Raw genomic sequence first — 51,807 nt, forward strand, 5'->3', positions numbered from 1 at the left:
CCAAGTGATAATCCTAAAAGGAAAAACAACCCAAATACAATTAGTGTATTTGTTGTGCCAGAATTGAAAAGCCCTTTTGATATGGTATCACCTAATTTGTTTAAGCCACCTAAACCTTGAATTGCTGAGTATGCCAATCCTATTATTGATAAGACGGCAGTTTTTTCTCCAAAAAAATCATTGATCCTTAATTTCACTCTTTGTATCTTAATGTTTAGCCAATCAATCGCATAGTTCAATTCAGTAATCGAGTAAGGCATAAGTTTTTCTATATTTTGTTCATCATTGTCAATTTCACAAATTAGGTCATTGAAAATTTCCTTTTTGAAATTGAGCATGAATTTCACACCAGGGATTATAGGCGTAAACAAATAAACTATTCCGGAAACAGAATTGAGGGCATACAAAACCAATGCAGGTGAGATAAATGGTTCTTTGGGAAGTTCAAAAATCTTATAGATAACTGCCATTATGACCATTAAAATAAGAGAAAAGATAGATGTGAGAAATGAATATACTTGGACCTTTCTAAGTAAGTTACTTTTTTTATTTATCTGATTATAGGGAGCATAAGTGTTCATTTTGCTTATTGTTTTTATAATTTGATTTACTCTATACATTGTTTATAATTCCATTAAGAAACTATTGCTTAGGGCCATTGATTACAGTATGTATAGATTTTACACTATCTATCTATAATGACTAATGCAGTTTGTTCGATTATCACCAATAGGGACTGATGGTATCAATGATGGTATCTTCGCTAATCTAATTTACTTTACTCACTAAAGATCATAAGGATAGTTGCGATGTTCGAGTCCGGCCTTCGCACTCATCCTCTAAACACCTCCCTCCAATGCCATTCCACAAACCCCTCCCTTGGATAATTCCCTTTGACCATCGGCAACGCAATCTGCTTCCCGGCAAAATCCCAGAACAGCCGCCCAACAATCCCGCCCCCATTCACCGCCTCGGAAACCAGCACCCGCATACTCTCATCCAGCCCAATCGATCCCTTATCAAACGCCTTATGATGAATCGCACACAGTGCCAGTCCGTTCTGGATCTCACACGGTCCGCCAAACTGCTTCCACTTGATATGCGCGGCTTCAAGTCCAACAGAGGCGTTATCATGCCGCATGTTAAACCCGCAGATTGCGCACTCATAGTTATAAGCACGCAGCACCTGCTGGCGGAACAGCGGATCGCGAACCTTACGGATCTGCTGAATATCAAAACCCATCTCATCCGCGATCTCTTCCTGAATGCTTTCGGGAAAATGCGCTTCAAGGATCTGCTGCGCCAGCGAGCCTATCAGGTTTTTGTTCTTATTCAGCAGCGCAAAGTGTTCTTCATCAAACCCGCCTGCGACGTTATGTTCCACAAGTTCTTTAACGGGCGGCTGCTTACTGCCAGTGGTCGAACAAAACTCAGTATTCTTCAGATCCCAAAAGCCGTCCCCTTTGAGCCTCCAGAAGGGCATATTTGGGTAATGCGCCTTCCTCTGTGGGCCAAAGCGTTCTAGCAGGCTAAGCAACTGTTCGTGGACCTCAGTACCGTAATCAAACAGTCGTGCATGCCCCTGCTGATAGCTCGCCAGCACGTACAGAAGCAATAAAGGCTTATGCGGCGCACGCTGTTCGCCTTTGCGCCAGATGGTGATGTCGGCAATTGCCTGTTCGAGAGTTTTGCTGGAAGCCATCGCGTTACGGAAGAGGGTAAATAATTGCGATGATGCTCGCAAAACTCAGACCAATCAACCTGTAACCAACAAAAACATGACCTTACCCCACAGAACCCTATTTCCTGAATCCCCCTCGCAAATTCTAAATTTACCCCACACCAAACCGCTGTATTTATATTCAGCCCTGTATAATGGGCACCAGAGATTACGCCGAACGGCAAAGGTAGTATCGAGGAATATTTAACGAAGAATTCGCGATATGAAGGTGCTGCAACACCCCCATACCGCTAACCACAAACAACTAATCAGGAGTTGAAAATGGCTGCGACGAATTTTAAGCCAGAGTTTACCGTTTGCAAAACAGAATCAGACGCTTTCACCGGCATGATTGAAAACCGCGAGCTGGTACGCAAAAACAGCGCCCGCCGTCTGCACGGCAACCAGCCCAACGCGGCACCCGTCCACCCTCGCGCGGAAACGCAGCAGGACAGTGCAGCCTGCTGCGAACTGTATGCACGCATAGACATGAAATACCTCCTGCTGGGCGGCGACTGGTTAAAACGTGCGGGCTTTATCAACGGCATGCCCGTAAAAATCCGGGCTATGAAAGACTGTATTGTGATTACGCCCCAGCATACAAGAGAATTATGGGGATGCCTGGAAGGGATGAGTGTGGTGAATATAAATAAACAGAAAGTCGCGCAGTGGTTGAAGACGTTTCCGGGAGCGCTAAATGATACCGGGGATATACCCGTTGTGAAGCGGGGAATCGGGCAAGCGATGCCTGAGTAGTTCTGGCTTCCTGCCTCATATTCCTGGAGCAATAAAACGATACGGGCATGTCATCCCATGCCCGTTTTAAGTAAAAATCACTCGTGCTTTACCTGTTCTTTCACAGCCTTAACCAGCACAGCGTGAAGTTCGCCGACGGTTAAATCGCGTATCACAGGTTCGGGTATGCCACGCACCCAGCGGATAAATCGACAGATGCCAAAAAAGTCTATGCCTTCACCCGTAAACAGATACTCATTCTCCGCGAGAGAGAACGTTTTCCTGTAGCCATCTTCTTCTGTGGCAAGCTGAACGCCAAAAGCTTCTTCGCAGTCTTCCAGTAGGTCTTCGCCATCCATACCGCAAATATGCAAATCGGCCTCAATCCAGGTGTTGCTATCGATAGGTTTGCGATGTATCCCAGAGGACTCACGTACGACCTCAATTACTTGTGCGAGAGTAGGTTCCATTTACAAAATATTCCGTATTCGTTAGTTTCAATTGGCTATCCGGAGCTTAACAGTCACCCACTATTCGATAAGTTGTAAAGTAGAGTACGGATTCAGAAAGCGTGATTATCTTTGCTATGGCTTGAAACCGGGTTTGCCATTTGCGCTACGCCACTCCTTTACTTCCTGGACTACGCCCTCGGGAGTGTCTTCTCTGCCTTCTCGTGGATAGTAAATTAGATCAGAACCATCAGGGTGCTGCGTCAATCGTTTGAATTCGAGGATGTTTTTTATATCTTCAGCTTCAGTGGTACCAGATACATCAAAAATTTTTCTTACAAATTCCAAAAATTGCTCTTCTGTGTAATCTTCAATTTTATCCATTTTTAAATCGTAGATGAGATCTTTTAATGTGCCCGATAAGATTATCGGGCAATGCCTCTCACCAATTATCCCTATAGTCGAAAGAAACCTGATAGTCATAAATAGTGGGGGTTATTTTATGTACGAAGTGGGGCTGAAGAACGGGTATCCATTCGGCTTCAACATCAAAAAAACCATTATTCACATTGTTCTTAGTCGGCATATGAAAACCTTTGGTCATGATCTTCGCATTATCGCCGAAATCGTTCGAAAATTCTCTACCTTCACCTAGTTCAGTCCTCATATCATACCATTGCAATCTAATTTTCAAACCCATGGTAGCCCTCTTTTTTAAATTATTGATTCTAAAGTTAGGTTAAATTTCCCCTCCAGAGAGCTGAAAGGTTAAATCATCAGAATAAAATTTTTTCCCAAGAAGGCTTTCTAAACGATGTGCCTGATGCTCATTGATATTATAGACGCCGATACCATGCGAAAAATCGCTTCTATCTTCTGCATTCATTCCCATAATCATGCATAGATCATTAAGGTTTTGATGCGGTATTTCGATTTCGAAAAGCAAATTTTCATCCGTTTTACTGTATGCATCAATTGTGTAAACGATCATTATTTTTCTACCTTTCTGGTTGGATCTGCTGGTTTAGTTTGCTTACCCGTAGTGGGATCAAACTCACCGAGGTGACTGCGTCCTGAGCGATCATAGACCTCAACTGTACCGTGTTGAGAATCCCATTCGTAAATTTTACCTTTTGAATCCTTCCAACGGGTACGAAGTTTTCCTCCCCCCTTAATTGGTGTTTTCGCTTGAGCTTTCTTAGCATCAGGAAATGCAGATAAGGGAGGATTTCCTTTAGGAGGTGAATGGTATTTGTGATCTGAATTACTATAGACATAAATCGGCGGCACCCCGCCCACCGGCAGAATCAGAATATAATCCGCAAACGTCCTCTCTTCCGGTGTCGGGCTGGTCGTCACACCAATCCCCGTATCCTCCGGCAGCGGGTCAACCACAACCGGGTTCGGTATCCGTACCGGGTTGTGATTGCCCGTATCCCACGGCTTACTGTCTCCGGTGCGGTCCGGTGTCCAGATGAGGGTGATACCGGGGTCTTCTTCGGTGGTAAAGGTGTACGCCTGGCGTTGGCTATCCCACTCCATCCTGCGAACGCGCACGCTGTCTTTGCCCGGCGGCGTATGCCAGCCGCGCGGTGTCGGGTTACCGCTGGCGTCGTTCTCCCAGGTGAAGCGAACGCGGGTAGGGGCTTCCCGCATCTGTTCGGCGCGCATCCTGTCGATAAAATCCTGTTCGCCGTCGTTCAGCTTGCCGGGGTACATTCCTATCAGCAGCCCTGCGACAGGGGCACCAAGGCCTCCCGTGGCTATCTCGCCAAGTGCAGCGCCGCGCACGGCCCAGGTGCCAGGAGTGATTGTGCTCCCGCCAACCAGAACAAGTTCGCTGGCATCGGCGATCGCGGTCCGTGCAATCCAGGCCCTTTCTTCGTCCGCAACGGCAGCCTGATAGTCCATCTCCTCGTGATGCCCATTCCACCAAAGATAAAGCGCGCTGCGTTGCTTCGGCTTTGGGATCGCCTTACGCTTTGCCGCCTGAGCGTGTTGCGGGGCGTCTTTAGGCATGGCCTGGTAAAATGCCATCTCGGCGAAGTTGGTGTGCGGCTCGCTTCCGGTGCCTGCATCGTTACAGCCTTCACCACGCAGGCAGGATTTCGCAAAGACCCGATTGCGATCGCGTTCTTCTGTTCGCCGCAGCGCTTCGGCCTCTTGCTCTTTTTGGCGCACTGCGAGCATGGCCTGATGCTTTTCCTGTGCGATCTGTTCAGGAGAGGGACCGGATCCGAGCCACTCTCCCGATGGGGCAATCACGCGGTTGGTTCCGCGCGGGCATCCACAAATGACGACAGAACCATCGACGGCTGAGGCTTGCCCCATCCAGTTGACGCGTGGCTCACCGTTGGCAATCACGCCCTGTTTGCCGCATTTAGGGCATGCCGTGGTTTTATCGCCAACACGAACGATGCCGCGACCATGCTCGGTGCAGTTGGGCAGAGTTGTGCAGCATATTGCGCCGGTGGTTGTTCTGTCGCGGTGCAGCGCCTGACCGCGTCCATGGTTATCGGAACGGTAGCCCATGTCCTATTCTCCGGGCCAGGTTAAGAAGTCCTCATGAGGTGGAATACCTTCGCGGGTGACCAGATAAGTACTGCCTAGCGGTGTGCTGATAATCTCGTCATCGTTATCAAGCAGGCTGCCAACCAGCGCAACGCCCTGACGTCTCCAGGAAAACGCTTCGCCAGCTGAGGTCATAATCGTGGCGAGCGTTCCATCCGGATAGGCCACACAGTCTCCTTCGACAATCACGCTGGTGTAACTCCCATCGTCCATGAGCATTGTGGCTTCACGATCGACGGGAAGAACAACGCCGCCCAGTCGGGTCTGGCTGCCAGCCGTGGCGATCCGCCAGATGGCGGTGACGGGATGTTGTCGATGAAAGGCTTCCTGTTCGGCAATGATGGCGCGCGCGTCCTCGGGCATGGCGGCCAGTTCTTCATCGGAAAACGGTGAACGATCTATTTCCGCTTTTAACTCAGCGGTAAATTCATTGGTATAAAGCTGCATGACAATTCCTTGTAGGGGCAGAAGAGTAAATGCAGCAATGCTAGGTTTTAGACTGTATGGCGAATATACATAAAGTGGTTAATAAACCGGGCTAAAATCCGAAATAAATATCCAGATTGATATCAGTCATATTCTAATCCAGGGGCTGTAATGGTTCCTGTTAATTAAAAATGTAATACTCTCTGAGTTGCCGATAAATAATATTATGCAGCGCATGTAATATTTGAATACATACGCTGCATGACGTTATTTCAAAACACCGGCACCCCCAGCCCAACCTTCACCTCCCTCAACGTCTCCTGCGTCACCCCCTGCGCCCGTTCTGTCCCGCGCTTCAGCATCGCCATCAGTTCCCCCTTATCCCGCATATACATCGCCCTCCGCTCCCGCATCGGCGCAATCAGCTCCTGCAGGCACGCCTCCAGCTCGTTCTTGCACGCCCGGTCCCCAAGCCCGCCCGCCTGATAGTGCGCCTTCATCGCCGCCACTTTGGCCTTGTCCGGATGAAATGCATCGAGATACGTAAACACCACGTTCCCCTCAATCTGCCCCGGGTCGCTCACCTTCAGGTGGTTCGGGTCGGTGTACATGGCGCTGACCGCGCGGTGAATGGTCTCTTCGCTGGCCGAAAGGTGCAGCGTGTTGCCCAGCGATTTCGACATCTTGGCGCTGCCGTCGATGCCGGGCAGGCGGCTGGTGTCGCTCAGCATCGCCTTACAGTGGCGCAGCACCGGGGCGGGCAGTAGGCTGTTCATCTTGTGCACAATCTCGTTGGTCTGCTCAATCATCGGCAGCTGGTCGTCGCCGACGGGCACGCACTCGGCCTTAAACGCGGTGATGTCCGCCGCCTGGCTGATGGGGTAGGCCATAAACCCGACCGGCAGCGAGCGGGCGAAGCCCTTCTGCGCAATCTCGTTTTTCACCGTCGGGTTACGCTCCACGCGGGCGACGGTGACGATGTTCATATACAGCATCGTCAGCTCGGCGAGGGCGGGCAGGGCGGATTGCAGACAGATCGTGGTCAGGTTCGGATCGATGCCGGCGGCGAGGTAGTCGGCCAGCACTTCGGGGATGTTGTCGCGAATTTTTTGCGGGTTGCTGCCGTTGTCGGTCAGCCCCTGCAGGTCGGCAATCAGCACAAACTGGTTGTGCGTGTGCTGGAGCGCCACGCGCTGGCGCAGCGATCCGACGAAGTGGCCAAGGTGCAGCGGGCCGGTTGGGCGATCGCCGGTGAGGATGGTGGGTGCGTTCATAAAGACTCCTTAACGTTGTAATGCCGAAAGGGGTCTTAGAAAAGTGAAAGCCGCCTTTCGGCGGCTATCTGAAAATGGGGAAAACTACTCCGTGCCGCCTTTAAGAAGGCAGCCACCAGCGGTTTACGGTGAGGACGGCGTGGTTTATGTTCATCTCTTTACCGTACCACGTCCGGCGCGAAAAACAAAAGGGCACGTCATGCTGCAATCACTCAACCACCTGACCCTCGCGGTCAGCGACCTGCAAAAAAGCGTCACCTTCTGGCACGAACTGCTGGGTCTGACCCTGCACGCCCGCTGGAATACCGGAGCCTATCTCACCTGCGGCGATCTGTGGGTCTGCCTGTCGTACGACGAGGCGCGCCGGTACGTGCCGCCGCAGGAGAGCGACTATACCCACTACGCGTTTACCGTGGCGGAAGCGGATTTTGAACCGTTCTCGCAAAGGCTTGAGCAGGCGGGCGTCACCGTCTGGAAGCAGAACAAAAGCGAGGGGGCGTCGTTTTACTTTCTCGATCCGGACGGGCACAAGCTGGAGCTGCACGTGGGCAGCCTCGCAGCGCGGCTGGCGGCGTGTCGCGAGAAGCCCTACGCGGGCATGGTGTTTACCTCAAACGAGGCTTGAGGCACGCACCTTCAGCCTGCCCGCCAGCGTCACGTGCGTGGCGGCATCTTCCTGATTGCACAGGTACTCCACCGCCAGCCGTCCCAGCTCGCTGTAGGGCAGCTGGATACTGGTCAGCGGCGGGGTGAGCTGCTCGGAAATCTTCTGGTCGTCGTAGCCCGCCAGCAGCATGTCCTGCGGAATGCGCACGCCGTTCACCGCCAGCGCCTGATAGCAGCCAATCGCCAGCCAGTCGCTGGCGCAGAAAATGGCGTCCGGGCGCTCGGCCAATTCCAGCAGGGCCGTGGTCGCGGTAAAGGACTCGCTGAACTGCCAGTTGGTCTGCCGCACCAGGTCGTCGTCGCACGCGAGTCCGGCCTGCTGCAGCGCCGCCTGGTAGCCCGCCAGACGCTGGCGGGAGGCCTCCATCCAGCTTTCGCCGGTGATGTGGGCGATGCGCGTGGCCCCGCAGGCGATGAGGTGTTTAGTCACCTGGAAAGCGTTGGCGTAGTCGTCCGGGATAAACGACGGCAGCAGCGGCGAGCCGGGGTCGCGCTGGTTGAGCAGCACCAGCGGGATGCGGGTACAGTCGTGAAACGCCGTCATGTCCACCAGCGTGGTGACCGGGGAGGCGAGAATAATCCCGATGCAGTTGCGCTTCTCCAGCTGGCGGATAATGTTCAGCGCCAGCTCGATGTCGTCGCCGTAGTCGTAGACGGTAAGCAGGGTCTCGTTGCGCCACGCCGCTTCCCGCGCCTGGCTGATGGCGTCGATAAACGGGTCAAAGCTCTGCAGCGAGCTGACCAGCAGGGCGATCTCTTCCTGGTTGCGCGGGGCGTGAACGGCGGGGAGGCGGTCGTAGCCGAGCTCGGTGGCGACGCTAATCACCCGCTGGCGGGTCTCGTCGCTGAGCTTGATGTTGCGGGACTGGTTAAGCACCAGCGATACCGTCGCCTGCGACACCCCTGCCGCCCGCGCAATATCGTTCATCGTCACTTTTGTTTTTCGCTTCATCCGTCCTCTCCCTTTCGCGACTTCGCATCATACCCTAACCGCACGCTTTAGCGCCGTCGATCACGTTTCTCATTCATCGAAGCGTGAACTTTGTGAGTGGCATCGCTTTTCTAAACGCCGTGATTTGCGCATTTATTCCGCAGCTAATATTTATTAGCTAAATATTATCAGTAAGAGGACGCGTAATGAAAGAGCAGTGGAGCAGGGAGCAGGCCCAGGCGTGGTACGAGCAAAAAGGCTGGCTGTGCGGGTTTAACTATCTGCCGTCGACGGCGGTGAACTGGACCGATATCTGGCAGGAAGAGACCTTCGATGCCGCTACCATCAAGCGCGAGCTGGGCTGGGCGGCGGAGGCGGGCTATAACACCCTGCGCATCAACCTGCCGTTTATCGTCTGGGAGCACGACCGCGACGGGCTGATGGCGCGCATCGACCGCTTTTTGACGATTGCCGACGGGCACGGGTTCAGCACCATGCTGACCCTGATGGACGACTGCGGCTTCTCCGGTGACGAGCCGTACCTCGGCCCGCAAAAGCCGCCCGTGCCGGGCAAGCACAACAGCCAGGCGGCGGCGAGCCCCGGTCGCGATAAGGTGTGCGATCCCGACTGCTGGGCAGACATTGAACGCTATATCCGCGACGTTGTTCGCCAGTTCCGCGACGATAAGCGCGTGCTACTGTGGGATCTCTATAACGAGCCGGGCAACCGCGGCATTTTCGCGACCGGCACGCAGGAGGTGCAGTACGACGCGAAGCTGGAGACCTGCGCCCACGTGCTGATGAAGCTGGCGTTCCAGTGGGTGCGTGAAGAAGACCCGACCCAGCCGCTCACCGTCTGCGCGTGGCGCGTCCCGCCGGAAGAGGAGGGCGAGACGTTCTTCCAGCACCCGCTGGACCAGACCGCGCTGGCGCTCTCGGACGTGGTGAGCTTCCACGCCTACACCCACACGGGGCGCATGACGGCGATGATTCAGCAGCTGCAAAAGCTCGGTCGCCCGCTGTTCTGCACCGAATGGCTGGCACGCCACGTGGGCAGCACCATCGAAGAGCAGCTTCCGCTGATGTACATGGCGAAGGTTGCGCCGTATCAGTGGGGGCTGGTGCGCGGCAAAACCCAGACGTGGCTGCCGTGGCCGGTGGTGATGAAAGAGTCCACGGACTACTGTCGCCTCTGGTTCCACGACGTGTTTGAGGAGAACGGCATTCCGTTCTCACGCGCTGAAATTGCGCTGATGAAGAAGCTGCGCAAAATCGCCCCGAATCCGCAGGGCTAATAATAACGACCCGGCGCGCTGTCGCCGGGCAACCAGGTACGCACTATGGCAACGACAATGAAAATACCGTCTCGCGAGTTGTGGTCTTATTTTGGCTATGGTTTAGGTCAGTGTTTTAGCTTTGGTTTAGTGGGTTCGTTTATTAACTATTTTTACACCGACGTGCTGGGGATCTCGGCGCTGGCGGCGAGCACCATCTTCCTGATTGCCCGCGCGTGGGACGCGGTTCACGATCCTCTGTTTGCCAGCATAATGGACACCATTAACAGCCGGTTCGGCAAGTTTCGCCATTTTTTGCTGATCGCGCCGCTGCTGATTACCGGCGTCACGCTGCTGTCGTTCTATAAAATCGAAGCGGACATGACCACCAAAATCCTCTACGCCGGGGTGACGTATATCCTGTGGGGGACGCTGTACGCCATCTCCGATATCCCGTTCTGGTCGATGTCGTCGGTGATGACCAACGACTCCGCCCAGCGCACCCGCGCGGTGACGGCGGCGATGCTCGGGGTGAACGCCGGGATTGCCTGCGCCAACATCTTCTTCCCGAAGCTGGCGGCGTTCTTCGCCCAGTACAGCAACGATAAAGGCTACTTTATGGCGGCGCTGGTGATGATGCTGGTGGGCCTGCCGCTGATGCTCAACGGCTTTATGCAGATCAAAGAGCGTGTGCCGCCGAGCCCGGAAAAGGTGACCATTCGCGACACCTTCCACAACCTGCGCCAGAACAAGCCGCTGTTTATCGTCCTGCTGTCGTTCTTTTTCTGCGTGTTTCATAACGTCGCGGGCGGGCTGTATATCTACTTCTTTATCAACAATTTGGGTGACGGCAGCCTGCAGATGGCGATTGGCGTGATGGGCATTGTGGCGGCGGTGCTGTGCCTGGTCGCCCCGATGCTGACGCGGCGGATGCAGAAGCGGAAGCTGTTTATGATCCTCTGCGGGCTGGACGTGGCGGTGCGCGTGGTGATGTGGTTTGTCGGATATCAGCAGGTGACGATGCTGTTTATTCTGCTCGGCCTGAGCACGCTATTCGTGATGATGACCAACATCCTCACCTCGTCGATGATTGCCGACACCATTGAGTACGCGGAGTACCACACTAACAAGCGCTGCGCGGCGATCACCTTCTCCGGGCAGACCTTTACCGGCAAGATGTCGGTGGCGGTGGGCGGCGGGCTTATTGGCGTGTTCCTGACGATGATCGGCTACGTGCCGCAGGCGCAGATCCAGAGCGAAGGCGTGCTATCGGGGCTCTTCTTCGGGATTTGCCTGCTGCCAGCGATTGGGTCGCTGATCCGCATGGGCTTTATGTCGCGCTTTACCTTTACCGAGGAGAAGCATGCGGAGGTTTGTCGGCTGCTGGCAGAACGCAGGCGGGGGAGCGAGCAGAATGGCATCGTGGATGAGGCGTTGACCCGCCCGGTATCGGTCAATTAATCGCTTCAGACGCCTGCTTTGCAGGCGTCTGCTTCTAATTCCGCAGCTTCAGGGACTCGGGGAGGTGGAGTATCGAGCTCTGAATACTGGTTCCGATGGTAAAAGGGACGATCCACAAACGTAGCGCATGGCTGTCCGGCTTATGAAGTTCGAAGGGATGGGGAAGCGCATCGCTAAAACCGTCATGCTGCGGGTAGATCAGGATCATATCGCCGCGGCTATCGAGATATTTCGTTCCGTAGGCCAGCATCTGGTAAAGATCGCTTTGCGAAATGTTAAAGCCAGGTTTATGAGGCTTAATCTTTTTCCATTTCGTATCGCAAATAATTGAAGAATGTTTCGACGTGTCATACGGGCGAAGCCAGATATCCGGCTTGAGTCTAAACATATACCTGGTGTGATAGCGAGCCAGAGTGTGTGTTTTTGCTTGGGTATCAATTTGGTAACGTTGATGATGATGATGCCTCATCCACGCCGCAACAAAGGATTCAAATACCGCTTCCATTGGAAAGAGCAGCGATATGGCATCAGCATGACCCTGCATACAAAGTGGTGACTCCCCGTGTAGGATCAATTTGGCCCACTCCAGCGCCTGTTCATAGTGATGCATATGCCTGTCGAGGCGAACCAGATCGAACGCGTGAGCGGTATCAACAACGGGAGGAATACCTTCGAAGGCCGACTGCAAGGGGCGAAGCTGCTGGATGAGCTGAGGGTTGCGGGTCAGGCGCGAAACCGTATCGATGGCCGTTTTGAGAATGCGGTTCTCCGGTCGGTCAACACTGTACTCGTCATACTCCACCTGAAAGCGATCCCGGCGAACGCTATTTGTCGACAGTTGTGCTGAAACCCGCAGTTTTCCCTTCATCCACGGTAGATTCTCCTGCTGGCGAAGGTAGTCACGCTTAAGACCCTGCTGCAGGACCGCCTGGACGCTCTGGATAAATTGATGAATAAAGATATTCATCAGCGGCATGCGCGAGGTTTTGATACTGGCGGAGGTTGTGGCGATGTGCCGGAAGGTTTTCAGCGTGCGCAGCATCATCATCAGCTGTTCGCGGGCGTTATCATGGCCGGTCTTTGGCAACACCTCGATGAACGCTCCTCCCGGCAGCGCAATGACGCCGACATAGTTTTTCACCTGCAGCACCTTCACGCGCCCGACCGTTTTCAGCGTCAGCAGGCGCGCGTCGTATTCCGCATCGTCGTTCAGGCAGCATTGCTCCAGCCACGCAAAACAGGCCGGAGGAAGCTCCACTGCGTCCTTAACCCGGCCGCTGTCCTCTTTACTGACCAAATAACCGTATTCAAAGGTGGACCACTGCCGCCGCCCGGTCATTCGTCGTTCTCCGCGCCTCGCGCACCTGCATCGTAAATCTGACGCCAGGCGATGGCATTATTCCAGACAGGATCGTCTTCGCCTGCAAGGTGATAGCGCTCTCCCTCTTCCTGCAGATCGTCCGATGCATCCGTTCCAAACAGCCGCTGAATATTTCCCTCGTTTTTGATCGAACGGATGAAGCACAGGGCGGGATCCTGCTTCTGGTTATCTCCAAGGACCAGACGAATTTTCTGCCAGTCGTTGTAAAAGTACTCCTCCAGCAGCGGCAGCACTTTATTTTTCATCACCCGCTGCAGACGGGCGAAAGCAATGTCATCGTCCTCCGTCTCAATTACCGGTATGAAAAAAGCGTGCCCGAGCGTGTGCTCGCTATCGTACAGTGCCTCAATGCGTTCATTGAGCATCTGCAGTAGCCGTTTGAGATCGATACCTTTGATGACGTGGCCTTCCAGAATGGAGGCTTTCGGCAGCATGGCCTTAAACTCGAAGCGGCGGCGCAGGGCGGTGTCCAGAGCGGTCAGGGAACGGTCCGCGGTATTCATGGTGCCGACCAGGAACAGGTTGTTTGGCACGCTGAATTTTTCGCCCGAATAGGGTAGCGTCACGCTCAGGGCCTCGGGTTCACCCATGCGCTTGGATTTCTCAATTAAGGTGATGAGCTCTCCGAAAATTTTGGAGATATTGCCACGGTTAATCTCGTCAACAATCAGCACGTAGTTCTGGCGTTTTGCCGGTGCATTTTTTTTCGGTGTGACGGGAAGATTATAATTATCATGAAGATAGTTGAGGATACCCCGGACATACGACTCGTTGTGGATATCAATCCCGTTGTTCTGATACCAGGCTTTGATGTCCTTCACGTAGGCGTTGTATCCATTCCCCAGATCCCCTTTTTTGCTGTTTAAAGGGAAGATGCCGAAGTTCGTTTCACTTTTATAGGTGACGCCGAACGGTTTACCTGATGTCGTTTTGAGCGTGGCGGCTTCGCCATTCAGCAGTTCTTTTTGAAACTTTGATAGCGCCTCGTTCAGCGCCAGCTGTTCACCTGCGTAACCAAACGCCGCATCCTCACAGATTTGCTTAAAGACGCCGGATTTAATGTCATAGCGAACGTTACCGTCACGGGTGGTATCGGCGCGTAGCCCTTCAATAAACTCTTCATAACCAAAGCTTTGGTGGAAAGTGACAAAGCGGATGCGCTGTTCGGAGACCAGCCGGTCATAAAGCGCTTTAAGTGCGTTCCGGTAATCACTGCCCTGAAGGCCATCCAGCAGGCGGGAATACTCAGCGGGTTCACAGGCGCGGACGGCATGCTCAACGGTGGAATAGGTTTTACCCGTCCCCGGAGGGCCATAGAGAATGACGTTCAGTGGAACATCCGCCACGCTCTCATCCGTATCCTGATCGTCGTCTTCGGCCCAGGACTCGCTACCTACCAGGCCGATATCGCTCTTATCTTTGATGAAATGCGTGTAGAGATGCCACAGCGACATATTGAGTTCGACAGGGTCTACATGGCCGCCCAGCTCGCGGTTCAGAGCCGCCTTCAGCTCCAGGTTTTTTTCAAACCACGTCCCTTTCCCGGCGAGCCCAAGCCCGAAGCGGTTATTACAGTAGTTATAAATGCGGGAAAACATTTTGGTATTTACCACGTTCGAAACCCGCTCAGGGTACAGCGTGGCAAAAGCCCGGTGACACAACGCCCAGTACTGTTTCTTGAGAATGGATTTGGCCTTAAGCGCCTGTAGCTTGTTGACCACCTTTTCATATACGGCCGGGGTGCAGCCCTGTGCCATCAGGGTTGTGATTTCCCGCAGGTGAATCTGGGCCGCATTGTATTCGTTCTGCGACATTCCACCCTGTTTAATGCTGGCGACGCCGTTGGAGCGTTCATACCAAAGTGCCTTGATAAGGCTTTGATCACGAAACTCGGGCCGCTCTGTCGCTACGCGTTTGACCATCTGGTGATAGGCTGGCCCCCATTTAGGGCTGTATCGGCTGTTGTTATTGATATGCTCATTAAAGAAGGGGGCTAACGCGGTGCGATCCTGAACCATCACAAACTCCGGAAGTCGGGTAAAGGCGGTAAAGGTCAGTATTTTATAGGATTAATCTGAATAGTGTCACTGCTTGTTCAGGTGGGTTGAGGCGATAAGGGGGCTGTCGCCATTGGCGTCAGCCCTCAGACTTAAAGCGACTTCACAAACGCCAGCAGATCTTCGTTGAGCTGGTCCTGGTGGGTCAGCGCGAAGCCGTGCGGCGCGTTGTCGTACACCTTCAGCGTGGCGTTTTTGATCATCTCCGCCGCCAGCTTGCCGGTGCTTTCAAACGGCACGATCTGGTCGTTGCTGCCGTGGATCACCAGCGTCGGTACGTCGATTTTCGCCATATCCGGGCGGAAGTCGGTTTCGCCAAACGCGGTCACGCAGTCGATGGTGCCCTTCAGTGACGCCAGCAGAGCGATGTTCAGCGTCTGGGTCAGGGCTCCGGCAGAGACGGTCTGCCCGGCGTTGATGCCGTAGAACGGCGTGGCGAAGTCGCTGATGAACTGGGCGCGATCTTTACGCAGTCCGTCGCGAATGCCGTCGAACACGCTCTGATCCACACCCTGCGGGAAGGAGTCGGATTTACCGAAGATCGGCGTGACCGCGCCCAGCAGCGCCAGACCGGCCACGCGCGCGCTGCCGTAGTTGTTGATGTAGCGGGTCACGTCGCCGCCGCCCATGGAGAAGCCCACCAGCGTCACGTCCTGGAGGTCCAGGGTGGTGATCAGGTCGTTAATGTCGGACGCAAAGGTGTCGTAGTCGTAGCCGTTCCACGGCTGATCCGAGCGGCCAAAGCCGCGACGGTCAAAGGCGATGGCGCGGAAGCCGCGCTCCGCCAGGTAGTTCAACTGGCTATCCCACATGTCGCCGTCCAGCGGCCAACCGTGGCTGAAGAGAACCGGTTTGCCCGCGCCGCAGTCTTTGTAGTAAATCTGCGTGCCGTCTTTTGCCTTAAACGTTGCCATAGTGTGTTCCTGTACAGGTGATGGTTATGGTTATACCGGCGCGACCAGATAGCGAATTGCCGGTGATGTTGTGCCCTGATGAAAAGCCAGAACGCGGCTCTGCAGCAGGAGGTCATTCATGGTGTGGCGCTCCTGCTGGCGCAAATGCTCAATCCACGAGCCCATCAGGAAAGTCTCAATAAACAGGCCCGGACGTTCGATATCCTCGTACACCGCCCAGCTCATCGCCCCGGCGCGGCGTCGCACCCGGCGCAGCTCGTGTACCGCCTCCAGGAAGGCTTTCGCGTTCTGCGGGTCGATGATGTACTCGTGCGACACCAGCACCGGGCCGCGCTCGTTCGGCAGCTCAATCTCCACGCCGTCCAGCGGCTGGCCGCTCAGGTCGAGGTTTAAATCAGGATCTTTCTCCAGCTTCCAGCGGAACACCGTTGCGCTTGCCAGCACCATCCCCAGCGTGGCGACAACCAGCGAGGTCGGGGTGCCGAACTGCGAGGCGATCTGCCCCCAGATGGCGCTGCCCGTGGTCATTGAGCCGAAGAACACCGTCAGGTAGACCGCCAGCGCGCGGGCCTTCACCCAGCGGGCGGCGCTGCGCTGGGCGCCGAGGTTCAGCGTCGAGAGCACCGCAATCCACGCGAAGCCGGTGAAGAACTCAAACAGGTTGAGCAGCCAGACGTGGCGCACAAACGCCAGCGCCAGCATGGTGAGGGCAAAGACCAGGCTCGCGGCCACCATCAGCCGATCGGCGTTCAGCCGCTGGCGCAGGCGCGGCAGCAGGATGGCCCCGGCAATGGCCCCCAGGCCAATGCACGCCAGCATCACGCCGTAGCCCGCCGGGCCTAAACCCAGCTCGCGGCGCGCCACCAGCGGCAGCAGCGCCCAGCCCGCGCTGCCGAAAACGAAGAACGCCACGGTGCGCACCAGCACGTTGCGCAGCACCGGCGCGGCGTGCACGTAGCGAATGCCGGAGCGCACCGCGGAGAAGAAGTGCTCCGGCGGCAGGCGCTGCACGGACGGGGCCGGACGCCAGCGCCACAGCACCCACGCTACGCCGACCACGGACAGCGCGTTCAGGGCAAACACCATCCACGGCCCGGCGAGCGAAAGCAGAAAACCGCCCAGCGCGGGGCCAATCGCCCGGCTGATGTTCACCCCGAGCGAGTTCAGCGCCACGGCGGCACCCAGCTCCGGCTTGCTCACCAGATCGGGCACCACGGCCTGGAACGGCGGCGAGCTCATCGCCGCGCCCACGCTCAGCAGGAACGTCGCCACCAGCAGAACGGAAGGGGTGACGTGTCCGGTGAAGGAGAGCACCGTCAGCCCGGCGGCGGCGATGAACACCCACAGCTGGGAGAAGAGCAGGTATTTACGCCGGTCAACGATGTCCGCCATCACCCCGGACGGCAGGGCGAAGAGGAACATCGGCAGGCTGCTCGCCGCCTGCACCAGCGCGATATCCAGCGGATCGGCGCTGAGCGTCAGCATGCTCCAGTTGATGCCGACGTCGCTCATCCATGAGCCGACGTTAGAGACCACCGTGGCGATCCACAGCATGCGGAACACCGGCTGGCTCAGCGGCTGCCAGGGCGAAACCGCCCGCGCGGGCGTCGTCTCAACGTGTGCGTCGCGAACGTCGTTAACCTGGGTCATGCGAACCCCTCCGTCGCCTTACGCTGCAGCCGCCACTGGCCCGGCCCGGTGAGGGCCAGAGTGGTGAAGATAATCAGCAGCAGCCAGCCAAACTGCCCTTCGGCAATCGACCAGTCCGGGTGGACCGCCAGCATCGCCACCAGCAGCACGGCGATAATCGGCAGGCACGCCAGGCGGGTGTAGACGCCCGCAATGATAAACAGCGGGCAGATGACCTCGGCGACGATCGCCGGGATCAGGCTCGCGTAAGGCCCGAAGCCGAACGGATCTTCAATGCGCGTCAGCTCTTCGCTGAAGTGCAGCACCTTCGGCAGACCGTGCACGTAGAGCAGCAGCAGGCTGCCGGTGAGGCGCAGGAAGAACAGCCCCAGGTCGACCCGGGGCGGCATAGTAGTGTTTTTCATCAGAATGCAAAGCAGCTGCAGCCCAGCGCCCCCCAGAAAGCGTTATCGTCGGACACCGGCATCTCTGACGTGCGGGCGAAATCATGCTGGTGGCTGTGAACCCCGCACGGGCCGCTGCAGTGGTGAGCCACACTCATGCCCACGCGGGCGGCCTGCGGCTGCGCGCTGCGGTAGTGACCCGGCACTTTCACCACCGGGGACCACTCGGGCAGAACCGGAATGGCCGGTGGCGCGAGCGGGCCAAAGCTGCCTGCGGCGTAGACGATGTCGCCGTTGACCACCGTCAGGACGGACTCGATGCCCTTGATTTCCTCTTCCGGCACGCGGAAGTAGTCTTTGCTGAGCACCGCCAGGTCGGCGAGCTGGCCGACCTTAATCTGCCCCTTCTGGTTCTGCTCGCTGGAGAACCACGCGCTCCCCTGGGTCCAGAGCATCAGGGCGGTATCGCGATCCAGACGGGCGCTATGATCGTACATCTGCATCCCGCCAACGGTGCGGCCGGAGACCAGCCAGTAGAGCGCGGTCCACGGGTTATAGCTCGCCACGCGGGTGGCGTCGGTGCCTAAGCCCACCGGCACGCCGGTCTCGAGCATTTTGGCCACCGGCGGCGTGTGGCGGGTAGCTTCGATGCCATAGCGCTCGGCAAAGTACTCCCCCTGGAAGGCCATGCGGTGCTGAACGGCAATGCCGCCGCCCAGCGCTTTGATGCGGTCGATGTTGGCCTGGGTAACGGTTTCCGCATGGTCGAAGAACCAGTGCAGGCCGTTGAACGGAATGTCGCGGTTAACTTTTTCGAACACGTCCAGCATGCGGCTGATGGATTCGTTGTAGGTGGCGTGCAGGCGGAACGGCCAGCGGTGCTCCACCAGATGGCGCACCACGCGCTCCAGCTCGTCCTCCATGCCCGGCGCGAGGTCCGGACGCGGCTCGAGGAAGTCTTCAAAATCGGCGGCGGAGAAGACCAGCATCTCGCCCGCGCCGTTGTGGCGGAAGAAGTCGCTGCCCTGGCCCGGCGTGAGCATGTCGGTCCATTTTTCAAAGTCTTCCAGCTCGTGGCCCGGACGCTGGGTAAACAGGTTATAGGCGATGCGGATGGTCATCTGCTTTTTCTCGTGCAGCTCGGCAATCACCTCGTAATCTTCCGGGTAGTTCTGGAAGCCGCCGCCCGCGTCGATGGCGCTGGTCAGCCCCAGACGGTTCAGCTCGCGCATAAACTGACGGGTGGAGTTAACCTGCTGCTCCAGCGGCAGCTTCGGCCCTTTCGCCAGCGTGGCGTAGAGGATCATGGCGTTCGGACGGGCGATCAGCATCCCGGTCGGGTTGCCGTTGGCGTCGCGCTGGATCTCGCCGCCCGGCGGGTTCGGCGTCTCTTTGGTGTAGCCGACCACCTTCAGCGCGGCGCGGTTGAGCAGGGCGCGGTCGTACAGGTGCAGGATGAAGACCGGGGTGTCCGGCGCGGCGTCGTTAATCTCATCCAGCGTCGGCATGCGGCGCTCGGCAAACTGGAACTCGCTCCAGCCGCCCACCACGCGCACCCACTGGGGCGACGGCGTGCGCAGGGCCTGCTCTTTCAGCATCCGCAGGGCATCAGCCAGGGACGGCACGCCTTCCCAGCGCAGCTCGAGGTTGTAGTTCAGCCCGCCGCGGATCAGGTGCAGGTGCGAGTCGTTCAGGCCGGGGATCGCGGTGTGGCCTTTCAAATCCACCACCTTAGTGCCGTCGCAGTGGTGCTGCATCACCTCGGCGACGGTACCCACTTCCAGAAATTTTCCATCGCGCACGGCAACGGCTTCCGCGACAGGGTTCTCGCGATCGACGGTGTGAAACTGGCCGTTAACCAGAATAAGATCGGCTTTACCGAGGGTAACCATAACTGCTCCTGACTGAGAGGGGGAATGGTCAGGATTATGGGAACCGGTTTCGGCAAAGATCCAGTTATACAATAGGATAGGTATACCAAAGTATAACTATACCTAAGGTTAACTATACGAAGAGATAATTACGCGCGGCGACGGAAAACCGCAGGATGAGGGTGACTTTATCGTCGCGGCGCTCGCGGCGATTTCTACCCTTAACCACTGGAAAATGCTATGACCTCTTCAAAGCTCGAAGTGTTAACCCCTGCGAACTGTCAGATCATCTTTATCGATCACCAGCCACAGATGGCGTTTGGCGTGCAGTCGATTGACCGCCAGGTGCTGAAAAACAACACCGTGGCGCTGGCAAAAGCGGCTAAGGTGTTCAACATCCCGACCATCATCACCACCGTCGAGACCGAAAGCTTCTCCGGCAATACCTATCCGGAGCTGCTGGACGTGTTCCCGGGCCAGGACATTCTGGAGCGTACCTCCATGAACTCCTGGGACGACCAGAAGGTGCGCGACGCGCTGAAGGCTAACGGCAAGAAGAAGGTGGTGGTTGCCGGCCTGTGGACCGAAGTGTGCAACAACAGCTTTGCCCTGTGCGCGATGCTGGAAGGCGACTACGAAATTTATATGGTGGCGGACGCGTCCGGCGGCACCTCCAAAGAAGCCCACGACTTCGCGATGCAGCGCATGATCCAGGCAGGCGTGATCCCGGTGACCTGGCAGCAGGTGATGCTGGAGTGGCAGCGCGACTGGGCGCGTAAAGAGACCTACACCGCGGTGATGGATATCGTTCGCGAACACTCCGGCGCGTACGGCATGGGCGTGGATTACGCCTACACCATGGTGCACAAAGCGCCGTCTCGCCAGAAGAGCGAGCACCGCACCTTAGCGCCGGTCCCGGCTCGCTAAGTTCCGCTGGCGGGCTGGTCCCTCATCCGGCTCGCCGCTGCCTCTTTCTCTGGAGTTCACAATGAGTACTGGGCTGATATCCCTTGCCGCAGGCGTGTTGATTGGCCTGATGTATGCCGTGCTGAAGGTGCGCTCCCCCGCGCCGCCCGCGCTGGCGCTGATTGGCCTGCTGGGGATGCTGGCGGGTGAACAGGCGACGCGCCATCTGTTATCCCGCGACGGCGCGCCGCCTCCTCAGGTAACGGTTCCGCAGGTGAAATCGCAGACGGGAGCAACGTCATGAGAGCATGGATAATTTCGCTGGTGTGCGGCGTGGTTGCTGGGGTAATTTACGCCCTGCTCGACGTTCATTCCCCGGCACCGCCGGTTGTCGCCCTGCTTGGCCTGTTTGGCATGCTGGTGGGTGAACAGCTCATCCCGGTGGGACGGCGTTTACTGAGTCGCGAACCGTTTACCCTCGCCTGGTTTCGTCACGAATGCGTGCCGAAAATCAGCGGCACGGCGCCCCCCGCGCCCGCGAAGGACGATCGCGACGTTTAATGATTTTTTTGAGGAAAGACAGCATGACGCTGCCGTGGCGCATTGCCATCATTGATGACGAACGTTCCGTCCGCAGCGGGCTGAGTAATCTCCTGGAGTCGGAAGGGTATGCCGCCGATACGTTTGATTCGGCAGAGGTGTTTCTGAGCCATCCGCTCGCCCTGTCCGGCGCGGCGCTGGTGATCGCCGATATCAAGCTGCGGGGCATGAGCGGCCTGGAGCTGTTTGAAAAGCTGCGGCTGCTGGCCGTTCCCCCGCCGCCCGTGATCTTTATCTCCGGTCATGCTGATGAAAATATGCAGCGGTACGCTCTTAGCCTGGGCGCCGCTGCATTTTTGCGTAAACCCATTAACATCGATATTCTGCTGGATCATATACAGCGGGAGCTGGCCCGCCGACGATAAGGATCGCGGATGAACGAACACGAGCAGCCTGCATTCTGGCCCGCCCAGGGGAATCTTCACCAGGGGCGGGTTTTTGTCCTTAAAGAGGATGTGATTTTTACCGTGCTGGCGCAGGAGGGCGGTATCGCCTGGATGCACGCGCGCCATCCCCATTCAGGCGGCTCGTTCATCATTGCCACCGCGGCGAGCGACGAAGAGGAAGAGCGGGCCACGCGGCTGCTGAAAAACGAATTTGCGCTGCGTGACGTGCTGCAGGACAGCTGGGCCATCCGCGCCGTTGCCTCTACCCAGTACCGGGGACGTTTCGCGCTGGTGTATGCGCCGTTTGCGTTTGAGCTGCTGGCGCGGCGCGCGGGCAGGGCGATCTCGGGGATCTCGCGCTTTATTGAGATGGCGATCCAGATCTGCGTTCCCCTGCGCCAGATGCACCTGCAAAACCTGATCCACGGCGATATCAAGCCCGGCGCGATTTTTGTTCATCACGATGCCACCTGCCGTCTGGGCAGCTTTGGCCTCTCCTGTAGCCTCTCCGGTGCCTTCTCCCAGACCCGGCTTGCTGTTTCAGGCGGTACGCCCGCGTATATGTCGCCGGAGCACACCACCCGCACCCGGCGTCCCGTTGACGGCCGCAGCGATCTCTACAGCCTCGGCATGGTGCTGTATGAACTCCTGACCGGTCGCCTGCCGTTTGAGTTGGGGGAGGACGATCAAACCAACTGGGCGCACTACCATATTGCCTCGGAGCCGCTGGCCCCGGACGTGATTCGCCCGGACGTGCCGGGGATGCTGTCGACCATCATCCTCAAGCTGCTGGAGAAGCACCCCGATAACCGCTACCAGACGGTCGACGGGCTGATTGCCGACCTCCGCCGCTGCCAGGCGACGCTGACCTGCGAGGGCGAGATCGTCGCCTTTACCCCCGGCCAGCAGGACCGCACTCCCGCGATCCATCTGGCGGACTCCCTGTTCGCGACGCATCCGCAGGCGAATGACGTCATTGCCGCGTTTGAGCGGGTGGGGCAGAACCTGGTGCCGGAGCTGGTGACGATCGGCGGGCCGTCGGGGATTGGCAAATCGTCGATCATCGCGACGGCGCTCAAAACGCTGCAGCAGCGTCAGGTATTGCTGGCGGTGGGGAAAGTCGATCAGTTCTCGCCGTCTTTGCCCTACGGCGTATTAAGCTCCGCGTTCCGCACCCTGACGCTGCACCTGCTGGGGCTGCCCGCGGAAGAGGTGGCGAAGTGGAAAATCCGCCTGTCCCGCGCCCTGGAGGGATACGAAGCGCTGGCCGTCAGCCTGGTGCCCGAGCTGGGGCTACTCCTTGAGAGCAAGCCGCGCTACTCGGCGGATACCTTTTCCATTGATGCCCGGGCGCGCTTCAGCCATATGGTGCTGGCGCTGGTTAAAACCTTTGCTTCTCAGGGCTGCCCGCTGGTGCTGGTGCTCGACGATCTCCAGTGGAGCGACGCGGCCAGCCTGCATACGCTGAAACATCTGCTGGTGACCTGCGGCGCTATCCCGCTGCTGCTGGTGGTCGCCCACCGCGATATCGGTTCGTTGTCTGAACCAACGCTGCAACAGCAGCTGGCGAGCCTGCCGGAGGCGGCGCAAAACGCGACTGAAATTGTCCCGCAGGCGCTGTCCGTGAAGGCGGTGGCGCGCTGGCTGGCGACGATATTTCGTGCCCGCAGCGCGGCGACGACCGACCTCGCCACGCTGATCCACGAGAAAACCGGGGGCAACCCGCTCTTTGTGCACGAGTTTTTCCGCCGCATCGTGGATGACGGGCTGGTGGTGCACAACAAATATCAGGATAAGTGGCACTACGATCTGCAGGCGATCCGCGCCCGGCACTACACCGAAAACGTCGTTACCCTGGTGCTGGAGCAACTCGAAGAGCTGCCCGACGAGACGCGCCGCCTGCTGGGCAGCCTCGCCTGCCTCGGCGGCACGGGCGAGATGGAGATGATCTGCCGGGTGGTCAGCATGTCGATGGCGGAAATGCGCTATGCGCTGCATCCGGCGGTGATGGCCCAGCTCATTGTGCTGACGGAAAAAGAGTACGCCTTTACCCACGACCGGGTGCAGGAGGCGGCCTTTGCGATGCTGGATCAGCATGAGAAAAGCCATCTTCACCTGACCACCGCCAGCCTGCTGGCCGACGCCGCGCGTCAGGCCGCGGGGAACGAACTGCTGTTCCGCGCCGTTCACCACGTCACGGCCGCGCTGGACTGCATCCAGCCCGCGCCGCAGCGCCAGATGTTCCGCGAGCTGAGCCTGCTGGCCGCGCGACGCGCGAAACGCTCGGGGGATTATCTTTCGGCCCTCAGCTATATCCAGACCGCCAGAGCGCTGGGCAACGCCGGGACGGTGTCGGACTTTATGCTTGATATCGAAGAGGCGGGCTGCGAGTTTGCGCTGGGGCACCTGGAGCGCACCCGCGAGCTGTGTGACGCCATCCTCGGCTGCCCCGGCGGGCTGACCGAAAAGGCGCTGGCGGCCAACCTGCTGGTGGAAGTGTACATTCGCCAGTCGGACAGCCGTCTGGCGCTGGAGGCGGCGCTCTGCTGGCTGGGGATTTTTGGTATTCAGATTGGCCGCCACCCGGAAGATGCCGACTGCGACGAGGCCTGGGAACGCTTCTGCAACCGCACGGCCGACGCGCCGCAAAGCCTTTTTGCCCAGCTGTCGCGAATGGATAACCCGGAAACCGAAGCGGTGATGAACCTGCTCTACAGCGCCAGCATTTGCGCCAGCTTCATCTGCCCGCGCCTGCATTTTTTGCTGCTCTGCCGCATGATGCACCTGACCCTCGACCACGGCATCACTGGCGCCTCCACCACGGCGATGGCCTGGTTTGGCGTGCTGATTGGCCAGCGCTACGCCGAGTACCGCCTCGGGTTCCAGTACGGCACCCTGGCCCGCGAGCTGGTGAACCGCCACGGCTACGACGCGTTCGAAGCCAAAACCCTGCTGCCCCTCGACCAGCTCAGCGTCTGGACCCAGCCTCTGTCATTCACCATCGAGTGCGCAAAAGCCTGCTTCACCGCCGCCGTTACCCACGGCGATATGACGATGGCCTGCTTTGCGGCCTGCCATCAGGTCATTAACTTCCTCTCACGGGGCGATCACCTGGACGGAGTGTTGACCAGCATCGATCGCGGCCTGGCGTTTGTACGTAAAACCCACTTCCAGGACGTGGAGACCATATTGATGCTCCAGCGCACCTTCGTGGAGTTTTTGCGCACGCCGACGATTGGCACCTGGACCGCGTCGCAGGCGCTGCCCGAGGCGCTGCTTCCCGCGTCGCCGGAGCAGGCCCCGGAGCAGACCTCCACCATGCTGTTCTGGTACTGGCTCTACCGTGGAATGGCGCACTTTACCTGCGGCGAGTATGCCGACGCGCAGGCGGATCTTGAGATGGCGGGCTGGTACGCGTGGTCTGCGCCGGGGCACATCCATCTGCTGGATTACCATCTCTACAGCGCGCTGGCGCTCTCACGTCAGCTGACGCCGGAGACGTTTTCGGCGAATCACCGCCGCAGCATTCACGCTCACTACGACAAAATCGCCCTCTGGGCGCGCATTAATCCCGGCACGTTCGCGGATAAAGAGGCGCTGATCTACGCCGAAATTGTCCGTCTGGACGGGATGAACAGCATTGCGCTTGAGCAGTATGAGAAGGCGGTCCGGCTCTCCCGCGAGGGTGGCTTTAACCCGATTAACGCCCTGGCCCACGAGCTGGCGGGCCGCTTTGCGCTGGCCTGCGGCTACCCAACCGCATCAGACGCGCACTTCCGCGGCTCGATTGCCGCCTGGGGCCGCGCGGGCGCGCAGGCCAAGGTGCGCCAGCTGGAGCAGGATTTCCCGCACCTGCTGGCCTCCGGGCAGGCCAGCGCCTACGACACGGTGGCGTTTGCCCAGAACGAGACGATCCGCGATCTGCAGAGCGTGATCAAGGCTTCCCGCGCGCTGTCGGAAGAGATCAATCTTGAGCGCCTGATTGAAAACCTGATGACCATCCTGCTCGAACGCGCCGGGGCGCAGCGCGGCCTGCTGCTTCGCGTGAGCGATAACCTGATCCCGGAGATCGAGGCCAGCGCCTGGACCAGCACCGACGGCGTGCGGGTGCGGATCCTGAAAGACGTGCCGATGGCGACCGACATGCCGCTGTCGGTGCTGGCTGCGGTGATCCGCACCGGGCAGGAGATCCGTACCGGCAAGCCGGAGGAGTTTCATCCCTTCAGCCAGGACCCTTATCTGGTGACCTCGGGGGCGGCGGTGATGTGCGTCCCGATGTTCAAACAGGCGCGGCTGGTGGGCGTGCTCTACCTGGAAAACCGCCTGATGCCGGAGGTCTTCACCGCCGAGCACTCGCGCGTGGTCAGCCTGCTGGGCGCGCAGGCAGCGGTATCCCTGGAGACGGCGCGGCTCTACGCCGAGCTGCTGGCGGAGAACATTCAGCGCCGCCGGGTGGAAAAAGAGCTGCGCGCCAGCCAGACCTCGCTGATGCTGGGCGAGCAGATCAGCCACACCGGCAGCTGGCGCTGGGAGCTGGAGCAGGATCTGATGTTTGTCTCGGAAGAGTACGCCCGCATTCTCGGCCTGCCCGACCAGCAAAAGATGATCTCCATGGCGGAGTTTTTAACCTTCGTCCACGAGGACGATTACGCCCGCATCAGCGCCATCGTCACCCAGAGCGTGCGCGACGGGCTCTCCATGCGTGCGGAGTTTCGTATAAAGCGCACCGACGGCTCAACGCGCTACATCCTCGGAATTGGCGATCCGGTGGGGGTGGGCAGCGAGGTGAACGAGTACTACGGCATCATTACCGATATCACCAGCCAGCGCGCCGCGGAGGATGCCATGCGGGTGGCGCAGGCGGATCTGGCGCGCGTTTCCCGCGCCACCACCGTCGGGCAGCTGACCTCCTCCATCGCTCACGAGATCAACCAGCCGCTGATGTCGATCGTCTCGAATGCCGGGGCGAGCCTGCGCTGGCTCAGCCGCGAGCCCGCCCGCCTGGATAAAGTGCGCGAAGGGCTGGAGGAGATCGCCGCGGAAGGCGCGCGTGCGGGGGAGATCATTCGCAGCATCCAGTCCCTGACGCGCAAGCAGGATCCCACCTTCTCGCGCATCGATATGCACTACCTGATCCACCATATCATCACGCTTTCGCGCAGCGAGCTGGAGCAGAGACACATTAGCGTTGATTATCTGTTGAACGCCAGCGACAGCTTTATCACCGGCGACAGCGTGCAGATCCAGCAGGTGCTGCTGAATCTGGTGATGAATGCGGTAGAAGCGATGGCCGAGGTGAGGGATCGCGCCAGCACCATCATCCTCAGCACCGCCAACGCGGAAGGGAAAGTGATCGTTGAGATCGCCGATACCGGGAGCGGCATTGAGCCCGAACGGCTGGAGCAGATTTTTGACTCGTTCTACTCCACCAAGCCGCAGGGGATGGGGATGGGGCTGACCATCAGCGCCAGCATCATCGAGCGCCACTGCGGAAAGCTGAGCGCGCGCCGCCGGGAGCCGCACGGCACGGTGTTTACCTTCGCGCTGCCGCTGGCCGCGCAGGAAGGGTAAACGTTACTCCGCGGGCTGGCTTTTGGTCAGGCGCTCAACGGCCCTGACCAGCTCGGCCACGGAGCGCACCTGCATTTTCTCCATCACGCGGCGGCGGTGCACCTTCACCGTGATCTCGCTGACGCCCAGCTCGGCGGCAATCTGCTTGTTGAGCTTGCCGGTGATGGCAAGCTCAAGCACCTCGTGCTCGCGCGGCGTGAGGGACAAATGGCGCTGCTTCAGGGCGTAGTGCTCTTTATTGCGCACGGCGTTGTTTTCCGCCAGCTGCAGCGCGGACTCAATGGCGTCGATCAGCGCGGCGGATTCAACGGGCTTGGTGAGAAATTCGTACGCGCCGCCTTTGATGGCGCGCACTGACATCGGGATAGTGCCGTGGCCGGTGAGAAAAATAATCGGGATCTCGCGCCCGCTGTCTTTGAGCGCGTCCGCCACCTCGAAGCCAGAGATGGCGGGCATCTGCATGTCGAGGATCACGCACGACGGCAGATCCTCAAACCGGTGTTGAAGAAACGTTTCTGCTGATGAAAAGCCGATGGCGTTTAAGTCTGCCGATTCCAGCAGCCCGATTACGGACTGCCTGACCGCGTCATCGTCATCAACCACATACACAATGTGTTCCATTCACCGCCCCGGTGCTGATTTAAATGTCGAGGATGCAAACAGTCTCAACGGTGGCGTAAGAGACTGTTTATGCTGACTTTCATCTTAACACATTAAATATCATTATCATTTAACAATATGATAACCATATGAAGTATAGCGAGCCGGGGCGGGGGTGGTGAAGGAATGAAACGCTGTTTTTATGCACCGACAAGCTCGATGCGGTTGCCGTCCGGGTCCGCGATTACCGCTTCATAAAAGCCGTCCCCGGTCATGCGCGGGGCGCTGAGCAGCGTGCCGTTTGCCTGCGCCCGCTCGGCCATGCTGTCCACTTTTGCCTTGCTGCCGACGTTAATGGCGATATGCGCCCAGCCGATAAACTCCGGGTGCGACGGGGCGTCGGGCAGGTCCGGCAGCGTCATCAGCTCGAGGGTCGGCCCGTCATCCAGGGTAATAAAATGGGATTCAAACCCCGGACGGTTTTTGCTGACGTAGCGTTCATTACTGCGGCCATTAAACACTGTTTCCCAGAACTGAACCTGGGCCTCAAGGCTGCGGGTCCAGAGTGCGACATGTGCAATATTCATAAGATCCCTCGTTATTTGTCTGTGAGGACTTTCACCGATAAAACAGGCTACACTCTGGTTTTGAGCGCGACAAGCTGAGGAAACAACAATGCACTACACACTGAAAGAAAGCGACAAGGACAAAGCGGAAGGGTCAAGCGGCGCGGGCGCTCTGCAGCAAAAACTGCTGGAGTCCCGTTCGATTGTCATCTCCGGCGAGATCAACCAGGAGCTGGCGCAGAAAGTCATTACCCAGATGATCCTGCTGCAAAGCGTCAGCAACGATCCGATCAAGCTGTACATCAACAGCCAGGGCGGCCACGTGGAAGCGGGTGACACCATCCATGACTTCATCAAGTTCATCCGCCCGGAAGTGCACGTTATCGGCACCGGCTGGGTGGCAAGCGCCGGGATCACCATCTTCCTGGCAGCGAAAAAAGAGCACCGCTACTCGCTGCCGAATACCCGCTTTATGATCCACCAGCCGCTGGGCGGCGTGCGCGGTCAGGCGACGGATATTGAGATCGAAGCGCGCGAGATCATCCGCATGCTGGATCGCGTCAACAAGCTGATCGCTGACGCCACCGGCCAGCCGCTGGAAAAAGTGAAAAAAGACACCGACCGCAACTACTGGATGTCTCCGGCAGAAGCGCTGGACTACGGCATCGTGGGCAAACTGATTACCCATTACGACGAGCTGAACCTGGATTAAGTTTTACTGCCGTGTACGTGTCGGGTAGCGGCTTCGCCTTACCCGACCTACGCGCGCTCGTTTGACCCATGACAAGTTCCCCCTCTGCCTTCTTGCCTATAATCGCGCCTGTTTCCCCTCTCACTGGTGCTACCCATGGCGTATCAATTGAACCTGAACTGGCCGGAATTTCTTGAGAAATACTGGCAAAAACAACCCGTAGTGCTGAAAAATGCCTTCCCGAATTTTGTCGACCCGATTACCCCGGACGAGCTGGCAGGCCTGGCGATGGAGCCGGAAGTCGATAGCCGTCTGGTGAGCCACGCTAACGGCAAATGGCAGGCCAGCAATGGTCCGTTTGAGCACTTTGACGGTCTGGGCGAAACCGGCTGGTCGCTGCTGGCGCAGGCGGTGAACCACTGGCATATGCCCGCCGCGGAGCTGGTGCGTCCGTTCCGCGTCCTGCCGGACTGGCGTCTGGACGATCTGATGATCTCCTTCTCCGTGCCGGGCGGCGGCGTGGGTCCGCATATCGATCAGTACGACGTGTTTATCATTCAGGGGATGGGCAGCCGCCGCTGGCGCGTGGGCGACAAGCTGCCGATGCGTCAGTTCTGCCCGCATCCGGCGCTGCTGCACGTGGATCCGTTTGAGCCGATCATCGACGAAGATCTTGAGCCGGGCGATATCCTCTATATTCCGCCTGGATTCCCGCATGACGGCTTCACCCATGAAACCGCGCTGAACTACTCCGTCGGCTTCCGCGGGCCGAACGGCCGCGATCTGATCAGCAGCTTTGCCGACTACGCGCTGGAAAACGATCTGGGCGGCGAACACTACAGCGATCCGGATCTGACCTGCCGTGAACACCCGGGCCGCGTGGAGCAGTACGAGCTCGATCGTATCCGTCAGATGATGATCGACATGATTAGCAAGCCGGACGATTTCACGAAATGGTTTGGCAGCTTCGTCTCCACGCCGCGCCACGAGCTGGATATTGCCGCCGCCGAGCCGCCGTATTCGGCAGACGAGGTGCTGGACGCGCTTCAGGGCGGCGAAACGCTGTCGCGCCTGAGCGGCCTGCGCGTGCTGAACGTTAACGGCAGCTTCTTCATCAACAGTGAACAGCTGGAGACGGTAGACGCGAAGGGCGCGGATGCGCTGTGCCGCTACACCGAACTCGGCCAGGCCGAGCTGGGCGATGCGCTGAAAAACCCGGCGTTTGTTGACGAACTCACCGGGCTGATTAACCAGGGGTACTGGTACTTCGACGAGTAACAGGAGGCGGCGTTTAGTCAGCCTAAACGCCGCTACGTTCAAACCAGCATATTACACGCCTTCCAGTAGTTCAAAAGCCGCTCGTCGTCGCGCTCTTTCTCCGCTTTGATTTTCATCGCCTGGGCGAGATTCTCTCGCGATAACTCATGGCCTTTTTGCACGATGTCCAGGACCGCTTCACCAAGAGCCAGCGAAATTTCTGCCCGATTATTGTTGCGAATCGTCATAAATACCTCCTCGTTGGTTGCGATAATTTAATTATGATCGGGAAATAATCAGTCGGAAATAATTCATCTCATTCTTATTTTTTTTCACTTCGGCGTTAAATAGACATAATATTCCATTCTGTCAATGATGTTTCAAAATGCTAATAAGCCTTTTAAGCCTGAATTTATGCGCTACATTTATTTTTCGTGCAACAGGCAAATAACCGAAACAGGAGAATGATTATGGTAGATAAAAGCGCAATTAAGGATCACACTCAGGTTGTCGCCAGCTGCGGAACGCACGTCGGGGTTGTGGACCATTTAGACGGCGAGCGTATCAAGCTTGCTAAGAGTGACCCTGAATCAGGCGGCAAGCACCATTTTATTCCTCTCGGCTGGGTCGATAAGGTCGAAGATAATAAAGTTATCCTGACCAAAAACCATAAAGAGGTTTTTGCTGAGTGGCAGGAAGCATAAATATATTTCTCGTAAAGAAATATATATCTTCGCTCCGGCTTTGTCCGGAGCGTAATAGTGTCTGCGCCCGGTGATTGCTGACATGGCAAAGGGATGGTACTGTTTTGCCTGTCCTTTTCCCGATGCAGGCCCCGAATTATGCTCCAGAGTGAAAATAGATCAGCGAAACGCATATTTTTTGTTGAGGATTTTCAGGTATTCGGCGAGCGCTACGGCATCGACTACCGTTTCCCGCTGTTAAAAGGGGAGCAGGTCAGCGGCAGCCCGGTGTTGCAGGGGAATGTGGAAGAGATGACGCTCTCGTCCGGCATTTCGCTGACCCACTCCGACGTGCATGTATTACAACCCTACGAAACCACATCCCGCCACAGCAGCCCGCTCTATATGCTGGTAGTTCTGGAAGGGTGCGTTACGATCGCGCTCAATGGCATCGACTATCACGTTCGTCCCGGCATGGCGTTCAGCGCCCGTCTGAGTGAGGAACAGGTGATGAGTGCGCGTCACGACGCCGACAGCGCGCTGAAAACGCTCTCGTTTGGCGTGTACCCGCATGAAGCCGGGCGTGAAGCCCTGCTTGAGTCGCTGCTGCTGGAATGGCAAAACCTGAATACACCCACGTTTGTCTGGCACGTTCCCGAGTTTGTTATGTCAGGCATTCAGCATGCGCAGCAGCAGAGGGGAAGCATGCTCGCGCGTAAGCTATTGCTGGAGGGGCTGATGTACCAGCTGCTCGGCCACGGCCTGAACCAGCGCCAGCAGCCCTGCCCGAGCCGCCCTGAGCATGCGCGCCTGGAACGCGTACGGAGCATGCTGGAACAGTCTCCTGAACGGGATCATACTCTCGCGCAGCTGGCAGCCCTGGCTGCAATGAGCCCAAGCAGCCTGCGCAGCAAGTTCCGTCAGCGCTACGGCTGCACCCTCTTCGATTATCTTCGCGACTGTCGCCTTGCGCTGGCGCGCCGCTATCTTCTGGAAGGCCACAGCGTGCAGCAGGCGGCCTGGATGTGCGGGTATCAGCATGCCACCAACTTCGCCACCGCGTTTCGTCGTCATTACGGGATTTCTCCGGGCGACGTGCGCAAACTCCGCTAACGTAATTTCGCCCATCGCGCGAACGCATCCCGTGCGGTTTAGCATCGCGCATATGTAACCTGGCGGCGCGCATAGCCGTTTGCACTCTCAAAAAGGTAATAATTCTTATTAACAATAAGAAATATCTCTGGAGAGGGTTATGTTTGCTAAATCGCGTCTGGCACTGCTGGTGGGATGGGTTACCGGTAGCGTCGCTTTTCCTTTACTGGCGCAGGATGCGCAAAAAACTGACACCGTGGTGGTGACCTCGCAGATGCAGTCTGCGGCCACCAAGCTTGAAACGCCGGATATTGAAACTCCGCAGTCGGTCTCTATCGTCACGCGCGAGCAGTTCGAAGAGCAGGGCGCAACCAGCGTGCGTCAGGCCGTGAGCTACACGCCGGGGGTCTACAGCAACCAGATTGGGGCGTCTAACCGCTTTGACTACATGGTGCTGCGCGGCTTCTCTGACGGCAGCCTGGACAACGTTTACCTGGACGGCCTGAAGATGATGGGCGACACCAACTCCCACAGCTCGCTGGTGGTTGATCCGTGGTTCCTGGACAGTATCGAAGTCGTGCGCGGTCCGGCCTCCGTGCTCTATGGCCGTTCATCGCCGGGCGGGATTGTGGCGCTTACCTCCCGTAAGCCGTCGTTCGATCCGGGCGGTGAGATCAAGCTCTTCGCCGGGAACAGTAGCCAGCGTGGGGCGATGTTCGACGTCACCGGCCCGGTTGATGATAATGACCGCGTGGCGGTGCGCCTCAGCGGGATGACCCGCTATGCCGATTCCCAGTTCGATCCGCTGAAGGAAGAGCGTTACGCGCTGATGCCGAGTCTGACCTGGCGTATCACCGATAACACCCGTCTGGATCTGATGGCCTACCTGCACCGCGATCCGGAAGGCGGCAGCCACTCCGGCCTGCCGTATGAGGGCACGGTTGTGCCGCACAGCGGGAAGAAAATCTCCAACACGTTCTTTGAAGGTGAAGACGATTACGACAAGTACGATCGTCGGGAAAACATGGTCGGCTATAACCTTGAGCACCTGTTTGACAGCGGCTGGTCCGTGCGCCAGAAGCTGCGCTACCTGCACACCAAAGTGGAGCTGAACCAGGTGTATGCCGCAGGCTGGCTGAATGACACCGAGTTGAACCGCGGCTATTCCGGCTCTGACGAGAAGATGAACGCCATCACCCTGGATAACCAGGTCGACGGCAGCTTCGACACCGGGGCGGTGAACCACCGCGTGCTGATCGGCATGGACTATCAGGACCGCACCAACAACGTGACCGGCTACTATGGCGGCTTCCCGCCGATTGACGCCTTCCACCCGGTTTACGGTGCGAAGCCGGACTACATCACCCAGTACAGCAGGGAAAAGCATAAGCTTCGCCAGACCGGTTACTACCTACAGGATCAGATGTCCGTTGACCGCTGGCGCCTGACGCTCGGCGGGCGTTACGACCAGGTGAGCGTGTCGAACGTCGACAACTTCAACCATACCCGCAGCGATCTGGATAAAAACAACTTCAGCAGCCGCGCGGCGCTGCTGTATCTGTTTGATAACGGCGTTGCGCCGTACGTCAGCTACTCCACCGCCTTTACGCCGACCAGCTTTGCCGACGAGCAGGGCAATATCCTGGATCCGATGAAGGGCAAGCAGTGGGAAGCGGGCGTGAAGTATGAGCCAGAAGGGATGAACAGCCAGTTCAGCGCCTCGGTGTTCCGCATCAACCAGAAGAACATTGCCACCAAAGAGGAGCCGACCGATCCGTACCGTTCCATCGGTGAAATCGAATCCGAAGGCGTTGAGCTGGAGGCGATTGGTCAGCTGACCGACAGCCTGCGCATGCAGGCGGCGTACACCTACACGGATATTCGCTATAAGAAGAGCAGCCCGGAAGAGGAGGGCAAGCGCGCCGTCTATGCCCCGCGTAACATGGCCAGCGCCTGGCTGAGCTACGACGTCAAAACCGGCCCGCTGGACGGCCTGACCGTCGGCTCCGGCGTGCGCTATGTCAACGGGATCGCCAGCGATCGCCAGAACACCCATACGCTTCCGTCGTACACGCTGGTGGACATGGTCGTGGGATATGACCTGTCGAAAGTGGGGCTTACGGGCGTGAGCGCGCAGCTGAACGTCAATAATCTGACGGACAAAAGCTACGTTGCGGCGTGTAACTCGCTCTCTTACTGCTACTTCGGTGCAGAACGCAGCATTGTGGGCAGCGTTTCGTGGAAGTTCTGAGTCGTTGATTTTGCCGGGTGGCGGCTTCGCCTTACCCGGCCTACTCTATTCCGTAGCGCCACCGGCGCTAAAAAACGTACTACTCCTCCATCGCAATCACAATCGCCTCGCCCATCTTCTTCAACGCCTCGCGATGTTTATCCGTCGGCGGCAGCGCCACGTTGATCCGCAGGCAGTTGCGGTACTTCCCTGACGCGGAAAACAGCGACCCGGCCGCCGCCTGGATCTTCAGCCGACACAGCTGCTTGCTGACGCACACCATATCCACCTTCTCCGGCAGTTCAACCCACAGCAGGAAGCTCCCCTGCGGGCGCGTGACGCAAATCTCCGCCGGAAAATACTGCCGCACCCAGCAGGTGTAGGTTTCCATATTCTGCTGATAAATCTGGCGCATACGGCGCACGTGGCGATGGTAATGGCCGTCGCGAATAAACGCCGCCACCGCCATCTGGGTGCCCGGCACGTTAAACCCGCCCGCGGCGTATTTCATGTGCATCACGCGGTCGTAATAGCGTCCCGGCACAATCCAGCCGACGCGCAGGCCCGGCGCCACGGTTTTGGTAAACGAGCTGCAAAGGATCACGCGGCCATCGATGTCCATCGAGTGAATGGTGCGCGGGCGCGGGTACTCCGCCGCCAGCTCGCCGTAAATGTCATCCTCCACAATCACGATATCGTGCCGCTGGGCGAGGGCTAAAACCTGTTTTTTCCGCGCTTCCGGCATGATAAACCCGAGCGGGTTATTGCAGTTGGGCACCAGGATCACCGCCTTGATCGGCCACTGCTCCATTGCCAGCTCTAACGCCTCAATGCTGATCCCGGTTTCAGAATCGGTGGGAATTTCAATCGCCTTGATGTCAAACCCGCGCAGCATCTGCATGGTGCCGTGAAAAGATGGCGACTCCACCGCCACGATGTCCCCCGGTTTGCACACCGAGAGCAGGGCGATCGACAGCGCGCCGTGGCAGCCGTTGGTGATCACAATGTCGCTTGCCGAGACGGTCGAGCCGCCGTCCAGCATCAGACGGGCGATCTGCTCGCGCAGCTCAAGGCGGCCGTCGAGGACGTCATAGCTCAGCATCTCGCTCGGGTTATGCTGCGCAAGGCGGCTCATCTCGCGCCACAGGGGCTTCAGGCTCGGCTGGTTAATGTCCGGCGAGCCGCCGCCAAAGGAGATCATCTCTTTGTCGGCGCGGGCATCCAGCAGCATCATCACCTCATCCCACTGGGTGACGTCCACCGGGCGCTGCACCGGGCGCGTCATCGCCGGAACGGGCGGCTGGGCCTTGCGCGGCGAGACAAAATAGCCGGAGCGCGGCTGAGGGGTGATCAGCTGAAGGTTTTCGAGGATCTGGTAGGCCTGCTGTATGGTGCTGATGCTCACGCCGTGCTCCTGGCTCAGGGCGCGCACCGACGGCAGACGCTCGCCGCTGCGATACAGCCCTTGTTCAATGCGTTCTGCCAGAAGGTTGGCCAGGTGTTGATAGCGTGTCATGCTGTATCCTTTATTTTCACCATACAGATTATTAAACCAGTACAGATTGCCGCAAAAAACGGCATGCAGATACCGTTTTAGCGGATCTGTATGTTAAATAAAAGTTGTTTTTGCATCTGTATTGCGCAGGTCGATTTGTAGGAAGATAACCCCACTGGCACAGTGAGGAGAGCATTATGGAATTCTACGAGAATCGTTCAAAACGTCCGTTTATTGTGTTTGTCTGGATCGCAAAAACGCTGCGTAACTGGTACCGCATCAACCGGACCCGCCGCATCCTGAGCCAGATGAGCGACGAGCAGCTCAAGGACGTTGGGTTATCCCGCAATGATATTTAAACCGTGGCCGGGTAAGGCGCAGCCGCCACCCGGCGTTTTTCAGCTCAACAGCGCGAGCGTCTGCCGTTTCGGCCTTTCCAGCAGCTCCACCGCCTCCTGATACGTCCGTACGTTGTTATAGCCCATCACCAGCCCGTAGCGTTTGCCCGACCCGCGATACCACTCCGAGAGCGCATTGACCTGCAGCTGCTGTTCCTGCCAGCAACGGGCCATTTCCCGGTCACAGCTCCCTTTGGTTAGAAACGCCACGATATGCATCCCGCCGTCGTTTTGCTCGGTGAAAAACAGATCGCCATACACCTCGCGCAGGGCGGCAATCATCCAGTCGCGGCGGGTCTGATACAGCGCGCGCATCTTCTTGAGATGGCGGAAAAAATGCCCTTCGTTGAGAAACGCGGTGAGGATCTTCTGCGTCAGCACCGGCTGGCCGCTGGTGGTGATATCCGCGCAGTCGGTAAAGGCTCCGACGGTGCTGGCGGGCATCACCACGTAGCCCATGCGCAGCGACGGCATGATGGTTTTACTGAAGGTGCCCATAAAGATCACCCGGTCGTGCTGGTCGAGGCTTTTCAGCGACGGCAGCACCTTGCGGGTGTAGTGAAACTCCCCGTCGTAATCGTCTTCGATGATCCACGCCTCGTTCTGGTTGGCCCAGTCGAGCAATTGCTGCTTGCGCGGCAGGGAGAGCGTCACCGCCAGCGGGCTCTGGTGCGAGGGGGTGACGATGGCAAAACGCGCGTCACGATGGTGACGAAGCAGGTAGTCCGTATCAATGCCGCAGCGATCGACCGGCACCGTGTGCAGGCGCGGCACGATCCGCTTCAGCAGCTGCTGGCCCATAAAGTAGCCCGGATCTTCAAACACCACCTTGTCGCTGCGGCTGGCGAGGGTGTCGAGGATCAGCCGCAGGCTGCCGCTGTAGCCGCTGGTGATCAGCACCTGTTCGGCGGTGCAGGACAAGCCGCGTGAGATATTGAGATAGCTGGCGATGGCCTGGCGCAGCGGATACCAGCCCAGGACGGGCGGATTGAGCATCTCCTCCTGACGCATGGCGCGCGTCGCCTGGCCCGCCAGCAGCAGCCATTTTTTATACGGGAAGCTGTCGAGGGCGGGGATGCCGGGGCGCAGAAAACCGGCCCGCTCGCGCTGGCTGATAAGCGAGGCCGGAAGCGTGCCGGTAGGCTGTTCCGCAGGGGCATTGTTATCCGGCAGCAGTAAATCCGGGTTGACCCGCGTGCCGCGCGCGCCCTGGCTCACCAGATACCCTTCACCCGTCAGAATGGCGTACGCCGTTTCGACGGTTTTGCGCGCCACCTTCAGCTCTTCCGCCAGCACGCGGATGGCAGGTACCTTATCCCCCGGCTTCAGCACGCCGCGCGTGATGTTGTCGCGATAGCGGGTATAAATGTCGTGATAGCCCGGCTTCATGTCCTACCTCATTTCACGCTTTTTGTATCTTTTTACTATGTCATGAACGGCGTAGATTTGCCTCATCGCACGGCACATGCCGCACAAAAAGAGGAAAGACAATGAGCACTCGCGTTAACCACCATAAAGTTACACCTGCCCTCGCCAACGCGCTGTCTGCCCTGAGCATGGAGGTGGCAAAAACCTCCATCGACCCGGCGCTGAAGCACCTGATCGACATTCGCGTGTCGCAGCTGAACGGCTGCACCTTCTGCCTGGATATGCACTCTAAAGAGGCCAAAATCGCCGGGGAACGCGAGCTGCGCCTGTACCATCTGGCGGCCTGGCGCGAGTCCCCGCTGTTCAGCGCCCGCGAGAAAGCCGCGCTGGCCTTCACCGAAGCGCTGACCCAGATTGGCGTTCACGGGGTGAGCGACGCGCTGTACCGCAGCGTGGCGGAGCACTTCTCGGACGTGGAGATTTCAGAGCTGAACTTCGCCATCGTGGCAATCAACGCCTGGAACCGTCTGGGGATCACCTCCCGCATGGCGCCCGGCTCGCTGGACGCGGCTTACGGGCTGAATAAGGCTAACCTGGAGTAATCCCGCGCTCGCGGATCATCGCCACCAGCGCCCGCAGTCCCGGCGGAACGTGGCGATGGCCAGGGTAATACAGGCGCAGCCCGGCAAAGGGCTGCGCCCAGTCGTTTAAAACGCTCACCAGCTCTCCACGCTCAAGCTCTTCCCGGATATACAGTTCCGGCAAAAATCCTACCCCTAATCCCGCCTTTACGGCGCGGATCGAGGCGAAAAGATCGGATGTCGCAAAGCGCGGCGGTACGGCAAGGGCGTACGTTTCCCCCCGACGCGCCAGCTCCCAGCGGTAGATCCCGCCGTGGGCCATGCGCATGCCGATCCCCTGATGTGAAAGCAGATCGTCCGGCGTCTGCGGAGTACCGTGACGGGCAAAATAGTCCGGCGTGGCGGTCACCAGCTGGCGGATCTCCCCGGTCAGCGGCACGGCTATCATGTCCTGCGGCACGGACTCCTCAAGGCGGATCCCCGCGTCATAGCCTTCCGCGACGATGTCGATCATGCGCGCTTCGCTGACGGTTTCCACGCGCATCTTCGGGTAGCGGATCATAAAGTCGATCAGCAGCTGGTCCAGAAACAGGGTGCCGATATGGTTCGGCACGTTCAGGCGCAGCGTGCCGGCGGGTTCCCCGGTGTCGCTGTGGATCTCCTCGCTGGCGAGGCGGATCTCCTGCAGCGCCGGGCCAACGCGCGCCACGTAGCGCTGTCCGGCGTCGGTGAGCGCCACGCTGCGGGTAGTGCGGTTAAAGAGGCGAGTATCCAGGCGGCTCTCCAGCCCGGCGATGGCGTTACTGACCGCCGTGGCGGACATGCCGAGCTCCTGCGCCGCGCCGCGAAAGCTGCCGCGCCGCACCACCGCCATGACCACTTCCAGCTCTGTCAGACCTGAACGATGCATAGATTATCCTGAAAATCGAAACAACCCTTGCAGCATAGCGTGGATTATCGCAACGGAGAAGCCGTGCCAGACTGTGCTCACACAGCCTGAGGAGGTTTATATGCACACTATCGAACAGATCTTTATTAACGGCGAATTTGTTACCCCGCACGGCACCGAACGGTTTGATTTATACAATCCGGCGACGGCGCAGGTCATCGGGCAGGTACGCCTGGCGGATGAGGTTGACGCAGCGCGCGCCGTTGCGGCGGCAAAAGCGGCGTTCCCCGCGTGGTCGCAGACGACAAAGCAGGAGCGCATTGCCGCGCTAAAACGTATGCACGCCGCCGTGGCCGCTCGTCACGACGATCTGCTGGAAGCGGTCATCGAAGAGTACGGCGCGCCCGCCTCGCGCTCGGCGTGGATGGCCAGCTATCCGGCGGAGGTGATTGCTCAGGCGATTGAGGCGATGGAGGCGTTTGAATTCGTCACCCCTGCGGGCGCAGCCACTGTGCAGATGACGCCGCTTGGCGTGGCCGGGCTGATTACGCCGTGGAACAGCGACGCAGGATTTATCTGCGGCAAGCTGGCGGCAGCGCTGGCCGCGGGCTGTACGGCGGTGATCAAGCCGAGCGAAATGAGCGCCCTGCAAACGCAGATTGTCACCGAAGCGCTGCGCGATGCGGCTCTGCCGCCGGGCGTGTTTAACATCGTCACCGGGCGGGGTGAGACGGTCGGTGACACAATCAGCCGCCATCCGGACGTGGCAAAAATCTCGTTTACCGGTTCGACGCATACCGGCAAGGCGATCCTGCGCAACGCGGCGGAAAGCTTTAAGCGCGTGACGCTGGAGTTAGGCGGGAAATCGCCGACGATCCTGCTGGATGACGTGGATCTGGCGCAGGCGATCCCGCTGGTGATTCAGGCCGGGTTTATGAACAGCGGGCAGGCGTGCGTGGCCGGAACGCGCATTCTGGTGCCTTACTCGCGTAAGGCGGAGATTGAAACCGCGCTGGCGCAGGCCGTGGCGGCGGTGAACTCCGGCGACCCGCGCGATAAATCAACGGACGTCGGCCCGATGGTCAGCGCAAAGCAGTGGCAGCGGGTGCAGGGCTATATCCGCAAAGGTGTCGAAGAGGGGGCGCGCCTGCTGGCGGGCGGTGAGGGGCGGCCGGAAGGCACGCAGGACGGCTGGTTTGTGCGCCCGACGCTGTTTGCCGACGTGAACAACCAAATGACGATTGCCCGCGACGAGATTTTTGGCCCGGTGCTGTGCGTAATTCCCTATCGTGACGAGGCGGAGGCGATTGCCATTGCCAACGACACGGACTACGGCCTGAGCGCGGTGGTGCTGGGCGGTGCGGACCGCGCGCGCCGCGTGGCGCAGCAGATTGTTTCCGGTCGCGTGCTGGTGAACACCCTGGCCCATGAACCGAAAGCGCCGTTTGGCGGGTTTAAGCACTCCGGCGTGGGGCGCGAGATGGGCGAGTGGGGGATCCGCGCGTTTATGGAGCCGAGGTCGGTTCTGGGCTAAAGCTTCGCTCTTTACCGAAGCATTGTGCTTTTCCATCCTGCATTCTCTCCTCAACATCACAGCGGAGAGACCATCATGATCGCAGTCCTTTTCGAAGCCAAAGCCGCGCCTGCCCATCAGGCGCGCTACCTCCAACTTGCCGCAGAGCTTAAGCCTTTGCTGGCCGACATCGACGGCTTTATCGATATCGAACGGTTCCAGAGCCTGACGACCGACGGCAAAATACTTTCCCTTTCCTGGTGGCGGGATGAAGAGGCCGTCCGCCGCTGGAAGCAGAACGTCTTCCATCAGGCGGCGCAGGCCGAAGGGCGGGAGTCGATTTTCTCTTTCTACCGTATTCGCGTGGCGCAGCTGGTGCGGGAGTACAGTTCCGAAACGGGAGGGCGCGCGAATGTATGACGTTCACGTGATTTTCCGCGACGGGCCCGGCGAGCTGGCGCGCTTTGGACAGCTGTTGGGGCGCAACGGCGTGGGGCTGGAAGGCGGTGGCGTATTCGGTATGGAGGCCCATTTCCTGGTGGAAGATGGTGAAAAAGCGCGACGCGTGCTGCTCGACGCCGGGTTTACCGTGCAGGCGGTGCGAAAGCCAGTTATCAGAAAACTCAGGCAGGCGCGCCCCGGGGAGCTGGGTGAAATTGCGGCGGCGCTGGCGGCACGCGGCGTGTCTGTTCTTACCCAGTACAGCGACCATGCGAATCACCTTATTCTGTTGACGGATGATGATAAGCTGGCCGCAGAGATCACCGAACCCTGGGCAGCACATGTTAAAGACAAGCTTACCGACTGATAACGGCGCGGCGCTGGAGCAGGCCATTGCGGCGGTGGCGGCGGCAATGGCCGATCCGTCGCGCGTGAAGATGCTGTGCGCGCTGATGGACGGGCGGGCGTGGACCGCCACCGAACTGAGCACCGCGGCAGACGTCGCCCCCTCGACCGCCAGCGGGCATCTCGCCCGGCTGGTGGAGGGAAAGTTGATTACCTGTCTGTCTCAGGGGCGGCACCGCTACTATCGTCTGGCGGGGCACGACGTGGCGGAGCTGATCGAACAGATGATGGGGCTCTCCTGGAGCCGCATTGCGCCGCCGGAAACCACCGCGCCGAAGGCCATGCGGGAGGCGCGGACCTGCTACGATCATCTGGCGGGCACGGTGGCGGTAAAGATCTACGATTTCATGCAGGCGGAAGGCTGGCTGGAGGCAGACGGTTCAGCGCTCACGCTGTATGGCCGGGAGCAGTTTCTGAAGCTCGGCGTGTCGTTAAGCGCTCATCCGCGCCGCAAGGCCTGCTGCGCCTGTCTGGACTGGAGCGAGCGGCGGTTTCACCTCGGAGGCGAAGCTGGCGCGGCGCTGCTTATTCATCTGGAAAGCAAAGGGTGGATCCAGCGGGTGGCGGGGTATCGGGAGGTGGTGGTGACGGCTTCTGGAAAAAGTGCCGTCAGGAGGCATTTTAGCCGCTAAACTCCACTGCGGGCTGGTGCCCTCACCCCGACCCTTTCCCACAAGGAGAGGGAGACATCGTTTTCGCAATTCCTGCTCTTTCGTCTCGCGTTTCTTGATACTTACCCTGATAACTATTATCTTGACCGCGTGTGACGAGAGGTTTCCCCATGAGTGAAGAAGCGCTGTTTAGCCGCAGGCCGATGGGCATGCGGATGGCAATGATCGTGCGCCAGTGGCGTGCGGTGATTGATGATGCCATTCTCGATACCGGCTTAACCCAGTCGAGTTGGACGGTGATGATGCAGCTTCATCAGCTCGGGGATAACGTCTCAATGAGTGAGCTGGCGGAGGTGCAGGGTATTGAACTGCCGCCGCTGATGCGCACCCTGACACAGCTGGAAAAACAGGGTTACCTGCTGCGCACCACATCGCCTTATGACAAGCGCATCCGGCTTCTGACGCTGACGCCTGAGGGAAAAGCCATTTTAAAAAGGCTCACTCAGGTGATTGAGACCTATCAGGCTCGCGTATCGCAACACATCGCGCCGGAGCATATCGAGATTTTCAGCGCCACGTTAAATCAAATCGCCTGCAATTTGCGGACAATCCGCGAAGAAGACAACAAGACCGAAAAATAATGACCCCTGAACAAAAATTTGCCCGCTGGGTAAGGGTGAGTATTGCCTCTTTCCTGCTGATGTTTATCTATTTTGTCGTCGCGGATATCTGGATCCCGCTGACGCCGGACTCCACCGTCATGCGCGTGGTGACGCCGGTTTCTCCGCGCGTCTCCGGCTACGTGGCGGCGGTACATGTCCACAACAACAGCCAGGTGAAGAAAGGCGATCTGCTGTTTGAGCTCGACGACACGCCGTTTCGCAATAAAGTGGAAGCGGCGCAAATCGCGCTGGAGCAGGCGCGTCTCTCTAACGAACAGCTGGACGCGCAGATCGCCGCCGCGCAGGCCAGCCTGAAAACCGCGGTGCTGACCGCGCGTAACGACAAGGTGACCTTCGAACGCTATCAGAAGCTGAGCACGTTACAGAACGTCTCGCAGGCGGATCTGGATAAGGTCCGCACCGCCTGGCAGAGCAGCGAGCAGTCCGTCAGCACGATTCAGGCCAACATCCGGAACCTGCGCATCCAGCGCGGCGAGCGCGAAGAACACCGCAACGTGACGCTGCAAAAATACCGCAACGCGCTGGATGAAGCAGAGCTGAACCTCGGCTGGACAAAGGTCTACGCCCAGGCGAACGGCACGGTCAGTAACCTGCAGTTAAGCCCCGGTTTTTACGCCTCATCCGGCTCCGCCGCGCTGGCGCTGGTAAACAACCAGACCGATATCGTGGCCGATTTCCGCGAGAAGAGCCTGCGCCATACCCGTCAGGGCACCGATGCCGCCGTGGTGTTTGACGCCTTCCCGGGGCAGGTGTTCCGCGCCCACGTGGCCAGCAGCGACGCGGGGATCCTCGCAGGCCAGGAGGCGGTTAACGGCCAGCTCTCCCAGCCGGAGACCTCTAACCGCTGGGTACGAGACGCCCAGCGCATGCGCATTCACGTCACGCTGGACGAGCCGCTGCCGAAGCCGCTGCCAACCGGCGCGCGGGCGACCGTGCAGCTCTACAACAGCGAAGGGCCGTTTGCGCGCTTCTTCTCCGGAATGCAGATCCACCTGGTGAGCCTGCTTCACTATGTCTATTAATACGCTGGCGCGGGTCTTTACCCCGCACGGCAACATCGTCTACACGGCAAACGACTTTCGCCAGACCCTGCGCATCGTTTTTGCCGGGATGATTGCCCTGAGCATATCGAGCTTCTACAACACCAGCTACGGCGTGTTTTTCGTGGTCTATCCGATCATGCTGCTGTCGCTGGTGCCAGTGTTTAACCGCCACGTGGCGAAGCAGTTTATCTTCAGCGCATCGCTGAACTGCGTCGAAATGGTGATTATCATCGGCTATCTTTCCCAATGGCCGGTCATCATGACGCTGGTGGTATTTGCCCTTTACGTGATGCGTTTTCGCTTTATGAGCAAAGGGCCGCTGTTCCTGTTCGGCTCGATGGGTGTTGTGTGCCAGAGCGTGATGCTCAACTTTATGAGCTACCCCACCACCAACTGGCACACGCTGCTGTTTTCCAACATCGAAGCGAGCGTGATGGCGGTGTGCCTGAGCGCGCTGATGAACTACCTGCTGCCGGACGTGGAGCCACGCAAGCCGCCGCCGCTGATTGAGAAAGACGACGCCCGCGTGCGCCACGAGTCGCTGCTCTCCGGCAGCGTCGCGACGATGATTTTCGTGGTGTTTCAGATTAGCGACTTAAGCGATTCGCTCTCGGCGCTGATGGCAGGAATTCTGATCCTGTTCCCTATGCACTACCGCGGCGCGGTGATGAGCTCCATCTGGCGCGTGGTCGGGGTAGTGCTGGGCTGCCTCTACATTCTGGTGGTGCAGCTTATCCTCTACGATCACAGCAGCCATATGCTGCTGATGATGCCGCTGATTGGCCTCGGCCTTGCGTTTGGCGCGCGGCTGCACGTGATGGAGAAAGTGGGCGCGGGCGTGGGGTTTTCCAGCATCACGACCATCGGCATTATGTTCGGGCAGAACATGCACCCGGACAGCGACCTGGTGTTCAGCGATCTCTATCGCATCACCTCCGTGACCTTTTCGCTGGTGGCGACGCTGACGATGGTCTTTCTGGTGCATTTGATCCTGAACCGTTTCGCCGCCACGCGCTACGTCATTCAGGGCTGATAGCGTTTGCCGCCGCTGAAGCTCCAGTCCTCAGCGGCCGTAAACTGGATAACGACCATCACGTCTCCACCGTCAATGCCCATCTTCTCATTCAGTTGCGCAGCCAGCTGGTGGTAGAGGGCAGATTTCTGTTCAGTGCTCCTCGGTTTACCAGCAACGATATTAAACAGTATCGCCCCCTCCGTTCTGCCCGTGCTGAGATAGTGCCGATCAATGTATCGATCCCCGGCCGCGAAGCATTCAAAAAAATGGAACCTGTCCTGTGCGGGAACGGCGAAGGTTTCCGTCAGCGCCTGGTGCAGAATGTCCGAAATCTGCTTTTGCTGCATCTCGTTATAGCGGTCACCCGTCATGATACGAACAAACGGCATTATTGTTTCTCCTCTGCAAGGCTGCTCAGCGCGCTGACGGCGGCCGGCCAGCCTGCGTAAAACGCCAGATGGGTAAACGCTTCGGCTATTTCGTCGTCCGTCACGCCGTTTTGCCGGGCGAAGCCGATATGCCAGGGAAGCTGCGCGGTGCGCCCCAGGGCTGCCAGCGCGGCAAGCGTGATCAGACTGCGATCCCGCGGGGCTAGCTGCGGACGCTGCCAGATATCGTCAAAAAGTACCTGCTGGCTCAGTTCCGCCAGCTTAGGGGAAACCTGCGCAAGCGTGTCGCGATTCAGTGTTGTGCTCATTTTTATTCCTCCTGTCGTCTGGAAATCACTCTCGCAGGCTGCCACCATAAATAAAATCGCAATGTTCAGGACTGAATGTCCTGAAAATGAGGATGATATGGATAAACGCTTTTCAGCATTAGACCTGGACGCGCTGCGCAGCTTTGTGGAGGGGATCCAGTCCGCCAGTTTTGCCGAGGCGGCGGACAGGCTGTGTCGGTCCACCTCTGCGGTCAGTGCCCAGTTAAAAAAGCTGGAGCAGCAGTGTGGCGTGGCTCTGACCGTTAAGCAGGGGCGTACGCTGGCACTGACCCGAGAGGGTGAAATTCTGCTGAGCTACGCCCGACGCATGCTGGTATTAAATGATGAAGCGCTCCGGGCTATCAGAGGTGAGTTGCTTCAGGGCGAGGTACGGCTGGGTATGCAGGAGGACTTTGGCGAGTCCGTGATGCCGAAGGTCCTCGGCGATTTTCACAGACAACACCCTGAGCTTCGCATGACGGCACGTGTCGATCGCAACCCGCCGCTGCTGCGCGGCGTGGCGGCGAATGAACTCGATCTGGCGCTGGTCTGGCAGGAAGGTCGAGAAGGCGACTACGTGCGAAGCGAACCGCTGGCATGGATTTGCCGGTCCCGCGAGGACATTGAGGTCCTTCTGCAACGAGGTGAGCCGCTGCCGCTGGTGATGTTTGACGCGCCCTGCCTCCTGCGAAGCCGGGCCATCGCGGCACTGGATGCCGCAGGTATTCCCTGGCGTATCGCTTATACCAGCTATAGCCTGAGCGGGCTGTGGGCGGGAGTTAGCGCGGGGCTGGGTATTACGCTCCGCACGCGTATTGGTCTGCCCGAGACGTTACGGATCGACAGCCACCTGCTGCCAGATGCAGGAGAACTGGGAATCGCGCTGCATCAGGGGAGCGCCTCCCCCGATGCAGCTATTACCAGCATGAAGGCGCTGATCCTCAGGACGCTGAATGGATAAGCGTTGGGACTTGCGAGAGTAAGAACAGGATTAGGCCTATCGTCCCGCCCACCAGCGTGCCGTTGACGCGGATGAACTGCAGGTCTTTGCCGATGTTCAGCTCAATCTGGCGGGACATGTCTTTGGCGTCCCAGCTTTTGACCGTGTCGCTGATGTGGCGGGTCAGGAACGCGGCGAAATCCGGCGCGACGCGGTGCGCGGCCTGCTCCAGATGCTCGTTCAGCGACGCGCGCAGGCTGGCGTCGTTTGTTAACGTTTCGCCAAACCACAGCCCGGCGTTGGCGATGCGCTGCTTCACGCGCGAATCCTCGCTCTGCATATCCGCCTTCAGCCACTGGCGCAGGTCAGCCCACATCTCGCCCAGATAGCGGTTAAACGCCTCATCGTTTTTCAGGTAGTGCTTGATGTTATCGGCTTTCGCCGCCATTTCCGGATCGTTTTTCAGGTTGTCGATAAGCTTCAGCGTGGCGCGGTCGAACGCCTGACGGATCTGGTGCGTGCGGTCGTGGCTGATATCGTCCAGCAGCGTGTTGACAGCGTTCGACACCATCTCCGCGCTTTGATCGCCCAGCCACTCCGTGGGGAGCACCATCGCCTTGCGCGGATGCTCGGTTTTGAGCCAGTGGACAATCTGATCGGCAATAAACTCCCGCGTGCTTTCCCGCTGAATCAGGGTAATCAGGCGGTTGATGATGGCGTCCAGCAGCACCTGGTGGCGGTTGTTTTTGGTCATGCTCTCCAGCATCACGGCGCTGGTTTCGGTGAAATCGACCTTGTCGATAGCTTTATGCACCGCGCGTTTGAGCAGGCGCTGAATGCGCCCGTCGTCGGTTAACTCAAGAAAACCGCTCATCACCTGCATCAGATGCAGCCCGACGCGCTGGGCGTTGTCGGGCTTGCTGAACCAGGCGCCAATCATCTGCGCTGGCTCATAGCGGCGGATCAGCGCCACAAGCGACTGAGTATCAAGAAACTTCTCCTGCACGAACTGGCCAAGATTGTCGCCGATTCGGTCCTTATTGCGCGGGATAATCGCCGTATGGCGCGAAATAAACGGAATGGGAACCCGGCGGAACAGCGCGACGACGGCAAACCAGTCCGCCAGCGCGCCGACCATCGCCGCCTCGGCAATGGCTTTGACGCCGCGCACCCAGAAGGTCTGCGGCAGGAAGAGGGTGGTGACAAAGGCCGCGGCGGCAATCAGCAGCAGCGACAGCGCCAGCAGCTTGGCGCGTTTGAGTTCAGCGATTTTTTCCATGGGTTAAGGATAGAGGGAAGCGGGGGAAAAGTGCAAAAATCGCCACAGCACCCACCCGCCAAACCCCATCAGCACCACGCCCGCCGTGCGCTCAATCCACCACAGCGAACGGCTGAGCTTCTGTTGCACCGCCGATAGCCCCATCATCGACACCAGCGCCAGATCCCACGCCAGCACCACCATCACCATCCAGACGCCGCAGGTCGCATGCTGAAGCAGCGTGACGTCCGGCCCGAGTAACGCCGTCATCAGCGCCAGGTAGAACAGCGCATTTTTTGGATTTAACAGCGCCGATCCCAGCCCCAGCAGGAGCTGCTTCATCAGAGAAGGGCACCGCTGTCGGGTTTCTGCAAGCGTCAGCGCCTGCGGTTGGCTGCGCACCAGATGCGAGCCGATCCACAGCAGGTACAGCGCCCCGCATACCTCGATAAGCGTAAACAGCCACGTAAACTGGCGCAGCGCGCTCCAGCCGATAATCACCAGAACAATATAGAGCGCGTTACCCGCGGCGATGCCGACGCACAGCCCGGCGCTGCCGCGCAGCCGATAGCGCGCCGCGTAGCCCACAAGCAGGAAAAAATCCGGACCCGGGCTCAACAGCGCAACAAAATGCGCCAGCGCCAGAGCGAGAAAAGCGGAAGGGAAGAACAGTTCCATAGCGACCTCAGTTAACCATCTGAGGACAGGCTACGGCGCAGCAGACCCTATTTATTGTCTGATATTGATCGGCCCGTGGCGTACTGGCGCGGCGTGGCGGCGGTATAGCTGACGAAGGTCTTATGAAAATGGCTCTGGTCGGCAAAGCCGCTCTGGTAGCCGACGTCGGCGATGTCGTCCCCGGCACGTAGCCGCGCTTTGGCGAACTCCACGCGGGAGATGTTGAGGAAGCTGCCCGGCGTCAGGCCGGTGTCCTGCCGGAAGGTGCGGATCAGCGTCTCCTTGCGCAGCGAGAAGCGTTGGGCAAGTTCGTCGAGAGAGGGCGGGCTGGTGAGATTGGAAAGAAACGCCTCCTGAACCTGCTGGCTGGTTGGCCGAAGCGCGTCTGCGTTATCTGCGCAGCGGGGAAGGGCAGAAAGCAGCGCCTCCACGGACGCTGGAGACATTGTCTTAACGACGTCCAGGTAATGGGCAAACAGGGCAGGGTTACGAATCACCTGTAGCGCCAGAGGAAAATCGGTGTCGATATAGAGCATATGGTAGCTGCGCGGCTGCCCGTCGACGGGGTTGCAGCTGTGCGGCACATAAGCCGGGATCGCAATGAGGTCCCCGGGATGAAGAATGTACTCTTGGTCATGACACACGCAGCAGGTCTGGCCCTCAACAATCGCGCCGATGGAGAGTTGAGGGTGACAGTGGCGTTTGTACGCCTGCGTGCTCTGCCAGGTGCTGCGCAGCTCAAGGCCCCTGGCGCGGTGAAAAGTCTGGCGAACGTGTCGGGTATCGGTCATGGAAACTCCTTCTGGACGTTTTTTATACCACGTCAGCGAACCGTCCGGCACTGCTTAACTCAGAACCTTCCGGATATACCCAACTTTACGTCCACAGCCAGTCATGTTGACTACCCTTAATACCCTAAGCGGTAAAACATGGAGATTCGATATGGCTTATCAGACAGTAAATCCTGCCACTAACCAGCTCATCAAAGAATACCCCTCACATACCGACGCGGATATCGAAGCGGCGCTGAAGGCGGCCGATGCGCTTTACCATTCGGAATGGGCGAAAGGCGACATCAGCCAGCGCCTGCCGGTGCTGCATAAGCTTGCCGACCTGATCGACGAGCGCGTGGAGGATCTGGCCAAAATCGCCAGCCAGGAGATGGGTAAGCTCATCGAACAGAGCCGCGGCGAGGTGAAGCTTTGCGCGCAGATCGCCCGCTACTACGCCGACAACGCGAAGCAGTTCCTCGCCCCGGTGAAGTACGACTCTGAACTTGGGGAAGCGTGGGTGGAGCATCACCCCATCGGCGTGCTTATGGCCGTCGAGCCGTGGAACTTCCCGTACTACCAGCTGATGCGCGTCCTGGCACCAAACCTGGCGGCGGGTAACCCCGTTATCGCCAAGCATGCCAGCATCGTGCCGCACTGCGCCGAGACCTTTGCGCATCTGGTGCGCGAGGCGGGTGCGCCGGAAGGGGCGTGGACGAACCTGTTTATCTCGTCCGAACAGGTGGCGAATATCATCGAAGACGATCGTGTGCAGGGCGCAGCGCTAACCGGCTCTGAAAAGGCGGGCAGCGTGGTGGCCGCGCAGGCGGCGAAGCACATTAAGAAATCGACCCTCGAACTGGGCGGTAACGACGTCTTCGTGGTGTTAGACGACGCGGACCTGGATAAAGCGGTTAAGATTGGCGTGAATGCGCGGCTCAACAACGCAGGGCAGGTTTGTACCGCGGCGAAGCGCTTTATCCTGCACGAGAAAATTGCCGACGCGTTCCTCAGCAAATTTACCGAGGCGTTTAAGCAGGTGAAGATTGGCGATCCGCTGGACGAGAGCACCACGCTGGGGCCGCTCTCTTCCAAAGATGCGCTGGAAACGCTGACCAAACAGGTTAACGAGGCGGTGAAAAACGGTGCCACGCTGCACTTTGGCGGCAAGCCGGTGCAGCGCGACGGGAGCTTCTTCGAACCGACGATCCTGACGAATATCTCCCGCGATAACCCGGCGTACTTCGAAGAGTTCTTCGGCCCGGTTGCGCAGATGTACGTGGTGAAAAACGACGACGAGGCGGTCGCGCTGGCGAACGATTCCCACTACGGCCTGGGCGGGGCGGTGTTCAGCCAGGACATCGAGCGCGCGAAGGAAATGGCGTCGCGGATCGAGACCGGGATGGTGTACATCAACTGGCTCACCGATACCGCAGCAGAGCTGCCGTTCGGCGGCGTGAAGCGTTCCGGCTACGGACGCGAGCTGTCGGATCTGGGGATCAAAGAGTTTGTGAACCAGAAGCTGGTGGTGGTGCGTAAGTAAGAGGTAATAAAAAAACCTGCCGGTTGGCAGGTTTTTTCAGTTGATTACTGTACTTCGATCTTGTCCCAGCCGCTTTTGAACATGCAGCTGTCGACTAACGTATCCCGGCGATATTCATTCGCGTCTTCAACCGTGTAGCTCGTGGAAATATCCTTTTTCTTGTTCTTTTTGTCCGTTTTTTCCGAGCTCGAACCGGTCACCACGTTATCCGGAGGCAGATCGATCAGGGCCTGCGCTTCGCATTCCGTAAGCTTTTTATTCATCTCAGCGTCGCTCACGCCCGGTTTTACCCATTTGTACTGGACGCAGCCGGTGAGCATCAGCGTGAGGCTCAGAACGCAAAGCGCGGTAATGCGGTGTTTCATCAGAAGCTAACTCCACCGCCGACATATGCGCCATCAATCAGGGTGTGGTTTGGACGACCATCTTTACCGTCAACGCTCACGTGGCGGTAGCCTACTTTCAGCGTAACCGGTTTGATTGGGGTCCAGCTTACGCCGCCGTTAGCTTCAACGTAGTTTTTCACGCTGTTGTTCAGGCCTTCTGGTGCCGCATAGCCTTCGCCATAGACGTGGATGCTGTCGGTCAGCGCAACGTTTACGCCGCCGCCAATCGGGAAGGCCACGCCGTTATCGCCTTTTTTCGGGCCGATGTAGATGGCTTTTGCGCCCGCATTCAGCATCACCGGGCCCACTTCCAGGTTGTAACCTGCGCCCACGCCACCGGTCTGGGTACCGTCGTCGGTGTTTTTCAGCCAGTTACTTTCGAGATAAACACCGGATGAGGATTTGCCCATTTCCAGGTTGAGGTTGGTAAAGTTTTTACCCTGCTCAATGCTGCCGCCCATTGCCAGTGCGGAACCCGAGATGGCGGTCAGTGCAGAAAGAAGAAGAATGTTCAGTTTTTTCATGTTTCGTGCCTCATCATCAAATTAATCTGGGGGCACCTTAACAAGCGATGTTTATGACTGCAAATGTGATGCAAATCGACTTTTCATGCTGTAATTGTTAATTCTTTTATCTTTATTTGTAACGCTTAAGTTGGGTTGTCGGTGTGTCAACGCGCAAATTTCAGGTGTTGAGGAAAAGTTTAATTTTTTGACTAAACGAAATCTGAACGAGGCAGGGATAGTGA

53 protein-coding genes and 1 pseudogene are annotated in these 51,807 nt (G+C 58.4%); 25 read left to right on the forward strand and 29 right to left on the reverse strand.

Annotated features, from left to right (window positions below; genetic code table 11):
- On the reverse strand, positions 1-620 hold a 620-nt coding region (locus IM271_RS18915), incomplete at its 3' end, for a hypothetical protein (RefSeq protein WP_193053000.1).
- Between the two features lie 212 nt (positions 621-832).
- On the reverse strand, positions 833-1,702 hold the full coding sequence (locus IM271_RS18920) for a phosphorothioated DNA-binding restriction endonuclease (protein WP_045259571.1): 870 nt from the start codon (positions 1,700-1,702) through the stop codon (positions 833-835).
- Positions 1,703-2,002: 300 nt separating this feature from the next.
- Between IM271_RS18920 and IM271_RS18925 the strand changes: the two genes are divergently transcribed.
- Positions 2,003-2,476: a SymE family type I addiction module toxin gene (locus IM271_RS18925; RefSeq protein WP_075206615.1), complete on the forward strand. Its 474-nt coding sequence runs from the start codon at positions 2,003-2,005 to the stop codon at positions 2,474-2,476.
- A gap of 77 nt (positions 2,477-2,553) precedes the next feature.
- Here the strand turns inward: IM271_RS18925 and IM271_RS18930 are convergent, their stop codons facing one another.
- From IM271_RS18930 to trpS, 7 genes are all read right to left on the reverse strand, one after another.
- Positions 2,554-2,925, reverse strand: a complete 372-nt coding sequence (locus tag IM271_RS18930; protein ID WP_045259570.1) for a hypothetical protein — start codon at positions 2,923-2,925, stop codon at positions 2,554-2,556.
- Positions 2,926-3,039: 114 nt separating this feature from the next.
- Positions 3,040-3,288, reverse strand: coding sequence for a bacteriocin immunity protein (locus IM271_RS18935; RefSeq protein ID WP_045259639.1), 249 nt, complete (start codon positions 3,286-3,288; stop codon positions 3,040-3,042).
- A 58-nt stretch (positions 3,289-3,346) separates the two neighbouring features.
- Positions 3,347-3,604 carry a colicin E3-like toxin immunity protein gene (locus IM271_RS18940; RefSeq protein WP_072049657.1) on the reverse strand — a complete coding sequence of 86 codons (258 nt, stop codon included), beginning with the start codon at positions 3,602-3,604 and terminating at the stop codon, positions 3,347-3,349.
- Between the two features lie 39 nt (positions 3,605-3,643).
- Positions 3,644-3,895 carry a hypothetical protein gene (locus tag IM271_RS18945; RefSeq protein ID WP_045259569.1) on the reverse strand — a complete coding sequence of 84 codons (252 nt, stop codon included), beginning with the start codon at positions 3,893-3,895 and terminating at the stop codon, positions 3,644-3,646.
- A complete protein-coding gene (locus tag IM271_RS18950; RefSeq protein ID WP_193053001.1) occupies positions 3,895-5,436 on the reverse strand; it encodes a colicin E3/pyocin S6 family cytotoxin in 1,542 nt (513 codons plus the stop codon). Before IM271_RS18950 ends, IM271_RS18945 begins: the two co-directional genes overlap by 1 nt.
- 3 nt (positions 5,437-5,439) lie before the next feature.
- The gene (locus tag IM271_RS18955) at positions 5,440-5,922 is read right to left on the reverse strand and encodes a hypothetical protein (protein WP_045259567.1); all 483 of its coding nucleotides are present in this window, start codon (positions 5,920-5,922) and stop codon (positions 5,440-5,442) included.
- A 251-nt stretch (positions 5,923-6,173) separates the two neighbouring features.
- Positions 6,174-7,175 (reverse strand): tryptophan--tRNA ligase, encoded by a 1,002-nt coding sequence (trpS, locus tag IM271_RS18960; RefSeq protein ID WP_193053002.1) that lies wholly within the window; start codon positions 7,173-7,175, stop codon positions 6,174-6,176.
- A 199-nt stretch (positions 7,176-7,374) separates the two neighbouring features.
- Between trpS and fosA the strand changes: the two genes are divergently transcribed.
- Positions 7,375-7,800, forward strand: a complete 426-nt coding sequence (gene fosA / locus IM271_RS18965) for a FosA/FosA2 family fosfomycin resistance glutathione transferase (protein ID WP_193053003.1) — start codon at positions 7,375-7,377, stop codon at positions 7,798-7,800.
- Here fosA and IM271_RS18970 read toward each other — a convergent pair.
- Positions 7,786-8,793, reverse strand: a complete 1,008-nt coding sequence (locus tag IM271_RS18970) for a LacI family DNA-binding transcriptional regulator (RefSeq protein WP_193053004.1) — start codon at positions 8,791-8,793, stop codon at positions 7,786-7,788. The genes fosA and IM271_RS18970 overlap by 15 nt on opposite strands.
- Positions 8,794-8,978: 185 nt before the next feature.
- Here IM271_RS18970 and IM271_RS18975 point away from each other — a divergent pair, with 185 nt between their 5' ends.
- Together IM271_RS18975 and IM271_RS18980 are read left to right on the forward strand one after the other, a co-directional pair.
- Complete coding sequence (locus IM271_RS18975) at positions 8,979-10,067, forward strand: cellulase family glycosylhydrolase (RefSeq protein WP_193053005.1); 1,089 nt, start codon at positions 8,979-8,981, stop codon at positions 10,065-10,067.
- Between the two features lie 45 nt (positions 10,068-10,112).
- Positions 10,113-11,507, forward strand: a complete 1,395-nt coding sequence (locus tag IM271_RS18980) for an MFS transporter (RefSeq protein WP_136486729.1) — start codon at positions 10,113-10,115, stop codon at positions 11,505-11,507.
- Positions 11,508-11,541: 34 nt separating this feature from the next.
- On the opposite strand, the gene IM271_RS18985 is transcribed toward IM271_RS18980, so the two are convergent.
- The 6 genes from IM271_RS18985 to IM271_RS19010 form a co-directional block, all read right to left on the reverse strand.
- The gene (locus IM271_RS18985; protein WP_193053006.1) at positions 11,542-12,846 is read right to left on the reverse strand and encodes an McrC family protein; all 1,305 of its coding nucleotides are present in this window, start codon (positions 12,844-12,846) and stop codon (positions 11,542-11,544) included.
- Complete coding sequence (locus tag IM271_RS18990) at positions 12,843-14,906, reverse strand: McrB family protein (RefSeq protein ID WP_045259561.1); 2,064 nt, start codon at positions 14,904-14,906, stop codon at positions 12,843-12,845. Before IM271_RS18990 ends, IM271_RS18985 begins: the two co-directional genes overlap by 4 nt.
- A 131-nt stretch (positions 14,907-15,037) precedes the next feature.
- On the reverse strand, positions 15,038-15,859 hold the full coding sequence (locus IM271_RS18995) for an alpha/beta fold hydrolase (protein WP_023293378.1): 822 nt from the start codon (positions 15,857-15,859) through the stop codon (positions 15,038-15,040).
- Between the two features lie 30 nt (positions 15,860-15,889).
- Positions 15,890-17,509: an MFS transporter gene (locus tag IM271_RS19000; RefSeq protein WP_193053007.1), complete on the reverse strand. Its 1,620-nt coding sequence runs from the start codon at positions 17,507-17,509 to the stop codon at positions 15,890-15,892.
- A complete protein-coding gene (locus IM271_RS19005; RefSeq protein WP_193053008.1) occupies positions 17,506-17,913 on the reverse strand; it encodes a DoxX family protein in 408 nt (135 codons plus the stop codon). The genes IM271_RS19000 and IM271_RS19005 overlap by 4 nt, the downstream gene beginning before the upstream one ends.
- On the reverse strand, positions 17,913-19,784 hold the full coding sequence (locus tag IM271_RS19010) for an amidohydrolase (protein WP_193053009.1): 1,872 nt from the start codon (positions 19,782-19,784) through the stop codon (positions 17,913-17,915). Before IM271_RS19010 ends, IM271_RS19005 begins: the two co-directional genes overlap by 1 nt.
- Positions 19,785-20,003: 219 nt before the next feature.
- On the opposite strand from IM271_RS19010, the gene IM271_RS19015 reads away from it, so the two are divergent.
- The 5 genes from IM271_RS19015 (at position 20,004) to IM271_RS19035 (ending at position 27,226) form a co-directional block, all read left to right on the forward strand.
- The gene (locus IM271_RS19015; RefSeq protein ID WP_023331928.1) at positions 20,004-20,690 is read left to right on the forward strand and encodes a hydrolase; all 687 of its coding nucleotides are present in this window, start codon (positions 20,004-20,006) and stop codon (positions 20,688-20,690) included.
- Positions 20,691-20,751: 61 nt separating this feature from the next.
- On the forward strand, positions 20,752-20,973 hold the full coding sequence (locus tag IM271_RS19020; protein WP_028015362.1) for a DUF1427 family protein: 222 nt from the start codon (positions 20,752-20,754) through the stop codon (positions 20,971-20,973).
- Positions 20,970-21,230, forward strand: a complete 261-nt coding sequence (locus IM271_RS19025) for a XapX domain-containing protein (RefSeq protein ID WP_028015363.1) — start codon at positions 20,970-20,972, stop codon at positions 21,228-21,230. The genes IM271_RS19020 and IM271_RS19025 overlap by 4 nt, the downstream gene beginning before the upstream one ends.
- Before the next feature lie 23 nt (positions 21,231-21,253).
- A complete protein-coding gene (locus IM271_RS19030; RefSeq protein WP_048960182.1) occupies positions 21,254-21,634 on the forward strand; it encodes a response regulator transcription factor in 381 nt (126 codons plus the stop codon).
- A gap of 9 nt (positions 21,635-21,643) precedes the next feature.
- Positions 21,644-27,226, forward strand: coding sequence for an ATP-binding sensor histidine kinase (locus IM271_RS19035; protein ID WP_193053010.1), 5,583 nt, complete (start codon positions 21,644-21,646; stop codon positions 27,224-27,226).
- Positions 27,227-27,229: 3 nt separating this feature from the next.
- Here the strand turns inward: IM271_RS19035 and IM271_RS19040 are convergent, their stop codons facing one another.
- Together IM271_RS19040 and IM271_RS19045 are read right to left on the reverse strand one after the other, a co-directional pair.
- On the reverse strand, positions 27,230-27,847 hold the full coding sequence (locus IM271_RS19040) for a response regulator transcription factor (protein ID WP_045259555.1): 618 nt from the start codon (positions 27,845-27,847) through the stop codon (positions 27,230-27,232).
- A 179-nt stretch (positions 27,848-28,026) separates the two neighbouring features.
- Positions 28,027-28,413, reverse strand: a complete 387-nt coding sequence (locus IM271_RS19045; protein WP_045631073.1) for a VOC family protein — start codon at positions 28,411-28,413, stop codon at positions 28,027-28,029.
- Between the two features lie 85 nt (positions 28,414-28,498).
- On the opposite strand from IM271_RS19045, the pseudogene IM271_RS19050 reads away from it, so the two are divergent.
- Positions 28,499-29,104: pseudogene (locus IM271_RS19050) on the forward strand (ATP-dependent Clp protease proteolytic subunit); the annotation flags it as partial.
- 135 nt (positions 29,105-29,239) lie between these two features.
- The gene (locus IM271_RS19055; protein WP_048959773.1) at positions 29,240-30,361 is read left to right on the forward strand and encodes a cupin domain-containing protein; all 1,122 of its coding nucleotides are present in this window, start codon (positions 29,240-29,242) and stop codon (positions 30,359-30,361) included.
- Positions 30,362-30,399: 38 nt separating this feature from the next.
- On the opposite strand, the gene IM271_RS19060 is transcribed toward IM271_RS19055, so the two are convergent.
- On the reverse strand, positions 30,400-30,588 hold the full coding sequence (locus tag IM271_RS19060; RefSeq protein WP_028015370.1) for a hypothetical protein: 189 nt from the start codon (positions 30,586-30,588) through the stop codon (positions 30,400-30,402).
- 222 nt (positions 30,589-30,810) lie between these two features.
- Between IM271_RS19060 and IM271_RS19065 the strand changes: the two genes are divergently transcribed.
- The 3 genes from IM271_RS19065 to foxA all read left to right on the forward strand — a co-directional run bounded on the left by IM271_RS19065 (position 30,811) and on the right by foxA (position 34,366).
- On the forward strand, positions 30,811-31,044 hold the full coding sequence (locus IM271_RS19065) for a DUF2171 domain-containing protein (RefSeq protein ID WP_028015371.1): 234 nt from the start codon (positions 30,811-30,813) through the stop codon (positions 31,042-31,044).
- Positions 31,045-31,182: 138 nt separating this feature from the next.
- Positions 31,183-32,136 (forward strand): AraC family transcriptional regulator, encoded by a 954-nt coding sequence (locus IM271_RS19070; RefSeq protein WP_032644966.1) that lies wholly within the window; start codon positions 31,183-31,185, stop codon positions 32,134-32,136.
- A gap of 121 nt (positions 32,137-32,257) precedes the next feature.
- Complete coding sequence (gene foxA, locus IM271_RS19075; protein WP_193053016.1) at positions 32,258-34,366, forward strand: ferrioxamine B receptor FoxA; 2,109 nt, start codon at positions 32,258-32,260, stop codon at positions 34,364-34,366.
- 79 nt (positions 34,367-34,445) lie between these two features.
- On the opposite strand, the gene IM271_RS19080 is transcribed toward foxA, so the two are convergent.
- Positions 34,446-35,861: a PLP-dependent aminotransferase family protein gene (locus IM271_RS19080; protein WP_063154867.1), complete on the reverse strand. Its 1,416-nt coding sequence runs from the start codon at positions 35,859-35,861 to the stop codon at positions 34,446-34,448.
- Positions 35,862-36,037: 176 nt separating this feature from the next.
- On the opposite strand from IM271_RS19080, the gene IM271_RS19085 reads away from it, so the two are divergent.
- Complete coding sequence (locus IM271_RS19085; protein ID WP_063154866.1) at positions 36,038-36,199, forward strand: DUF1127 domain-containing protein; 162 nt, start codon at positions 36,038-36,040, stop codon at positions 36,197-36,199.
- Positions 36,200-36,238: 39 nt separating this feature from the next.
- Here IM271_RS19085 and IM271_RS19090 read toward each other — a convergent pair whose 3' ends face one another.
- Positions 36,239-37,627, reverse strand: a complete 1,389-nt coding sequence (locus IM271_RS19090; protein ID WP_193053011.1) for a PLP-dependent aminotransferase family protein — start codon at positions 37,625-37,627, stop codon at positions 36,239-36,241.
- 101 nt (positions 37,628-37,728) lie between these two features.
- Between IM271_RS19090 and IM271_RS19095 the strand changes: the two genes are divergently transcribed.
- Positions 37,729-38,208: a carboxymuconolactone decarboxylase family protein gene (locus IM271_RS19095; protein ID WP_014882392.1), complete on the forward strand. Its 480-nt coding sequence runs from the start codon at positions 37,729-37,731 to the stop codon at positions 38,206-38,208.
- Here the strand turns inward: IM271_RS19095 and IM271_RS19100 are convergent.
- On the reverse strand, positions 38,195-39,097 hold the full coding sequence (locus IM271_RS19100) for a LysR family transcriptional regulator (RefSeq protein WP_048959780.1): 903 nt from the start codon (positions 39,095-39,097) through the stop codon (positions 38,195-38,197). The genes IM271_RS19095 and IM271_RS19100 overlap by 14 nt on opposite strands.
- A gap of 100 nt (positions 39,098-39,197) precedes the next feature.
- On the opposite strand from IM271_RS19100, the gene IM271_RS19105 reads away from it, so the two are divergent.
- The 7 genes from IM271_RS19105 to IM271_RS19135 all read left to right on the forward strand — a co-directional run bounded on the left by IM271_RS19105 (position 39,198) and on the right by IM271_RS19135 (position 44,805).
- Complete coding sequence (locus tag IM271_RS19105) at positions 39,198-40,610, forward strand: aldehyde dehydrogenase family protein (RefSeq protein ID WP_193053012.1); 1,413 nt, start codon at positions 39,198-39,200, stop codon at positions 40,608-40,610.
- 75 nt (positions 40,611-40,685) lie between these two features.
- A complete protein-coding gene (locus IM271_RS19110; RefSeq protein WP_041911331.1) occupies positions 40,686-41,009 on the forward strand; it encodes an antibiotic biosynthesis monooxygenase in 324 nt (107 codons plus the stop codon).
- The gene (locus tag IM271_RS19115; protein WP_063942930.1) at positions 41,002-41,397 is read left to right on the forward strand and encodes a hypothetical protein; all 396 of its coding nucleotides are present in this window, start codon (positions 41,002-41,004) and stop codon (positions 41,395-41,397) included. Before IM271_RS19110 ends, IM271_RS19115 begins: the two co-directional genes overlap by 8 nt.
- Positions 41,372-42,067 carry a helix-turn-helix transcriptional regulator gene (locus IM271_RS19120; protein ID WP_182033668.1) on the forward strand — a complete coding sequence of 232 codons (696 nt, stop codon included), beginning with the start codon at positions 41,372-41,374 and terminating at the stop codon, positions 42,065-42,067. Before IM271_RS19115 ends, IM271_RS19120 begins: the two co-directional genes overlap by 26 nt.
- A 149-nt stretch (positions 42,068-42,216) precedes the next feature.
- Complete coding sequence (locus IM271_RS19125) at positions 42,217-42,687, forward strand: MarR family winged helix-turn-helix transcriptional regulator (RefSeq protein ID WP_028015381.1); 471 nt, start codon at positions 42,217-42,219, stop codon at positions 42,685-42,687.
- On the forward strand, positions 42,684-43,751 hold the full coding sequence (locus IM271_RS19130; RefSeq protein ID WP_120787306.1) for an HlyD family secretion protein: 1,068 nt from the start codon (positions 42,684-42,686) through the stop codon (positions 43,749-43,751). The genes IM271_RS19125 and IM271_RS19130 overlap by 4 nt, the downstream gene beginning before the upstream one ends.
- Positions 43,741-44,805 (forward strand): DUF2955 domain-containing protein, encoded by a 1,065-nt coding sequence (locus tag IM271_RS19135; protein ID WP_045259544.1) that lies wholly within the window; start codon positions 43,741-43,743, stop codon positions 44,803-44,805. The genes IM271_RS19130 and IM271_RS19135 overlap by 11 nt, the downstream gene beginning before the upstream one ends.
- Here IM271_RS19135 and IM271_RS19140 read toward each other — a convergent pair.
- Both IM271_RS19140 and IM271_RS19145 read right to left on the reverse strand, forming a co-directional pair.
- The gene (locus IM271_RS19140; protein WP_193053013.1) at positions 44,796-45,176 is read right to left on the reverse strand and encodes a tautomerase family protein; all 381 of its coding nucleotides are present in this window, start codon (positions 45,174-45,176) and stop codon (positions 44,796-44,798) included. The two genes, IM271_RS19135 and IM271_RS19140, sit on opposite strands and share 10 nt — an antisense overlap.
- The gene (locus tag IM271_RS19145) at positions 45,176-45,484 is read right to left on the reverse strand and encodes a carboxymuconolactone decarboxylase family protein (RefSeq protein ID WP_047363825.1); all 309 of its coding nucleotides are present in this window, start codon (positions 45,482-45,484) and stop codon (positions 45,176-45,178) included. The genes IM271_RS19140 and IM271_RS19145 overlap by 1 nt, the downstream gene beginning before the upstream one ends.
- Positions 45,485-45,581: 97 nt before the next feature.
- Between IM271_RS19145 and IM271_RS19150 the strand changes: the two genes are divergently transcribed.
- Positions 45,582-46,445, forward strand: coding sequence for a LysR substrate-binding domain-containing protein (locus tag IM271_RS19150; RefSeq protein WP_028015386.1), 864 nt, complete (start codon positions 45,582-45,584; stop codon positions 46,443-46,445).
- Here the strand turns inward: IM271_RS19150 and IM271_RS19155 are convergent.
- Genes IM271_RS19155 through IM271_RS19165 form a run of 3 tightly spaced genes read right to left on the reverse strand, consistent with a single transcriptional unit; the run spans position 46,426 to position 49,151 of the window.
- Positions 46,426-47,703, reverse strand: a complete 1,278-nt coding sequence (locus IM271_RS19155) for a DUF445 domain-containing protein (RefSeq protein ID WP_028015387.1) — start codon at positions 47,701-47,703, stop codon at positions 46,426-46,428. The two genes, IM271_RS19150 and IM271_RS19155, sit on opposite strands and share 20 nt — an antisense overlap.
- A 3-nt stretch (positions 47,704-47,706) precedes the next feature.
- The gene (locus IM271_RS19160) at positions 47,707-48,360 is read right to left on the reverse strand and encodes a LysE family translocator (protein ID WP_193053014.1); all 654 of its coding nucleotides are present in this window, start codon (positions 48,358-48,360) and stop codon (positions 47,707-47,709) included.
- A gap of 47 nt (positions 48,361-48,407) precedes the next feature.
- Positions 48,408-49,151, reverse strand: coding sequence for an AraC family transcriptional regulator (locus IM271_RS19165; protein WP_048999302.1), 744 nt, complete (start codon positions 49,149-49,151; stop codon positions 48,408-48,410).
- A 151-nt stretch (positions 49,152-49,302) separates the two neighbouring features.
- Here IM271_RS19165 and IM271_RS19170 point away from each other — a divergent pair, with 151 nt between their 5' ends.
- Entirely contained in the window at positions 49,303-50,673 is a 1,371-nt protein-coding gene (locus tag IM271_RS19170) for an NAD-dependent succinate-semialdehyde dehydrogenase (protein ID WP_193053015.1), read from the forward strand.
- A gap of 44 nt (positions 50,674-50,717) precedes the next feature.
- On the opposite strand, the gene IM271_RS19175 is transcribed toward IM271_RS19170, so the two are convergent.
- Complete coding sequence (locus tag IM271_RS19175) at positions 50,718-51,038, reverse strand: hypothetical protein (protein ID WP_028015390.1); 321 nt, start codon at positions 51,036-51,038, stop codon at positions 50,718-50,720.
- Entirely contained in the window at positions 51,038-51,583 is a 546-nt protein-coding gene (locus tag IM271_RS19180) for a YfaZ family outer membrane protein (RefSeq protein WP_028015391.1), read from the reverse strand. Before IM271_RS19180 ends, IM271_RS19175 begins: the two co-directional genes overlap by 1 nt.
- Positions 51,584-51,807 lie beyond the last annotated feature (224 nt).

Origin of the sequence: Enterobacter cloacae complex sp. I3 (assembly GCF_014896175.1) — a bacterium.
Classification (GTDB): domain Bacteria; phylum Pseudomonadota; class Gammaproteobacteria; order Enterobacterales; family Enterobacteriaceae; genus Enterobacter; species Enterobacter bugandensis.

What these genes read in the sequence shown, in the direction of transcription:
- IM271_RS19160 (WP_193053014.1), bottom strand. Translation starts at nt 48,360, where the DNA reads ATGGAACTGTTCTTCCCTTCCGCTTTTCTCGCTCTGGCGCTGGCGCAT.
- IM271_RS19105 (WP_193053012.1), top strand. Translation starts at nt 39,198, where the DNA reads ATGCACACTATCGAACAGATCTTTATTAACGGCGAATTTGTTACCCCG.
- IM271_RS18995 (WP_023293378.1), bottom strand. Translation starts at nt 15,859, where the DNA reads ATGGCAACGTTTAAGGCAAAAGACGGCACGCAGATTTACTACAAAGAC.
- IM271_RS18955 (WP_045259567.1), bottom strand. Translation starts at nt 5,922, where the DNA reads ATGCAGCTTTATACCAATGAATTTACCGCTGAGTTAAAAGCGGAAATA.
- IM271_RS18985 (WP_193053006.1), bottom strand. Translation starts at nt 12,846, where the DNA reads ATGACCGGGCGGCGGCAGTGGTCCACCTTTGAATACGGTTATTTGGTC.
- IM271_RS19085 (WP_063154866.1), top strand. Translation starts at nt 36,038, where the DNA reads ATGGAATTCTACGAGAATCGTTCAAAACGTCCGTTTATTGTGTTTGTC.
- IM271_RS19015 (WP_023331928.1), top strand. Translation starts at nt 20,004, where the DNA reads ATGACCTCTTCAAAGCTCGAAGTGTTAACCCCTGCGAACTGTCAGATC.
- IM271_RS18950 (WP_193053001.1), bottom strand. Translation starts at nt 5,436, where the DNA reads ATGGGCTACCGTTCCGATAACCATGGACGCGGTCAGGCGCTGCACCGC.
- IM271_RS19140 (WP_193053013.1), bottom strand. Translation starts at nt 45,176, where the DNA reads ATGCCGTTTGTTCGTATCATGACGGGTGACCGCTATAACGAGATGCAG.
- IM271_RS18970 (WP_193053004.1), bottom strand. Translation starts at nt 8,793, where the DNA reads ATGAAGCGAAAAACAAAAGTGACGATGAACGATATTGCGCGGGCGGCA.
- IM271_RS18940 (WP_072049657.1), bottom strand. Translation starts at nt 3,604, where the DNA reads ATGGGTTTGAAAATTAGATTGCAATGGTATGATATGAGGACTGAACTA.
- IM271_RS19045 (WP_045631073.1), bottom strand. Translation starts at nt 28,413, where the DNA reads ATGAATATTGCACATGTCGCACTCTGGACCCGCAGCCTTGAGGCCCAG.
- IM271_RS19155 (WP_028015387.1), bottom strand. Translation starts at nt 47,703, where the DNA reads ATGGAAAAAATCGCTGAACTCAAACGCGCCAAGCTGCTGGCGCTGTCG.
- IM271_RS18920 (WP_045259571.1), bottom strand. Translation starts at nt 1,702, where the DNA reads ATGGCTTCCAGCAAAACTCTCGAACAGGCAATTGCCGACATCACCATC.
- trpS (WP_193053002.1), bottom strand. Translation starts at nt 7,175, where the DNA reads ATGAACGCACCCACCATCCTCACCGGCGATCGCCCAACCGGCCCGCTG.
- fosA (WP_193053003.1), top strand. Translation starts at nt 7,375, where the DNA reads ATGCTGCAATCACTCAACCACCTGACCCTCGCGGTCAGCGACCTGCAA.
- IM271_RS19055 (WP_048959773.1), top strand. Translation starts at nt 29,240, where the DNA reads ATGGCGTATCAATTGAACCTGAACTGGCCGGAATTTCTTGAGAAATAC.
- IM271_RS19035 (WP_193053010.1), top strand. Translation starts at nt 21,644, where the DNA reads ATGAACGAACACGAGCAGCCTGCATTCTGGCCCGCCCAGGGGAATCTT.
- IM271_RS19010 (WP_193053009.1), bottom strand. Translation starts at nt 19,784, where the DNA reads ATGGTTACCCTCGGTAAAGCCGATCTTATTCTGGTTAACGGCCAGTTT.
- IM271_RS19150 (WP_028015386.1), top strand. Translation starts at nt 45,582, where the DNA reads ATGGATAAACGCTTTTCAGCATTAGACCTGGACGCGCTGCGCAGCTTT.
- IM271_RS19145 (WP_047363825.1), bottom strand. Translation starts at nt 45,484, where the DNA reads ATGAGCACAACACTGAATCGCGACACGCTTGCGCAGGTTTCCCCTAAG.
- IM271_RS18980 (WP_136486729.1), top strand. Translation starts at nt 10,113, where the DNA reads ATGGCAACGACAATGAAAATACCGTCTCGCGAGTTGTGGTCTTATTTT.
- IM271_RS18925 (WP_075206615.1), top strand. Translation starts at nt 2,003, where the DNA reads ATGGCTGCGACGAATTTTAAGCCAGAGTTTACCGTTTGCAAAACAGAA.
- IM271_RS19135 (WP_045259544.1), top strand. Translation starts at nt 43,741, where the DNA reads ATGTCTATTAATACGCTGGCGCGGGTCTTTACCCCGCACGGCAACATC.
- IM271_RS19080 (WP_063154867.1), bottom strand. Translation starts at nt 35,861, where the DNA reads ATGACACGCTATCAACACCTGGCCAACCTTCTGGCAGAACGCATTGAA.
- IM271_RS19090 (WP_193053011.1), bottom strand. Translation starts at nt 37,627, where the DNA reads ATGAAGCCGGGCTATCACGACATTTATACCCGCTATCGCGACAACATC.
- IM271_RS19100 (WP_048959780.1), bottom strand. Translation starts at nt 39,097, where the DNA reads ATGCATCGTTCAGGTCTGACAGAGCTGGAAGTGGTCATGGCGGTGGTG.
- IM271_RS19175 (WP_028015390.1), bottom strand. Translation starts at nt 51,038, where the DNA reads ATGAAACACCGCATTACCGCGCTTTGCGTTCTGAGCCTCACGCTGATG.
- IM271_RS19005 (WP_193053008.1), bottom strand. Translation starts at nt 17,913, where the DNA reads ATGAAAAACACTACTATGCCGCCCCGGGTCGACCTGGGGCTGTTCTTC.
- IM271_RS19020 (WP_028015362.1), top strand. Translation starts at nt 20,752, where the DNA reads ATGAGTACTGGGCTGATATCCCTTGCCGCAGGCGTGTTGATTGGCCTG.
- IM271_RS18945 (WP_045259569.1), bottom strand. Translation starts at nt 3,895, where the DNA reads ATGATCGTTTACACAATTGATGCATACAGTAAAACGGATGAAAATTTG.
- IM271_RS19030 (WP_048960182.1), top strand. Translation starts at nt 21,254, where the DNA reads ATGACGCTGCCGTGGCGCATTGCCATCATTGATGACGAACGTTCCGTC.
- IM271_RS19165 (WP_048999302.1), bottom strand. Translation starts at nt 49,151, where the DNA reads ATGACCGATACCCGACACGTTCGCCAGACTTTTCACCGCGCCAGGGGC.
- IM271_RS19115 (WP_063942930.1), top strand. Translation starts at nt 41,002, where the DNA reads ATGTATGACGTTCACGTGATTTTCCGCGACGGGCCCGGCGAGCTGGCG.
- IM271_RS19060 (WP_028015370.1), bottom strand. Translation starts at nt 30,588, where the DNA reads ATGACGATTCGCAACAATAATCGGGCAGAAATTTCGCTGGCTCTTGGT.
- IM271_RS19120 (WP_182033668.1), top strand. Translation starts at nt 41,372, where the DNA reads ATGTTAAAGACAAGCTTACCGACTGATAACGGCGCGGCGCTGGAGCAG.
- IM271_RS19125 (WP_028015381.1), top strand. Translation starts at nt 42,217, where the DNA reads ATGAGTGAAGAAGCGCTGTTTAGCCGCAGGCCGATGGGCATGCGGATG.
- IM271_RS19025 (WP_028015363.1), top strand. Translation starts at nt 20,970, where the DNA reads ATGAGAGCATGGATAATTTCGCTGGTGTGCGGCGTGGTTGCTGGGGTA.
- IM271_RS19070 (WP_032644966.1), top strand. Translation starts at nt 31,183, where the DNA reads ATGCTCCAGAGTGAAAATAGATCAGCGAAACGCATATTTTTTGTTGAG.
- IM271_RS19000 (WP_193053007.1), bottom strand. Translation starts at nt 17,509, where the DNA reads ATGACCCAGGTTAACGACGTTCGCGACGCACACGTTGAGACGACGCCC.
- IM271_RS19170 (WP_193053015.1), top strand. Translation starts at nt 49,303, where the DNA reads ATGGCTTATCAGACAGTAAATCCTGCCACTAACCAGCTCATCAAAGAA.
- IM271_RS19040 (WP_045259555.1), bottom strand. Translation starts at nt 27,847, where the DNA reads ATGGAACACATTGTGTATGTGGTTGATGACGATGACGCGGTCAGGCAG.
- IM271_RS19110 (WP_041911331.1), top strand. Translation starts at nt 40,686, where the DNA reads ATGATCGCAGTCCTTTTCGAAGCCAAAGCCGCGCCTGCCCATCAGGCG.
- IM271_RS18990 (WP_045259561.1), bottom strand. Translation starts at nt 14,906, where the DNA reads ATGGTTCAGGATCGCACCGCGTTAGCCCCCTTCTTTAATGAGCATATC.
- IM271_RS19095 (WP_014882392.1), top strand. Translation starts at nt 37,729, where the DNA reads ATGAGCACTCGCGTTAACCACCATAAAGTTACACCTGCCCTCGCCAAC.
- IM271_RS19065 (WP_028015371.1), top strand. Translation starts at nt 30,811, where the DNA reads ATGGTAGATAAAAGCGCAATTAAGGATCACACTCAGGTTGTCGCCAGC.
- IM271_RS19180 (WP_028015391.1), bottom strand. Translation starts at nt 51,583, where the DNA reads ATGAAAAAACTGAACATTCTTCTTCTTTCTGCACTGACCGCCATCTCG.
- IM271_RS18935 (WP_045259639.1), bottom strand. Translation starts at nt 3,288, where the DNA reads ATGGATAAAATTGAAGATTACACAGAAGAGCAATTTTTGGAATTTGTA.
- IM271_RS18975 (WP_193053005.1), top strand. Translation starts at nt 8,979, where the DNA reads ATGAAAGAGCAGTGGAGCAGGGAGCAGGCCCAGGCGTGGTACGAGCAA.
- IM271_RS18930 (WP_045259570.1), bottom strand. Translation starts at nt 2,925, where the DNA reads ATGGAACCTACTCTCGCACAAGTAATTGAGGTCGTACGTGAGTCCTCT.